The sequence below is a fragment of the Paenibacillus sambharensis genome, from assembly GCF_003233845.1.
Lineage (GTDB): Bacteria > Bacillota > Bacilli > Paenibacillales > Paenibacillaceae > Paenibacillus_I > Paenibacillus_I sambharensis.
This window is the reverse complement of sequence record NZ_QKRB01000042.1, coordinates 112,502-170,172: the sequence shown is the minus strand read 5'-3', so window position 1 is coordinate 170,172 and position 57,671 is coordinate 112,502. Positions and strand designations below refer to the sequence as shown.

Genomic DNA, 57,671 nt, shown 5'->3' with positions numbered 1-57,671 from the left:
CAGGTACACGGTCCAGCCACGCCTCGTTAATACCCAGCCTGTGCATGGTCGGCTGATCAGCCTGCCATCCTTCCTGAATGGTGCTGCGCATCGTCCACTTGGGATTAACCGCTTGCTCGGGGTGCTGGAAGACCATCTGAATCGGGTGGTATCCGCGTGCTGCCCGAACAGCTTTCCCAGCCAGAGTAACGGTTCCTTCATGAGGCTGCAGATAACCGGCCAGAATGCGGCCCAGTGTTGTTTTGCCGCAACCGCTGGGCCCCTGCAGACCGACAACCTCTCCCCGTCTGACCGTTATCTCCCGTCTGCGCAGCAGCCATGGCCCGTCTTGCGCATAACGATAAGACAAGCCTTTTCCTTCAAGAGGCATGGCATCTCACCCATCCCCTCTCACCCTCCCGCATACCGGGCTGTTCTTCCCGGCATATGGCTGCTGCCAGCTCGCAGCATGACGCAAATGGGCACCCGGGACCTTCCCGGCTGCTAACCGCACGCCAATCGGACTGCGGAACGTAGAAGCCATTGGCCGGAAGGGAATTCCAGAGCGCCCTGCTATAAGGATGCTGCAGCCTCTCGCCCTTATCGCTGAAATGGGAGGCCGGCAGCCACTCTACTGTCATGCCGGCATTCATGACCGCTATCCGGTCCGCTCCCGCGACCGCTGCCTCCAAGTCATGCGTGATCAGCAGCACGGCGTGTCCTTGATCAGCTAGTTCCCGAAACCACTTCATGGTCTCAGCTGCGTCTTCCGCCTGCATGCCAGGCGTCGGCTCATCGGCGATGATCATGCAGGCACCGCTAACAAATGCAGACGCAGCCATAATTCGTCTTGCCATGCCGCCCGACAGCTGGTGGGGATACATTTGCTCCACCTCGTTATCCAGCCTGTATCGGCGGAAGGCTGCCCGCTGCAGCTTCCGGGGATCACCGCCGCGGGCAGCCAAGCAGACCTGGGCTCCAGACCTCATCAGAGGGTCCAGATAGGTAACCGACTGCGGGACCAGCATGATATCTTTTCCTCTAAGCTTTGCCTGTCTGGCTGCTGTTAACTTCTCCCCTTTGTAAAGGATGCTCCCCCCTAAGCTGGCGTTCGCTGGAAGAATGCCGAGTATGGCATGGGCAAGCAGACTTTTCCCGGACCCGCTCGCGCCAACAAGGGCTGTAATCTCTCCCGCTTGAAGCGCAAGATCAAGCTGCCTAACCGGCATGATGATCTCTCTGCGCAGCCAGCCAGCATACCGGGCAAATGATATGGATAAATTCTCGACCTGCAGTAAACTCATTCCCTTCCCCCCATGAGAATCATCTGCTTATTCCGCTGCTAGAGCCGTTCATATTGCTGTGAGTCAAGCAGCCTCTTCGTATGGCTTCCAATAACATCGAAGGCACGGACAGCTGCCAGAAGGGCAGCGCCGGGCAGTACTGCAAGCCACCACATGCCAGACGACAGATAACGCATAGACTCGGACAGGATAATACCGATAGCCGGCTGATGCGGCGGCAGGCCTAGCCCGATGAAGGTTACGGCCGCTTCATGCAGAATGGCATGCGGAAATAACAGGATGAGGCCAACTGTTAGCTGAGGCAGCAGATGCGGAAGCATATGCCGCCTCGCAATCCAGAACAGGGAGCGCCCGAGACGGCGGGAGACCTGCACATACTGGGCAGCCATCAGCTGCATGGCCTCGGCGCGAATCAGCCTTGCCAGCGCCGGCCAGTGGGTCAGCGCAATGCCGATCACGATCCCCTTCATCCCTCCGCCGCACACGAAGGCGACCAGGATAAGGGCAACCAGATGCGGAACACTTAAGAACAGATCAGTGAGCCATGTAATGATACGATCCGCCTGGCGCCCGAAGAGCGCCGAAGCTATTCCCAGGACAGCAGCTATCATGGCACTGCATACAGCTCCTGCCAGACCGGTTTGGATACTAAGCAGCAGTCCCTTCATCACCCGGACGAACATATCCCTCCCCAGCCAATCCGTTCCGAAGAGATGCTGAAATGACGGAGGGAGGTTGCGCTGATCAAGCTGAACCGACAAGGCATCCGGGTTCGTCAGCCACCCTGCCATGATCAGCATCATAAGAAGAGCAGCAGCAGTCAGCAAAATCAGCAGGCTGCGCCGTTTGTAGTCAATTGGATACACGGCTGACCGGGTCTGAAGCCGGGCCACGGAGTCAAACATTACGCGAGTCATTCTCATGCCCCCTTATTCTGGGATCAACCAGCCGGTACAGCACATCAGCCGCTGTATTGCCCGTAAAGACGAACAGGGTGCTGAACAGCACAAGACCCATCAGCAGAGGAACATCCCCGCGCAGTCCCGCCTCGACAGTCGCATGGCCTAATCCAGGGTAGGTGAATACCTGCTCAGCCAAAACCGCACCGCCGAACAGTTCACTGAAGGATGCCAGCTGCAGGGTCATTGCCGGCAGCGCGATATTGCGCAGCCCATGGTTACGGTAAAGCTGCCAGCCTCGTTCACCCTTCGCCCGTGCGTATAGAACAAAATCACTGTCCAGGATATCAATCAGCTTCTGGCGGGTATGCAGCGCAACCGCTGAGATCCCGGCAATACTTAGTGCTGCTGCCGGCAGCACCATATGCCTTATACGGTCAGCGATTGTAACCTGCTCCGCCGCCACGCCGGCGGGAACGCCAAGTCCAGCAGGAAGCCAGCCCAACCAGACTGCGAAGACCATCAGCAGCAGCATCCCAATCCAGAATGAAGGTGTTGAAGCAATGGTGTAGCACACCCACTGAATAACCCTGTCCAGCCAGCCTCCCCTGTTCATGGCGGCTGCACTGCCGGCTGCGAAGCCAATAAGCCCTGACAGCAGCCATGCAGCCGCCATTAACGAGAGGGAGTACCAGAATCGTTCGGCGATTACGCCCGCAACCGGTTCCCTATAAATCATGGAGCTGCCGAAGTCACCTTGAATCATCGAGCTAACCCATTTAAGAAACCGTTCCAGGGGCGGCTGGTCAAGCCCCCAATAGACAGCTATATCCAGCCGCTGCTCAGCTCCCACTGTCATCATATCCGCGCCTATGTAAGCTCGAACAGGATCAACGGGGGAGAAGCTGATAAGGACAAAGGTAATGATGCTGACAGCCGCCAGCAGGGCTGCAAGACGAACCGACTTTCCGAATGCAAACTTCAGCCATCCGGGCACAACAATTCCCCCCTCTCCCCTATTGCTTCCACTGCCATTCCGCGATATTGTCGGTTATCGGCCAACCGTGTCCATGCGGCTGGATTCGCTGCCTGCCTATATCGAGCCCCTCACGAACAAGGTAGAGATGATCAATATTGACCAGCCAGGCCCACGGTGCATCACCGGCCGCAGACATTCCGTTCTGCCCGTCCCACTGCGCATTCTTCCAGTACACGAGAGCCTCCTCCTCAGTTAAGGCATGCATCGCTTTATCCAGCCACCGGTCGACTGCCGGATTGCTGTAATAACCCGGGTTATAATACTCGACTCCTTTATAGCTGCTGCTGTAGAGATTATACATCTCCAGAGGATCATGACTTCCCCATCCGAAAAGCACCGCGTTTTCATGCATGCCCTGCTCAAGATCCTCCCAGCTCTTGCCCTCAACGATGATACGAATCCCGACTTTCTTCATCATCTCGGCAGCGGCAAGCGCAAGCGATTGGCGGATGACGTCACCGGCAGGATACATAAGGACAAATTCTGCCCTTCGCCCATCCTTCTCCCTTATGCCGTCTCCATCCGTATCCCGCCAGCCGCTATCCTCCAGCAGCGCAATTGCCTTTTCGGGCTTGTTGTCTTCGATGACCGCCCGTTCATTCCACCACGGAAGGCCGTCACTCGAGGTGTATGCGGGCGACCCATGTCCTTCCAGAATGCCGTCGACCAAGCCCTGCCTGTCAACTGCTGTGTTCACTGCCTTACGGATAGCCGGGTCGCTTGTAACGTCATTGCCGACAGGCTTGCCGTCAGGTGTCTGGCCGCCTGAGGGCACGTAAGGAAACATGATTCCACGATTGTCCACGCTATGTACAGACTCAAGTCTCATGCCAGGCACATTCATACCGCTTAAGGAAGCCGGAATATAAGCCAGGTCTACTTCCCCTGCGCGTGCAGCTGCATAAGCCGCATCCTCACCCAAGAACAGAATCGTAATCTGCTCAAAGCCCGGCTTCTCTCCGTAATACTCCGGATTCACTTCAATAATCATCTGTTGGCCGCGGTCCCACTGTTTCAATAGGAAAGGGCCGGAGCCAATCGGCCTGGAAGCGTACTTCCTGCCGTAAGCATGCTCCGGTATAATGCCTGTCGTAATGAGTCTTGCAATAAAGGTTGACTGCGGCTGCTGTAAATGGAATGAAACCGCGTAGTCCTCCTCCACCCGCACCTCCTTAAGATTCGTCAAGTCGACAGCAGAGGCTGAATCACGCACCGTTTCAAATGTAAACTTGACATCTCCTGCTGTTAAAGGCTGACCATCCGAGAAGACCGCATCCTTACGGATATGTACTGTCCAGGTCAGCCCGTCATCGCTCACATTCCAATCCGTCGCCAGATCATTCACAATCTTCAAGTCATTGTCACGCTTTAGCAGCGTACTCTGGAACAGCGGCGATCCATAGAGTCCCCAGCCGGATGCAGGATCGAAACCGCCTTCCGGCTCTGAGCCAACCGCAATGACAAGCGAATTGCCTCTACCCCGGTCAGCTGCTGCGCTTCCGCCAACCCGCGCCGTGCAGCCTGATGCCAGTACAGCAAACACAGTGATCCACAATAGAAGGATGCTGCGCTGCTTCATCGTCTGAGCACACCTCATATTCAACATTCTGACCCCACCTTAATCTGACGTATATCTACCATCGAGAATCCATTCGTAACACGTATGTTAGAAATAGTAACACAATTTATCCGATTATGCATCACAAAAAAAGCTGCCCCTCACTCATCATCTGAGTATAGTGGGCAGCTCTTATTCATCATATAATCCATACTTACATATAATTGCGAATTAACTGATCCAGCTTGTGTGCGAGCGGTTCAATCCCGCCGCTAACGTCTTCGGGATAAATCCGGAATTGAACTCTTGTCTCGTCCAGATCGAAGAGCTTAGCGAGTCCGCGTGCTTTGCGGTCGATTTCCATGAATACTTCCACATAGTCTGGGTGCGGCTTAAAGATCAATTCAAGCTCATCCAGACCACGGAACTGGGGTCCTGGCGCGTATTCAAATTCCTGAAAGAATTTATAGCCGAACCGTGAGCGTGGATCATACTTGCAATCCGCCTCCCGCATCCGGAACCCAAGATAGGTAAGGGCATCCAGAACATGAGCGGCCAAATAGGTTGGCTCGACTTCAATTACATCATCATCAGATGCATCAAGCGCGCTTGCGATATCAAGGCCAGTCTGAACCCAAATCCGCGTCTTGCCAGCTGTAATCGGCGTAACATAAGGAACTACGAAGGAAAAAGGAATCTCCCGTGTTTCGTTCTCCTGAATCGTGAATGCCTCGTTAAGTGCAAACTTGCCGATAGTTCCGCGCTCGCGAACCGTTTGGTCATTAGTCTCACGCGTGTAGGTCGTTACAAGCTGGAGCTGAATCTCATTAATCTGCTGGGCTGTGGAGCCGCCTTTGACAATGACCTTGCCGGTAAGCTCCTCGCCTGCCCTGACACTTCCCGAAGGAGCATCCAGGATCGTATCCACCCTGGCCGATCCAACACCGACCGAGGCCATAATCTTCTTGAATAGTGACATGTGACAACTCTCCTTATGATATCTAATTAATGAATGACCCCGCGAGTTAAGCTTCACTCATGCTAAGGCCCGGTCCAACATATTGGTGTTATGTATCCCTGTCGGGTTCTGTGGAAGGCTGTAAAGCAGGGTGAGCGTCCTCCCTGGCTGCAGCCGAAGCATAAGTAACGGACAGCTCAGCATAAACGACACCCTTCTGAACCTGAATCTGCTGGTGAAGCTTGCGCAGGCTGTTCAGCGCCCCCTTCACCACAATCACCTCGAGGCACTGGTCGTGATTGAGATGTATATGCATTGTCGAGATAATGTCTTGATGATGGTGATGCTGAATATCCGTCAGAAGCAGCGGCAGCTCACTTACATGGTGGTTGTACACGAGAACGATCGTACCTGCAACGAGGTCATCGCTGTGCAGACTGGATGGCTCGAGCAGCGCCTTCCGGGCAAGATCACGAATAGCCTCCGAGCGGTTGTGATAGCCCTGCTCGGTAATATACCGGTCGAATTGTTCGATAAGTGCCGCGGGAAAAGATACTCCGAACCGGGTTAGCTCATCCTTGCCTCCCATTTAATCCCCTGCCCGTCTCATTTGCTCCAAAGTTTACCACAGCTCTCATGCACCGGCAATACAGGTCAGCTCATTGGTAACGAGATGAACATTTTGTTATACTTTAATAACTATAGATTCGATGTGAACTATATTTTCTCTAGTATTTAACTATTCTAATGATAGGAGTGACAACATGTTTAAACTGGGTGTATTAGACCAATCACAGGTTGGGGAAGGACGAACCGCTTCTGATGCGCTGAAGGAGACCACAAGACTCGCACAGGAAGCTGACAAGCTGGGATTTTCACGTTATTGGGTTTCCGAGCATCACGCATCCCGTTCACTTGCCCACTCCAGTCCCGAAGTGCTGATAGCCCATCTGGCTTCTGCCACCTCGCGTATCCGGCTGGGCTCGGGAGGCGTAATGCTGCCCCACTACAGCGCCTATAAGGTAGCCGAGAACTTCCGCCTGCTTGAAGCACTTCATCCCGGAAGAATCGATGTCGGTCTCGGAAGAGCTCCCGGCGGCATGCCGATTGCGACCAGAGCGCTGCAGGAAGGCAAATACATGCACATAGATGAATATCCCCAGCAGATTACCGACATGATCGGATACCTGCATGATTCGCTTGGTCCCGATCACCGGTTCGCCGGGCTGCATGCTTCACCCGCAATTGATACAGCACCTGAGATGTGGCTGCTCGGCTCCAGCGGAGAAAGCGCCAAGATAGCCGCTAGACTCGGTCTTTCCTTCGGCTTTGCCCAGTTCTTCGGTACACCGGGCGGTGAAGAAGCTGTGCGTTACTACAAGGATAACTTCCGGCCTTCTCCGCTGAATGAAAAGCCTTATGCCTTGGCCGCGGTGCTGGCCGTATGTGCGGATACCGAGGAGGAGGCCAACCGTCTCGCGACGAGTACGGATCTGTTCTTCCTGCGGCTGGAGCAGGGGCTTGAGCTTTCCTTCTTCCCTTCTGTTGAGACCGCACATGACTACCCATACACAGAATATGACCTGCAGCGTATCCGTATGGGCCGCCACCGCCGTATCGTGGGCAACCCCGACCAGGTGAAGGCAAGGCTCGAGGAGCTCGCCGAACAGTATCAGGCCGACGAGCTTCTGATCGTCAGCCCGATCCATAATTTCGCGGCCCGCTTGCACTCGTACCGCCTGATCGCAGAAGCGATGAAGCTATAAAGACTCTCCACTACCGGAGCATTAGGGGCTATTCGGCATAATACATGAATCCGATGGCCCCTTCTCCTGTATGGGTGGTGATTACCGGTGTAGCCGGGCGAATCCGGACTGCTGCATCTGTCAGCTTGCGGATTTCTTCACGGAGACCTTCGGCCAGCGGCAGGTTGTCCGCATGGGAGATCCCAATTCCCTTTACGACCTTCCCCTTAATATCCTGCTCAAATTTCTCCATCAGTGTCTTCACGATCCGTGATGTCGTTCGGACTTTTGTTACCGGCGTATAAACGCCCTTCTCCAGCGAAGCGATTGGCTTGATGCTGAGGAATGAACCGATCCATCCCGCGGCTTTGCCAATTCGGCCGCCTTTAATTAGATTTTCCAATGTATCTACTACAACGAAGAGTGAAGTATGGTCCAAAATTTCCTTCAACCTCTGTTTAATCGCTTCCAATGTGCTTCCGTCACGCGCCATCTGGGCCGCCTCGACGACCTGGAACCCCAGCCCCTGTGATATCATCTGCGAGTCAACCACCTCAACACGGCTGTCGGTCATGCCCGCCGCGGCGCATGCGGTCGAATAAGTGCCGCTCATCCCGCTGGTCATGTGGATAGACAGAATGGTATCTCCGTTAGCCCCCAGCCGGTCGTAGGTCTCAATGAACGAGCCGATAGCAGGTTGCGATGTCTTAGGGAGCTCATCGGTCTGCTTCATCTTACGGAGAAAATCTAACGGATCCAAGGTGACACTGTCGAGATAGCTCTCACCTCCGATCAGTACCGTAAGAGGTATGACCTCAACGTCCAAGGCTTTGAGCAGATCTTGGGGCAGATCGGTTGTTGAGTCGGTTACAATTTTGATTCCTGGCATATACTAGCTCCTTCCGGCAGTAGGATTACAGTTGCTGTTGACGATCATGTAGTGTATTCTTCATCCTCAATCACTGAAATGAATACTAGTAACAGCCAACTATATCATCATACCTTATTTACCCACGCCTTTACATGGTGATTTATTATACATAAACCGCCGGCCCCAGCTTGATGCTGGAGCCGGCGGAAAGACAACTAAACCTTGCACGCTCCAGTCGTCACGAAACTAAGGGGCGTTCAAGCCTTGCGGCAAGCTGTTCCTGTCTATGCGTGCTGCCAGATTGGCAAGCGCCACAAGCGCAATCTCCCGAACGGTTAGCTCAGACAGCAGCCCCTCATCCATGCCAATATAGTGGCAGTCATCTTCCTGTAAGCTGTATGCGAAGAAGAGAGGGGTCTCCGAGCTCTGATGATCTTCCTGTACCGGCAGGATTCCCCCTGCCACCTCGCTGCCTTCTAAATCAAAGAAGTGAGCATACTGCGGCAGTAGGGAAAGTGCGTAAGCACATTTTTGTTTGAGATGCTCCATATCCATCGCTCCCTTAGTGATCAACAAGTGGATTTAGCCACCATTGTTTCCCATTTCGTCCTAATCATACGCGGCAGCAGATGGATACAGGAACGCACGCTTACTCAGGCAGGGACCGCTTCTTAATCTCGATCAGCTTCAGCTTATTATCCTCCACACGCTTGATCTCAAAATGCAGATGCTGGTACTCAAAGGTATCCCCTTCATTCGGAATTCGTCCCATTTCCTTATAGATAAAGCCAGCCAGCACAATTTCGTCCTCCGGCAGCTTGGTGTGGAACAGCTCGTTCATCCGCCGGATGTTCAGCTTGCCGTGACAGATCAGCTTGGTGTCTGTCAGCTCATCAATGAGCACCTCTTCATCGCGGTCAGTCTCATCTTCTATCTCCTGTCCAAGCATGGCCTCTATAATATCCTCGTGCGAGACGATTCCAAGCGTACCGCCATATTCATCTATGACGATGGCCAGATGGCGCTTCTCCTTCAGCATCATTTTGAACAGCTTCTCAATGGACAGCGTTTCGCTTACGAAGAGCGGCTCTTTATCCGTGAAATCCCCCAGCGTCTTCTCCGGCTGCATGGACCAGTTCAGCAGCATCTTCGAGTGAAACACACCGACGATGTTATCCATGCTTTCCTTGTAAACCGGATAACGGGAATAATGATTTTCCAGCACAATATCCCTCGCTTCCTCATAAGAGACATCTACCGCCATTCCCACGATGTCCATCCGGTGAGTCTTAAGCGCATCTCTTACATCGAGCGTGAAGAAGTCAAGTGCGCCCTTCATCCGCTGGGTCTCCTCGTCTTTGAAGGTTCCTTCCGTTGTCGCAATATCGACAAGGGTGAGCAGCTCCTCCTTCGATATGCTGGCAGACTGCACCTGGCCCCTCGACAGAACCCTTATGATCATGCTGGTAAACCCCGAAACCAAATAAGTAACCGGCTTCAGCACGAGGACGAGCAGCCTTATGACGGGCATGACCAGAAATGCAACCCTCTCCGAGAAGGTCGCGGCGATTGTCTTTGGAAGCACTTCAGCGAATATAATCAGGAACACGGTGAGTACCCCTGTTGCCAAGCCAATATCAATCCCGTAGTCAATAGCGATCAGCGTCACCAGTGTTGGCAGCATTATATTGGCAATATTATTGCCGATCAGAATTCCAGTAAGCAGCTGGTCAGGCTTTGATACCAGCTTCAGCAGCTTCTTCGCTTTCTCGTCGTCATTTTCCGCCCTGGAATGAAGCTTCGTCTTGTTTACCGCCGTCAGAGCAGTCTCGCTGCCCGAGAGGAAAAAAGACATCAGCATGAAGAACAGTATGGCAAATAACACTAGCCTTCCTCCCGACTTATGTATGATCCACTTCTTATGTAACACTCTTAATTATAGTTGATATTCCGGTTAATCTCCAATGTTCGGGATACCCCCGTCATCCGGCGCAAATTCCTGCACTCTCCCTACTATTTAACACGATATTCCCGTATCCAAGCAGCCAACATCTACTGGAAACCTTAACCAAAAATAATACTCATCTCCCGGCAGACTTGTACATACAATGGTGTATCACATCGATCCGCTGGAGGAGCCATGAACCTGTTTCTATCCTTATCTGCAGCAGCTGCTGCCTGTACAGCAGCCGGTGCGCTGCCTGCTTTGCTGATCCGGTCTCTTACCCACCGGGTTAAAGATATCCTTCTTGCCTTCTCAGCCGGGATTATGGTTGCCGCATCCACCTATGGTCTTCTCCCTTCCGCGTTGAAGCTTTCCAATTTCATTACACTGACTATCGGCATTATACTCGGCACACTGCTGTTAACCGTTATGGAGCTTCTTATCCCCCATACTGATCCGGCACACACAACTGAGCTCTATCCCCCGGAACGAGGCAGTCCTCAGCTCCTTGTACTGGCTATGCTGCTTCACAACCTCCCTGAGGGATTGTCCACGGGCATTAGTCTGGCCAGCAGCGATCAGGAGCTTGGCCGTATTGTTACCTTTGCCATGGGTCTGCAAAACATACCGGAGGGCTTCTTGATCGCCTTGTTCCTCGTCACCCAGGGCAGCAAGCTGTCCAGAACATTTACAAGCGTTATGCTGGTAGTCTTGGCCGAATGGACGGCAAGCTTAATCGGTTATCTGTTTGGCCTTGAGCTTCAATTTCTGGTTCCCTATGGTCTCGCATTCGCCGGTGGAGCCATGCTGTATGTCGTTTATAAAGAACTGATCCCCGAAAGTCACGGTGACGGTCACGAAATCCCGTCCACCTTTGCCTTCATCATCGGTACACTCTTCATGATCGGGTTAACGGAATGGCTTGGGTAGGCCCGACGACCGCCTGCCATACGATAGAGATTAAGCTTTGTCGAAGTATGGTTAAGAGATGTAGTAACCATTCATTGGCAAAGGAGTGTTAAGATGAAAGCTGTTACTTATCAGGGACCCAAGAACGTCAAAGTCAGCCAGGTAGAGGACCCCTCGATCCAGAAGCAGGACGATATTATTGTGCGAATAACCAGCACAGCAATATGCGGCTCTGATCTTCATCTGTACACCGGCGAGATGCCTCGCCTTCCACATGGGTTTGTGATCGGACATGAGCCGATGGGAATAGTCGAAGAGGTTGGCCCGGACGTCACTCGGGTTAAGCGCGGCGACAGAGTCGTACTGCCTTTCAACGTATCCTGCGGCCAATGCTTCTACTGTACACACAATTTGGAAAGCCAATGCGACAACAGCAACGACCATCATGATACTGGCGCTTATTTTGGTTATACGGAGAAATACGGGGACTATATGGGGGGACAGGCCGAGCTGCTACGTGTGCCCTATGGCAACTTCATGCCATTCATCATACCCGAGAACTCCGAGCTCGAGGATGAACAGATCCTGTTTCTCTCGGATATTATGCCTACCGCTTATTGGAGTGTCGATAATGCCGGTGTCAAGCCCGGGGATACCGTGATCGTGCTAGGCTGCGGTCCGGTTGGTCTGCTGACGCAGAAATTCGCATGGCTTAAGGGTGCTGCCCGCGTTATAGCGGTTGACCATGTGGATTACAGACTTGCCCACGCCAAGAAGACCAACAATGTTGAAACCTATAACTTTGAGCAGGTGGATGATATTGAAGGACTTCTGAAGGACGCCACAGAGGGCGGAGCAGATGTAGTAATCGACTGCGTGGGCCTCGACGCGAAGAAGACCGTCGCCGAGAAGGTCCAGACGGCACTCAAGCTGCAAGGCGGTTCCAAATCGGCCCTGGAGACCGGTATTGAAGTGGTGCGCAAAGGCGGGACACTTCAAGTTACAGGCGTGTATGGACTGCGGTACAATACATTCCCGTTCGGCAGAATGTTCGAGAAGAATCTTAACGTGAAGCTTGGACAGGCACCCGTGATCCACTACATGCCTGAACTGTACAAGATGGTGAAAGACGGCACGGTTGATCCGACGGATATCATCACCCACCGGCTGCCGCTTGACGATGCGGAGCACGGCTACAAAATATTCAGCGACAAAGAAGAAGATTGTATCAAGGTTATTCTTAAGAACTAGTCCTGAACAGACAGGCCGTCTCTTCACCTGCTGCATGCGAGGAGAGATGGCCTCTTTTCTGTTTGACCGCCGATTTTCACTTGAACGCCCCTGCCGCGTCCGGTATATTAGAAGTCATGCAACCAGGATGTAAGGAGGTAGGATGATTTACTATGGAGACGGCAGCAACCAGCTCGCTTAACGAGCTTAGCCACCCCGCAGCCAATGCCGGCTTCTGGCAGGGAGTAAAGGATTGCGTCCCGACTCTGCTTGGCTATCTAAGCATTGGATTCGCCTGCGGAGTAGTGGGGAGAACGGCAGGACTTAGTACAGCGGAGATTGTGTTGTTATCTACTTTTCTCTATGCCGGTTCTGCTCAGTTTATTGTAGCAGGCATGATTGCGGCAGGCGGGACTATGTATTCTATTATCGTAACGGTACTGTTCGTCAATATCCGCCATCTTCTGCTGAGCGCGGCAATCTCCCCCTACTTTCGCAGCTTTCCATGGTGGAAAAATGTGCTCCTCGGCTCCCAGCTGACCGACGAGACCTTCGGCGTGGCCGTAAACCGGCTCAGCAATGACTGGAAGCACCGGGACAAGTGGATGTTTGGCCTCAATATTACAGCACACATCAACTGGATTGCCGCCACCTTTGCAGGTGCCTACTTCGGCGCCTGGATTCCTGATCCGGAAGCGTACGGCCTCAGCTTTGCATTACCGGCTATGTTCATCGGCCTGCTCGTTCTGCAGATGGCACACCGCAAGCAGATTCGAACTGATCTTGCAGTTGCCGGGGGAGCTGTTGTGCTGTTCCTGGCGGCCTTCACCGTAATGTCCGCCAACCTGGCGGTTCTTACGGCTATAATAGGTGCTGCGTGCATCGGGATGGTGATCGAGCATGGAAATCAGACCTGAGTTTTGGCTCCTGCTGCTTGGCGTGTCACTCGTCACCCTGCTTCCGCGTGTGCTTCCGCTCGTGACCTTGAACCGGATGCAGATGCCCGATTGGATGATGCGATTCCTCCGTCATATACCGGTAGCAGTCATGGCTGCCCTGCTGGCGCAGAGTCTGCTGACTGAAGGCGAGGCGCTTATCCCCCTGACGGAAAATATCAACCTGATCGCCCTGGTGCCAACGCTTGCTGTGGCCTGCTTTACCCGCAGCCTGCTTGCAGCCGTCATCGCCGGCATCATATCCATGCTGATTATCCGGCTTTTCCTCTAGCTGCGGATAAGCAAGCTTATCCTTCCCCGGTCTGCTGGCATTCGTCACAAATCCCGTAAACCTCAAACCGGTGACTGACGATCTTGAAGCTGCCGGGGAGCTTTAGCTGCTGATCCATCGGACAGTACTCGAACGAGAGGGTCTTCTCACAATTGAGACAGATCAGATGATGATGATGATGGCTGATACAGCTGCCCTTAAATTTTAGCCCGCCTTCCATAAAGTAAAACTGCTCGAGCGCCCCCATCTCGCTCAGCATGCGCAAATTCCGGTACACCGTATCAAAACTGACACCGGGATACTTGTCCCGCATCAGATCATATACATCCTTAGGTGAAAGAAAAGCATCAGTATCCGAGAAGATTCTGGCAAGCGTGCGGCGCTGATCCGTAATCCGCATGCCGCTTCTCGACATAATCGCTATCATTTCGGTTTCCTTATCGTGGTCGTGCTTGTGTTCTTCCATATCGGCTCCCCTTTTGTCAGCGTATACAGCTTCCATTGTGGAGAAGTGACAGGCTGTTGTCAAGAAAACCTGAGGGGTTATATGGTGAAAAAGCCCCTGTCCTTCACTAATCGTGAAGACAGGGGCCTGCTTGAAACCAAAACTTATTACTTGCTGAGAATATCCGTCAGCACCGGCACGATTTGCGACTTCCGGGAAACAACGCCCTTCAGGATCGCACGGTTATTCTCAAGCTTCACGTTGTATGCCCGCTCAACCGCTTCCGCCGCTTTACCCACCGCGATGCCAACCGAGTCATTGTTAAGAATATCGGTAACGACAAACAGGAACAGGTCCAGTCCCTTCTCGGCTACAATCGCGTTAAGTGCAGATTCAACCTCATCCTGACGGCCAAGAACATCATTCAGATCAACCGCGTTAACTTGAGCGATTTCAACCTTTGCGCTGCCCATTTGGAACTCCTTGGCGTCCAGGGAGATCAGCTCAGCAACGGTCTTCTGGCTTAGGTCTGCTCCCGCCTTCAGCATGTCAAGACCATAGCTGTCCGCGTCAACACCAGCAATTGCTGCCAGTTCGCGTGCCGCTGCAACGTCCTGCTCCGTGCAGGTCGGCGATTTGAACAGCAGGGAATCGGAGATGATAGCCGACAGCATCAAGCCTGCGATTTCCTTACGGATCTCAACACCGTTCTCCTTGTACATCTTGTTCAGAATAGTCGCCGTGCAGCCCACTGGCTCAGCACGGTAGTAGAGCGGTCCGCTCGTTTCGAAGTTTGCGATACGATGGTGGTCGATAACCTCAATTACCCGGACTTGATCGATATCGTTGGCACTTTGCTGGCGCTCGTTGTGGTCAACAAGGATAACATCCTTCGCTTCGCCCGCTACGTTCTCTACAAGACGCGGAGCTTCAACATTAAACTTGTCGAGCGCGAATTGAGTTTCCGAGTTTACACTGCCCAGGCGGACAGCTTCGACCTTATGGCCCAGGCTTGTCTTGAGTGCCGCATAAGCAATTGCCGAACAGATCGTATCGGTATCTGGATTTTTATGCCCGAAAATAAGTACGTTTTCCATCATCATACTCCTCATTCGATATTTTGACGTGAAAAGTATACCTTAGAATGATTATTATAATCAAGATTTTGGCGGAATCTCTTAACAATCCAGGTTAATTCTTCTGAACATAACGTTCCGTCAGGATTTGGCGGTGATGGAGCTCATGACCGGCCATTATGTATGCAAGCGCTCGAACCGTTACCGGATAATCGTTGGCTGTCCCCCTGCAGTCCCACTGATGGTCCTTCAAGCCTTCAAGCAGGCTGATAGTAGATCTTCGCACATGCTCAAATTCCTCTGCCAGCGCCGATAGCGGCCTGTCGTTAAAATGCGAGCTAAGGACGTAATCATCCTGATCATAGCCGACAAGCGGTGTTTTGTCCCCTCTTGAGATTCTAAGCAGCCTGTATGCCATCACCCTTTCATTATCGATAACATGGCCAATGACTTCCTTGATCGTCCATTTGCCAGGAGCATAGCGGTACTCGCCATCCTCCTCCTTGATCATCCTGTAGAGCGCTGCTGCATCAGTTAGATGCTGCTTCAGCGTATCGATAATCGGCTCATCCGGCACCTTGTCCATATAGGTCTGATAAAAGGAAGCATATTCATCTAGAGCAGGTCGCTTATGCACAATAAATCCCTCCTAAGGGAAGCCTAAACCGAAATTTATGTCGATTTATGACTATAAATATTATAAGATAAGGAAAGCAAACGATAGAAACATGGGGCGGTGCAGCAAGCTATGACCTTCAAGAAAGTAACGATTACATCTTTACTCACAGTTATTCTCATTCTAATCCTTAATGATGTGATTTACTACTACTCGGTCCGCAATTCTCTTAATGACAGCTTGGCTAAACGAATGATTTCACTATCTGAACAGATCAAGCTGAGCGTCGACCATGTTGAATATGCCTACTCCGTGACAGACGAGCTGATGGCCGAGAAGCTCAGGGCAGCCAGCATTGCGATACAGAATAGTCTGCCGCCTGATTATAAGGATGTCAAGAACGAGCAGCTTGTCGAGATCCGCAACGACCTGGGGATCAGCGACATTGCGCTCTTTACCCCGAGGGGCGATGATATGGTAGTCGTCCGGTCATCTGATCCGAATGAGCTGAACATGGGCTCCAAGACATGGGGAGATTATTTCACTGCCTTTAACCAGCTGTGGAAGCTTGAGCCTGTTACGGTCAAATCGGGTCTGGCCATGAAGAATTTCTGGGCTGGCAAGATTTCCGGATCCGCCTCCAACCCTAGCTCGCTGAAGAACAAATACGGATACTATTATGACGGCACAACCAATTATATCATCAATCCGTATATTGACAGCACCTATATCCAGCGCGTTGAAGCAAATGCCGGCGTGGACACGATTATCCAGAATACACTGTCCAAGAATCCCGAGCTGCTGGAGATAACCGGGTATAATCCCCGTACCTTCAGCTATGCGGATGATGATCCCAGACTGTTCACAGAAACGGACGGCAAGAAGAATCCGAGATACTCTGAACGTAAAATCGTCTTTGGCTCATACAACTTCCCCGATGAAGACGATATCGCACATGTGGAGGCCGCTGCAGCCTCCGGCAAAATTGTCACGGATCTCGGGAGCATAAACGGTCACAATGTCCTGAAAGTTTTTTATCCGGTAACGGAGGATATTGTCCAGTTCCCTTATGTCATCAGTCTCACAAGCAGCGTGGACGAAGTCAGCGGTCAGCTGAACAAGCAGCTCCTCTTCTTCATCGCTGTCATAGTCCTTGTTACCCTGGTCAGTATCGTGGGCGTTTATATCATCTTCCGCTATATGAACCAAACGAAGAATGAGGTCGCGCAGGCCGTGCAGGAGAACTATACGAACGAGATGAATAATCTCGTTGTTGCATTCCGCGGTCAGCACCATGATTTTAATAACCATCTGAACACCATTAAAGCATTCATGGATCTGGATCGGTATACAAATGCCAAGCAATATCTGGACGAGCTGGTAGGTGAAACAAAGCTGGTTCAAGACATGATCGAGGTCGGCCATCCGGCTATAGCATCCCTGCTTCATGCCAAGGTAACACAGGCCATATCCAGGAAAATTCATTTCACCTACGACTTTGAATCCGTTGGCAAGCTTGATCTGGTAGGGATGAAATCTGTCGACATCGTAAAAATAATCGGAAACCTTGTCGACAATGCTTTTGACGAAGTCAGCAAGCTGAATGCTGATAACCGGCGCGTACATGTAGATTGCTACACCGAGCAAGGCAGGATAAAGTTCAACATATCCAATTCGCTCAGCAGACCGATGGATCACAGTGAGCTGGAACGGATATTCGACAGCGGCTACAGCAGCAAGACAACCGGCGAGCATAAAGGCCTAGGACTTGCGATTGTGAAGGAAAGAGTCTTGACCTACAGGGGCAACATCACAGTATCAACAGAAGAAGATCAAATCATCTTCCATGTTGATTTACCGGCAGCCTCCTAACCGAACAAGCATCAGCAGCATGAAGGGTAGATATAAAGAGGGGTTGAGCTTGGTCGTAACAGACCAGGCTCAACCCCTTTACTTTTAACAGACGGCTTTATTCCCGCCATTCTCTGCCGAATTCGAATGCTCCAAGGTCGGGAAGCTCGTGCGCCGATAAGCCCACCCGCTTCCCCTTGTTCCGATAGTAGCTCTTCTCATTCAGGTACAGGAACTCTCTTGATTTCATATCCGTATTCTTGAACATGGCCTGATCCAAACCAAGATTCCAGCTGTTGTAGCTGTCACTGACATTACCGGCGAGCTTCACGCCACCGGTGCCGGCAGAGATCGAATTCTGGATGATATCATTGTTTTCGAAGCGGTAATTGTAGGCATAAGATAATCTGCCCCTGTTGTTATTGTACGCCGTTGTGTTTAACAATGTGTTGCCTCTGCTTGCCCCGTTCCACAGGAATCCGGTGGCATAGTTATTATAAGCCAGCGAAGTCCGGACCGTTACGTTGCCGCTCCATCCCCCAGCGCTGTGGCCGCCAAGCTTAAAGCCGTTGCCGTCCCCTTCAGGAAATGGCTTGCCGTTTGCATCAAAACCATTGTTGAACGCTTCACTCTTGGTGACCTGCGAGTTTCCGCCCCCCCAGAAATCCCAGCCGTCATCCGAGTTGTTCCAGGCCTTGCAGCGGTTGAAGATATTGCTGTGAGCGCCGGATTTGTTGGCGAAGCCATCCGCATGCTCCCCGCCTGTCTTTTCGTCGTAATTGAAGTACGAATTCACGGCGTTGATATAATTATTGTATGCGCCGGTTTCAATTTGAAGCCCTGTACCGCCGTTGTGATGCGTATCGAGCGATTCAATGCGAATATCATGTGATTTGTTTTGAATGCTGATGCCAAATCCAGGAGCTTTCGTCACGTTAATCTTGGATACTGTCCAGTAAGCCACATTGTCAAAACGAAGGGCTTTCGTTCCCTCGTCACCGTTATTCGCGTTGGAAGCATCTATAACAACTTTCTCGTTGCCATAACTGCGAAGTGTGATTCGCTGCGATGCTGTACCGCTTACGGTCGGACTAACGGTTCTCTCCAGCCTGTGTGTTCCGCCACGAACATATATCGTATCACCCGGTTTCACGAGCATAACGGCTCTGTTAATCGTAGCCAGCGGTCTGTTGACAGATAAACCGTCATTCTTGTCATTGCCGTTAACAGACACATAATAGGATTTGCCAGCACCATACGTTATGGTTGGCATCGACATCAGGGCGGCTGCCAGCAGGAGCACACCCACTACAAAACGGTTACTTGTCCTTCTCATCTGCATTAGTACTGCATTGACCTCTCTTTCTACTGAATGATGCTTTCTGCTAGCATTCTATCAGTTGAAATATGAAATGTACATCGGATGAGACGACTTTAATAATCATTTAAAGTTTTGCTAAAGAACTTTGTTTTTCTCTCAATCGCTCTTGTTTTCTTTCATTTTCTACTATTTCTCTTCTAATTATTGTGCCGAAAGCTGCAATCTTCAGATGAAAAATGGTTCAAAAGAATCATATCCGGGTAATCACTTTAGCGCCATTCCGCCCCTAATTCGAACGCCCCGAGGTCAGGCGCCTTGTTTGTAAAAGTTATACCGACTTGTATTCCTTTATCAATAAGAGGGCTTCCGGATACTAAATACAGGAAATTACTAGCCTTCGGATCCACGCTGGCAAAACTGATGCCGGTCAATCCGAGATTCCAGCTGTTGGACTTATTGTCCACATTATCAGCCAATCTGACGCCCCCTGTGCCAGCCGATACACTGTTGCGGATAATGTCGCCATTCTCGAACCGGTAATTAAAGGCATAGGACAGTTTTCCACGATTATTGTTGTAAGCGGTTGTGTTATACAGCATGTTCTTCATAGTCGCATTATTCCACAGAAAACCACTGCCGTAATTGTTATAGGCCGCCGAGTTTCTTACCGTATTGCTCCCGCTCCATCCGCCTGCACTCTGGCCGCCAAGCTTAAAGCCGGTTCCGTCACCCTCCGGGTAGTGGACACCACTGGCATTATAGCCGTTGTTAAAGGCTTCACTCTTCGAAATCTGGGAATATCCGCCTCCCCAGAAATCCCAGCCATCATCCGAGTTGTTCCAGGCTTTACATCGGTTGAACGTATTATTGCGGGCTCCGGCTTTATTAGCAAAGCCGTCAGCATGCTCGCCATAAGGCGGATCGTAATTGAAATAAGAATTCACCGCATTAATATAGTTATTGTAAGCATTGGTCTCCAGCTGCATGCCGGTGCCACCATTGGAATAGATATTAAGGGATTCAATCCGGTTATCATGCGCTCCGTCCTGGATGCTGATGCCGATACCGGGCGACTTCGTCACATGGATCTTGGAGATTGTCCAATAGGAGACGCCGCTTAACCGGATTGCTTTCGTTCCCGCTCTGCCTCCATTCGCCCCTGCCGCATCCACCACTACCTGTTCACCACCGTAGCTTTGCAGTGTAATTCTGCTCGATGCCGTGCCGCTGACGGTTGGATCAATGGACTTGGTCAGCTTGTACGTTCCGCCTCGCACATAGATGGTGTCACCCGGTTTTACAAGGCTGACAGCTTTGTTAATCGTAAGCAGCGGGCTGGACAGGTTTTTTCCACTATTCGAGTCACTACCCGATGTACTGACATAGTAGCTCACTCCGCTGCCATGCGACACCTGCGGGCAAAGTGCGGCAGCCAGAACAAGAGCGAGCATGGCAATCAAGACTTTAGCAGCAGCAGTATGGACAGTATTAGCAGCGATAATAGTGGACCAACCCTTTCGTTTGCGTTTAATATAGGAATGTGCTTGTTTTAACTTGGGGCGGGATGTTAGCGCCATTCCGCTCCGTATTCAAATGCGCCCAGGTCAGGCGCTTTGCCGGTAAAGGACAGGCCGACCGTAGTGCCTGCATCAATATACGGGCTATTGGCCGTCAAATATAAGAAGTTCTTCGTACCCGGAGTCGTGCTTGCAAAGACAGGGTCCGGCAGCCCGAGGTTCCAGTTATTGTGGCTGTGGTCGACGGTATCGGCCAGACGTACGCCGCCTGTACCGGCTGATATGGAATTGCGGATTATATCGTCATTGCCGAACCGGAAGTTATACGCGTAGCTGAAGTTACCACGGTTATTGTTATACGCCGTTGAGTTGTAGACCATATTCTTGAGGCTGGCGTTATTCCAGTCGAATCCGTTAGCCAGGTTATCGTAGGCAACAGACGTACGGATCGTGTTGTTGCCGCTCCAGCCGCCAGCACTGTGGCCGCCCAGCTTGAAGCCGTTGCCATCTCCGTTCGGATAAGGGTTGCCAAACGCGTCCAATCCGTTTCGGAACGCTTCGCTCTTGGTAATCTGCGATTGTCCCCCGCCCCAGAAATCCCAGCCATCGTCTGAATTATTCCAAGCCTTGCAGCGGTTGAATGTATTACGAACCGAGCCCGCCTTAACCGCAAAGCCGTCCGCATGCTCACCGCCTGTCGGCTCATCATAGTTGAAGTAGGAATTTACTCCGTTAATGTAATTATCATAGGAGAAGTTCTCGATGCTGAGCCCTGTGCCGCCATTATTGTAGATATTAAGATCCTCAAAGCGGATATTGTTGGCATAATTCAGAATGCCAATTCCCATGCCTGGCGAACGCGTGACATCAATCTTCGATATCGTCCAGTAAGCGATGTTATCCATCCGGATCACTTTGCTGCCCGCCTTGCCTTCGTTCACAATAGAGCCATCAATGATAACCTTCTCACTGCCGTAGTTCCGCAGTGTAATTCGTGCTGCGGCTGTACCGCTGACCGTTGGATTAATCGTTTTGGTCAGCTTGTACGTTCCACCGCGGACAAATATCGTGTCACCTGCCTTTACGACGGATACTGCCTTGTTAATCGTCGCAAAGGGAGTTTCCAAGCTGGTGCCGTTATTGCTGTCATTTCCGTTCAGGGCAACATAATATAAGGTTGGATTACCATACGTTTCATTAGGGACAACCGTTATGCCCAGCACAAGAAGCAGAATGGCCGTAACCACGTTCATCTGAGCTTTTCTTTTTCTTTTTGACATTTTACGCACCTCATCGTCTAGGACGGGCTTATGCCGGCCGAATTATTTAGTACTCAAGCAAAATGTTTCTGTTGTTAATCATAAAGCGCAACCATTAGATAATTATAAGTATGAAGTTAGATTAAAACCCGGAAGTGTAGGTAACCATTCCTGATGTATTTATTCATAATCCCATGATGTGTCACCCTCCCTGACAGTCTCCGCCATAATTCAGACACAAAAAAGCATCTACATGACACTATATCGGACAAGCCAAAGACTTTCCGAATATGTCGAATCATGTAGACGCTAAATTGGTTAATATGTCCTGTTAAGTTGGTTTCGAGGGTCTATTTCCATGTATTTCTTTAGACACTTGTTTATTTTTAGTGTAAATCAAGTGTCCTACTCTTTTTACGTCTATGGAAGCTTATTCCCGTCAGACCAAGCAGCAGAACAACACCGATCAGGTCGGTTATCCAGCTGCCATGGATTAGTACAAGCGCAGCTATAAGCGCGTTCAGGCGTTCCAGCCTGTTCATCCGCTCCAGCAGCCAGCCTTGGATACAGGAGGCAAGCGCTATAATTCCTACCAATGCTGTTAGAATGTTAAGAGCAATGATCCCGATGCCAGCCTCAGGATTTAGCAGAAGCAGGTTAGGATTGGTAGCAAAAGCAAAAGGAAGCAGGAGTGCGGCCGAGTCGAATTTAAAACCTTGAACACCTGTACGGATAGGATCAGCCTTCGCAATTCCTGCGGTAGCATAGGCCGGAAGATTGATTGGGGGCGTATCATCAGCTAGGATGCCGTAGTACAGTACAAACAGATGTGCAGACAGGACGGGCATATCTAGTCTAATCAGAGCAGGCGCGATCATAGCTGCCAGAATAACATAGGTCGCGGTGGTCGGGAGGCCGAGTCCCAATATAAGACATGCCACCACCGTCAATACGAGCGCTGCATAGAGCTGGATTTCACCTGTGTAAGCTGCGGCAAATGGAGGCACAAGTCCGGCTATATCTTCAGAGAAGCTGATAATGAGCTGCGGCAGCTTGCTTGAGAAGCCTGTAAGGTTGACCACTCCGATCAATATGCCGGCTGTTGCGCACGCAACAATCACCGACAGAGCGTTCCTTGCGGCAAGCTCAAGTCCGGCGAGCAGCTCCTTATAACCGAAACGGACAGGGTCTGCCCAGCTTCCGGCCCGTTTCTGCACCAGCGCAAACAGCAGGGCAACAACCGATCCGATAACAATCATCGCCGTGATTTCCATCTGCCAGCCAAGCAGCCAATGAAGCGCATAGGCTCCAGCAGCCAGTGCACCGGCTAGCATTAGCCCAACAGGCAGCCTGCTTCGGAATTGATGGGCAAAGTAAGCGATGACGAGCAGGATAACGGTTGCGTAAAACGCTGCATTCCCCACCGTCTTGCCTTCTGCCAGAAGCCAGACCAGAACGATGACAGGCACGATAAGATATCCTTGACGCAGTAAAGTCCTGCGTCCTGAAGCGAGCTCCTCCTTCTTCAGACCCAGGATACCGCCCCTGGAAGCCTCGAAGTGAACCATTACCAGAATGGCTATATAACTAAGAATGGCTGGAATAAACGCACTCCGGATGATTTCTGCATAGGAATGTCCTGTATATTCAATCATCAGAAATGCTGCAGCGCCCATAATCGGCGGCAGAAGCTGCCCGCTGGATGACGCGGCGACCTCAATACCCCCTGCCACATGCGGCTTGAAACCAACCTTCTTCATAAGCGGGATCGTAAATGTTCCTGTTGTCACCGCATTAGCTGTTGAACTGCCCGATATAGATCCCAGCATGCCGCTGGCCACAACAGCCGCTTTAGCCGGCCCGCCCTTATAGCGGCCAAAAGCCCGAAGGGCGAGATCAATGAACATTCGTCCAGCTCCCGTTGCCTCTAATACAGCACCGAAGAGTATGAAGATGAAGACATAGTTGGCCGACACTGACAGCGGCGTTCCGAAGATTCCGCTCGTTGTAAACGACATTTCATAGAAGAAACGTTCAAGCTCTGCTCTGCTGTGCTTGAACGGATATACCAGATATTCACCCAGGAAGAAGTAGGCGATGAATACAGCCGCAATGATAACCAGCGGCAGCCCTACTACTCTTCTCGTTGCCTCAAGCAGCAGCAGTACCAGCAGCACCGCAGCAGCGTAGTCCAGGCTGTCCATTCGCGCACTTATGATACTGGAGGACTGCAGATTCATGAATAGATACAAACCGACGGCTGCAGATGCTATCGCTAGTGCAGTATCCAGCCATAGAGACCAGCTGTGTCTGCTGCTGGTTGGGTAGAGAAGGTATACCAGGCACAGCCCTGCCGCCAAATGGATGACCAGATGCGAACGTGTTCCGACCCCCGGAAAATATCCAAAGCCAGCCGTGTAAAAGTGATAGACGGACAGCAGCACACACAGTACCATGCCCGTCCATAGCATCAGCCTCTTATTCATCGTATTCATCGCATACTCCCTCCCTTAACCCCTAAGCGGGGTCTGTCAGATGCCGAGCAGCTCTCTCCACCTTGCCGGTCTGTTTATCCGCAGAATAAGATGAGTGCGTGCATAGGGCGGCCTATGAAGAAGGACCGACTCCTCCCGGATATGGAGTGTGAACGGATACAAGTAAGAGGGCTGCATATGCAGCTCCCCGATCGGCTCATTCAAATTTTTCATGATATAAAATCCATCCGCGAGCTCAGTATCGCCTTTGAAAGCATAGGGCAGCCCGGCACCGAAGGACCGGGTTCTGCTCTCTACGGCTATCAGGCCCAAATCCTGATCAGCAGTATAATATTCGATTACCGGGGACAGTTCTACGGAATGAATATACTGGTAATACAGCTTTTCCCCTTCTTGGATCGGCGTTTGCCAGAGCACATCGTCCGTTGAAGCTTTGACGATCTCCAGCTTAAGGCTGGAGCCAGGCAGCATTCCCCAATTGGCGGTAATGGCTGCTGCTGTCAAGAGGGCGATAGCGGCCGCTATTCTAAAAGGAGTGAAGAGGGCGTTGCCGTCCCGCACCCCCCCCTTCCCTTCGATCCTTTTCTCAAGCAGGTTGTAATGGTCACTTCGTTTCATCGTAATACTTCTGCGCTCCCGGATGGAGTTCCACAGATATGCCTTCCAAGGCAGTTTCGCGGGTGATATGCTGACCTGCCTGGTGAGTGCTCGCAAAGGTATCGAGGTGCTCGAACATTCCCTTCGTAATCCTATATACCTGCTCCTCACTCAGCTCGTCGCTGGCGATCAGCATGGACTGGACTGTAACGGTTGTGGCATCCGTCTCTGTGCCATATACGTCCTTTGGTATCGTGAACGACGTATAATACGGATACTTCTCAGTCAGCTCGCTTACTTTATCCGGTGTAATGGAGACAAGTGTAATCGGCCTGGAGACTTTTAAAGCCTCAATTGCTGCGGTTGGAGTGCCCGCTGTTATAAATGCGGCATCAATATTGCCGTCCTGAATATTCCCTGCAGCATCCGAGAAGGCCATGTATTCGGCTTTAATATCGTCATAAGTCAGGCCATGCGCTTCAAGAATCTGACGTGCGTTAGCCTCAGCGCCAGAGCCTTGGTCGCCCACCGCAACACGCTTGCCGCGAAGATCCTCCACATTCGCAATCCCGCTGTCAGCTGCTGCGACAATCTGAATGACTTCGGGATACAAGGCAGCAACTGCTTTGAACTTGTCAACCTTGCCTTCGAACATCTGCGTGCCTTCCGCAGCATAGTAGGCGATGTCATTCTGGATAAAGGCCAGGTCTCCTTTGCCGTCGTTGACATCATTGACGTTTACGACCGAAGCGCCGCTCACGACAGCTGTCGCTGTCAAGCCTTCCACATGCTCATTGATGATCTGGGATAATGCGCCGCCAAGCGGGTAATAGGTCCCCTGTTCACCGCCGGTAAGAACGACCAGATCCTTGTTCCCTTCCTTCGCGCAGGCTGACAAAGTGAATACCGCTGCTACTAAAAGAATAACTAGACCAATCTGTTTTGCCGTCTTCATCCTCATCCCCATGCTCCATCAATCCCCTCTCTTAACAGAACTCAAGAAACTTTCTTCATAGGTATGTTCCATGCGTTTGATTTATGAGACTCTGTAAATATTCGATACAGTTTATGTCAGTATAGCTTTCTGCTATCGTGCGCAAAGAAGCAGCCGGACCCTATACAGCTGTCCGGCTGCTCTTGTCTTATAGCTTATCGTTGAATCAGGTGTACCTTGCTGTTACTTGGGCTCCAAACCCCATACCAGCTTGCCGTTATGGTACAGAGCCACCTTATTCCAGTCAGCAAAGGCAGACTTGGTTGCATCATACGAGAAGTCGTCTGCTTCATTAAAGCTGGACCAGTCATTCTTGTTGATCCTGATCTGCATTTCGCCTGTATTTCCGCCTGCGGCCACCGAGCCCGCACCGGCCGCAAAGCCGATTTCCAGATAGTAATCCGCGCCTTCAACCGCCTTATCCATCTTCACCAGGCTGCCGGAGAGATTGGAGCATCCCACCGTCGCCCAGTCACAGTTGAAGGTCTGCGGCTTATCACCATCAACGGTGTAATAGTAACGGATCTTCAGATCACTCAGCGGAACACTGCTGGTGCCAGCATTCACGATGCGCAGATGCGGCTTGAACTGATTGTCTGTCGCGTTCGTGTCACCTGCCTTATACTGCAGCTTCAAATCGCCAACTGGCTCTTCCGGTTCTTCCGGGGCTGCAGCTGGCACAGCCGTTACTTCGGCTGAGTTCGCCGACTCCCCTTGGGCGTTAGCAGCACTGACGACATAGTAATATGTCTTTCCGTTCGTGACATTCGTATCCGTGTAGCTAAGCCCAGCCTGTGTAGCAATCACAGTGTACGGACCGCCGCTTGCTTCCGAACGTTTCACTACATATTCGGCAGCGCCGGCTGCGTTGTTCCAGCTCAGCTCGACTTTGCCATCACCTGCTGCAGCACGCAGGCCTGCCGGCACTACAGGAGCTGTCGGCTCCGAGCCGGTATCGCCGCTCGCAATCAGGCGGTCATATTCCGCGTACGCTGTCGCCATATCAACCTGGGACCAGAAACGATGGTACGTAAAGGTAGGCGTGCCGTTCTCCCATTTCTTCGTTACCGGGTTGTAGGAGCTCTTGTAAAGCTGCTCCAGGTAGGACCACTGCGGATCGTTCTTGATATCCGGACGGAGGTCCGCATAACTGATGTAGACACCATTGCCGCCCTTGGCAGGATCGGAAGGTACGCCAGCGGTTCCAGGAATGGTATTGCCCTGACCAAACTTGCCGCTCCAGCCATTGGGAATATAGACTTCCTTGGTGAAATAACGATAGTAATCCGCACGGGATTCGGGCAGCGTGATGCCGATACCGTCATTATGGCCCCATGCTACATCCAGCAGTTCTTCCGCGGTCGTTTTGGCCTGGCTCCCAAGCGCACTGAAGTCCCCGTTCTCAGCCTTGGTGCCTGCTGCGTAGAAGGTCAGTGCCTTAATATAGTTGCCTAGAACGCCTACGTCCTGGCTAGGATCCTTCGTTACAACGTGGAAGCCAGGGTTCCCTGTGAAGGAGGAGTAACCCTTCCACGTATCCGGCTGTCCCTGCCATTCCTGGCTGCCCGGCACGTAGAATTGACCAGGCTGGCTGACTGTTGCCACTGCCGGATCTTGACCACCCAGGATCCTGCTGCCGTTTGCATCCAGATAATAGCCGTCCGCATCCGTTACCGGCTTCTCGTTTACGAATACATAATCGATCGACCAGTCGATCCAATTCTCGATAACCTGCTTTGCCATCTTGAAGTTCTCCGAGCTAGTGTCACCGCTTGAAGCCATGATGTAATACAGCTCTGCAACACGCTCAAGCGGCCAAGTCTGGAAGCCAAACCATGTATTGGACGGCGGATCATGATAGACTGGGTCCTCATCATAGGCCATGTCATAGAACCGGCTTACACCTGCCGGGTATGTCTTGTAGTCGCCATCCCAGCTGTTCGTGGCCCCGCCGCCGATTGCGCCTTCACTGCTTTGCAGCCAGGTATAGAATTCCAGCTGGCGCTTCAGCGATGTATTCCAATCCTGCTGCGCCGTTGCCGATTTGGGAATAAGCCCGCCTTCAGGCTGCGAAAGCGCGTAGGCTGCTACAACATTCTGATAGGCGTGGTGAACATGGCTTGCCCCGATTCTCCAAGCCCAGTTGCCTGTGCCGTTATCACCGAGCCCGCCGCCCCATGCCGTGTACCACGACATCAGGTAGTGAGCGGCATCCTTGCCCGTTCCCGGAGCCGGAGTGCCATTCGCGGAGCTGCCGATTTTCATGAAATACTTGTCAAACATACCATAGCGCAGATAGTCGCCCATCTTCTTGGCTTTGTCCAGGTAGACCGGGTTGTTATAGCCCATCTCCTTCGCCCAGTACATAACCTGAACCGCACGGCCTTCCGCGTCGGTCGCATTCGTATAGCGCCACTGCTTGGCAGGAGCTGCCGTTTCTTTCGTAAATAGGGTCATGAAGCCTTCGCCCGGCTTGCCGAACGAATGGTCATCCTGGGAAGGATGCGGAACTGCTTCCCATACCGACTCCTGCTCTCCACGCTGGAACGTGTTCACATATGTGGCTGTGTGGGACGGATTTAAGGTATTCCCAAAACCATAGAAGTTATCAACATCAACAAGCCAGTGCATCAGGTAGGTGTCGTTGTTTCCATAAGCCGCCTTCAGCTCGGCGTCCAGCGGATCGCGGCCTGCCGGATATTTGCCGTCAATCTGGCTTGGATACATGTCTGGCTGCGGCTTCTCGCCCGCCGATGTTGCCGGACTGCTCGGGTTGTAGTAGCCCATAGTCGGCTGTTCCTTGGCACTAGGAATAATGAACTTCTCCATGTTGTCCCAAGCGGCCTCAAGATGTGTCCAGTCTCCTGTGTAATAGCCGTACAGCGCCTCCAGCCAGAACCAGTAGCTGTATGCTTCAGAGGTCGTCATGTGACCGTAGTCTGGCGCTTCACTCATCAAGGTCTCAATAGCATGATAAGGAATACCTTCGGGCGAGAAGTACCCGCTTGCCGGGTCCTTAATCTGCTCATACATCTGCAGGAAACGTTCCTGATGAACATTGTCCAGAGCCGCTGCGCTCTGCACCCGCTCAGCTCCCGCAGCAGCTGAAGTCAGCAGTGACAGAAGCATCGTCAGCGTAAGCATCAACGCGATAATCTTCCTCTTCGAACTGGCTATCATATTGTCAGCTCTCCCTTATTCATTGTGTACCGGTTATGTCTCCGGTCTGCTCATTCTTATGGCTCTAAGCCCCATACCAGTTGGCCGTTGCGGTGTAAGGTAATCTTGCTCCAATCGGTAAAAGACGTGATGGCAGGGCCGAAGGAATAATCGTCCGCCTCATTGTAATTGGACCAATCGCTCTTGTTGATCCGCAGCTGCATTTCACCCGTATGGCCGCCAGCAGGCAGTGAACCCGCGTTCGCCGAGAAGCTCACTTCCATATAATGGTCCGATCCGTCAGACGAATTGAACATTTTCGTGAAGCTGCCGCTCAGGTGCGCGCAGCCGACAGCTGCCCAGTCACAATTGAACTGCTGCGGCTGGCCGCCATCCAGCGTGTAATAATAACGGATCGTCAGCTCGCTCAGCGGGATTGCCTTATCACCCGTATTGACGATGCGGAAGTGAGGCTTTAACTGATTGTCGCTTGCGTTCGAATCTCCCGTCTTATACTGCAGCTTCAGGTCACCTGCAGGCTGTTCCGGCTCCTCTGGCTCCTCAGGCTGGTCAGGCTGGTCAGGCTGGTCAGGCTGCTTAGGCAGGGCCGAAACAGATTGAGAATCCGGTGACATGCCGGCCACATTCCGGGCACTTACTACATAATAATAGGTTGTGCCATTGGACACCGCGCTGTCCGTATAGCTTGTTCCCGGCTGCTCGGCAAGGACTGTGTACGGGCCTTCTGCTTCATCTGCCCGCTTGACGATGTAACCAGTCGCACCCGTCACTCCATTCCACTTCAACGTCACCTTGCCGCTTCCCGCTTCTGCGCTGAGACCCGAAGGAGGCATTGGCACAACGGGACCTGCTCCCCCTGTGGGCTCCTTGCCAAACACCTGTCTGCCCGCATCATAAACCGTCATATAAGGCGTCTTCGTCAGTGTGGAGGTCAAGCCTTGATAGGAGTAATCGTTGCCCGGATTCCAGAAGCTCGTATGCTGCGGTGCCGCAATGCGGAACTGGACCTCCTTGCGGAAATGCGGCTGACCGCCCGGATAAATTTTCACCCCTGTAAAATCCAGCGTGACATAATAGAGGTGACGGCTCGTATCAAACGGCATCAGCCCGGAAACCTTCGCCCCCTGATTGTAGCCGCCCGCCGATACGGTCACATCCGCAGCGGTGTAACCGGCTTCATACACCTCAGTAAGATCAAGATAGTAACGGAAGGACAGCTTGTCGCCCATTCTCGCCGGCCAGCCTGAGCGGTTGTTCAGCAGTGCTTTGATCTCCGTATAGGCGGGACCCGAGCTGTTGATGGCTGCCTCAACGAAGAATTCGTCCTCCTCTGCCTGCTCGGCTACCGGGAAACCAGGAAGAGGCTTCTGTCCCGAACCATACAGCTGATACATCCTGGCGAGCGCACCCGTAAACCCGGCATTGTAATCCGTAGCCACCTCATTGTTTACGTAATTGCCAATCTCGTCGGTATACGTATCGTCCGCATTGGGACCGCCGACAAGTGCGCCATACAGAACATGCCGGTGGTTCGCCGGGTTCTCCAGGCTGTCTGACCAGGAGCCGTGAGCAGTCCGGTGATGCGGATGCTCGGGAGCATTACTTCCATAGCCAACTACATAACTGGCCTTACGCGGATTATCTCCCAGCATGTAGAGAATCTGCCGGCTGGCAAAATCCCGGTACTTGCTCTTCTTCACCGGGTCTTCGACCCAGTCCGAGTAGACAAAAGCCAGGAATGAAGCGTTCGCCGCATAGCGCAGTGCGCCCCATTGGTCCAGATAAGCGAGACCGCCCGGCGTATAGCGGATTCTCTCACCCTGGCTGGTTCCGCTCGACCAGTAATCGAGATTTCGTTCGGTAGACTGCACAAACCGGCTGTCGCCCGTCAACCGGGCAAGCAGCAGCTGTGCGCCGTAGTGAACATCATCCCAGGCATGGGTCCACTTATACCCCCAGTAAGGCGTTTGCCCGTCCGTGCCCCATTCATTGACCGACTGAACCGCCTTCTGCAGGTATGCATCATCCTCCGTTGCCATGTACAGCCAAACCGCGCCCCAGGTCAGCTCATCTGCATAGCCGCTCCATGAGTTGTAATAAGAGGCGGCATCCTTGATGCAATCCGAGTATTTGCCGCGATATTGATCCGCGAAGCTGTACAGCTCCTTGGCGTGCTTCAGCAGCTGCTCTGCATAAGCGGCATCTGTCGGCTTGAAAATGATGGAGGCTGAAGCAAGTGCAGCTGCCGTCGTGCCCGCCAGATCAGAACCAGGACAGGAGGCGTCGATTTTGTACGCCGGGCGCTGCATCTGCATCACCTCAGCAGGGCCCCACCAGGCATGATCTGCGCCACCGTTGCCAACCTGGCCCCATAGTTCATTCGGAGCTGTATGCGCTTTAACGAAATAATCCGTGGCCCACTTAATGTTGTCGAGCATGGCTTCCAGCTGACCGGATTGTTCATAAGCATCCCGGTATTCATAGACCGACCATGCCAGCATGGCAGCTGTAGCCGCCATTGGCAGGCCAAATTTCACATGGTCGCCAGCATCGTACCAGCCGCCGGTCAGATCATGACCCACATCAGCGCCGTCCTGCAGTCCGGAATCCCCTCGCCAGCTCACCCGGTTGTTTTCCGGCAGCTTGCCGGAACGCTGAGCTTCGTAGAAGAACATGGACTTCTGAAGCGCTTCCGCGTAATTGTAATCAGCCGGGCCTGCTGCTGCTGTATCCGTCATGACAGTCAGGCCCGTTAAGGACGTGCCGACAAGAGCCGCTGCCAGCACTGCGGCTGCAGCCTTTCTTCTCAGCGACCTGCCCGCTTGCTTTACCAAACGTTATCCGCCTCCTTTACGCAGTGTCTTGCTCTTTTTCCGTAAACGATTACAATGTTTTGCATTCCTTCTTTCTGTTTTTTGCAATTGCATGGTAAGCATGTCATGACCGGCAAAAACATCTTGTTAAATGAACTCTATCCGTTTGTCGTTCAGCATCACCCCCTCGGCCGTAAATGGAATAACATTCAGAACCATAATAACCACTTTATGTTATATGTTTATTGTAACGTTATGATGCACGGACTTCTGCCCGTACAAACTGGCCATTACGGTTCAATACCCCAAACCAATTTATCATCTCGATGCAGGGTGACATTGACCCATTCAGTGAACGAGCTTTTGCCCGGATCGTAGGAATAATCATCCGTCTCGTTATAGCTGGTCCAATTGTTCTTATGGTTGCGGCTTTGGATGTCACCGCTTGTTCCACCTGCCGGTATGGAGCCAGCCTGGCTTCCGAAGGAAATCTCCAGCACATGATCCGCCCCCTGTCTGGCTTCCGGCAGCTTCTTAATGGTGCCAACCAGATTGGCGCAGCCTGCTGCCGCCCAGTCGCAGTTAAAGGTCTGCGGAACATCCCCTTCTGCTGAAAAATAATAACGAATCGTCAGCCCGCTGAGTGAAACGGGTTCTGTTCCTTTATTGACAATTCTGAAATGCGGCTTAAACTGGTTATCCCCCGCATTCGTATCCCCTGCCCGGTACTCGACAGCCAGATCACTTGCAGGAGGCGGCGTACCTCCCCCATCATCCGCTGGCTTGACTTCCACCTGCTTGGAGTTCATGCTCTCGCCTGCTGCATTGACAGCGGTAATGACATAATAATAGGCAGCGCCATTCGTCACTTCCTGATCCTGGTACCCCGTACTAGTCACGGAGGCAATTTCGGTATACGGCCCCCCGCTGACCAAAGCGCGTTTCACCTTATAGCTGGCCGCTTCAGCAGCGGCTTCCCAGGATAACAGGACAGCACCGTCTGATCTGTCAGCTGTAACGCCAGCAGGAGCAGCCGGCACATCGGGAACCGGCTCTCCGCCGCCTGCAGTATTCAGATCATCCTTGTGGTCCTGAAGATACTGCGCCACCCATACAAGCGGTGCGTTCCAGTTGATCGTGTTTTCCTTGGAGCCCCAGGCATCCGGCGCCGTATTCTTGGCTGCGTACGATTTGGCGGCCGGCTTCCCGGCTGGTGTAGCGGGATCATTAATCAGCTCATTATTAGGTCCGCCCGACAGCCAGCCGCGCGGGAATGATATGCCGCTCATATATTTCCCCCATGCCCAGCGGTCGTGCAGATCGGTCTCGTAGTACTCGCCATAACCTGTAACATAGGACAGCCGCATCGCGTTGTTCCCCATTAGATAATCCATGATGCGGTACATGCCCTTTAGATACCCCAAGTCCTGCGTTACATCATAGGCAAAGCCCAGCATAATCATTTTGTTAACGATGAAGGAATTGGAGCCCCACGGGTAATTCTCGCTGCCCGGGATCGGCGAGGGATAGCCTTCTTGGCGCAAATCAGCAAGAATGCCGTCCGCATGCTGGCGTACGCCCGATTTCATAGCCTCAATATCCTGCTTCGGAAGGTCATTGGCTGCCGAGAGGAGAGAGAGCGTTCCTGCTCCCGCAACCGATGCCCAGTCTATATGCCCGACTTCCAGGTAATGCGGTGACGAGGTCACTGCCGAGCGGTATGAAGCCTGATCGCCATCCTTCAGCTGAAAGGCCGTCAGGTACAGCTCAGCAGCAGCTGCATACCGGTCATCGCTTATGCTCTTGTCCCCATAATCGCCCCCGCCCTCTGTGTCCGCAGTCTGTGAGGAGTACACAACGTGGGGATTTGCACTCGCCCTTGTCCAAGCCTCTTCTGCCGTTGTCCACAGACGGGAAGCTTCTTCCCGGTTATACGGCTCAAGCAGCCTTGCCAGATGAGCCAGATTGCGGGCAACGGCATAGGTGGCATTAGTGGAAGGCGGCTGTGCCTGCCGGCCCATAGCATTTTCCTGATCGATACTGGTCACCGGGAAAGCGCTCCAGCTGTCGTTGTGTATCTTATGAGAGGCAAGCCCGCCGGAGGCCGGCATAACGCCGCGCATGAAGGTAGAGCCGAATGCCACTTCGTCGATCAAATCAGGTATGCCATTGCCGCCCTCCGGAATACGAAGCGAGCCGTCCGGAAAGACATGCGGGTACCGTTCATACAGATTGAGAAGCGTCCATGCGGATATCGCCTGGTTCACAGGATAGATACCGTAATCGCCCGCATCCGCCCATGAGTATCTGACATTCAGACGCTCACCCTGACACCAATTATTGAAGCACGCCACACTCTCATCTGCCGGATGAAGGGCCTTGTGCGCGAATACAGGGTTAGACAGATACCTGCCTTCAATATCTACACCCATACGGTGAAAATAGAAATATTCCATCGCCTCTGCAGGCAGGTCCGGATATAAACTTCCGGCAATGTCAAAGGGCACGCTGGCCCCTGCCCCTGTGACATGAAGCTGATAGCTGCCCTTAACCGTTACCGAGCTAAAATCTGCCTGATGCACGTGGTCGCCGGAGGCACGGTCGTTACCGAAAACCCGTGTCTGGCCCTCTGCGACTACTGTACCGCTGCCTGCTCGCAGCTCCCATTTCAGCGGCATTGACGATGGACTCACAATGGTTGCTACCTTATCGGCACCGGGCAAATATCCAACCTGATTGACCCTCACCGGACTGGGGTCCGTGTCAGCGAGAACGGATGCCGGGAGCAGAGCAGAAGCTCCGATCAGGAACGCAACCGCAAGGGAAGCCGATCTCTTCCCCAGCTTCCTGGTTCGTTTATGTCGCATACTTTCCATCCTTTCAGCGTTTATCCAAGCTTAAGCGTCATAATCGAAACTGTAATCACGTGTTTATTCATTCGCATGGAGCAACAGAAACCGGCCGCTTACGATAGCAGCCGGCTTATTGTCTGTCGTTCCCCTATGAAGTGCCGGGTATCAGATGTCTATGACAGCCCGCTGACAGCAAGCGCCTAGGGTTCAATTCCCCATACCAGCTGCCCGTTCTGATACAGCGTGACACGATCCCAATTCATGAACGAAGTCTTCGAGGCATCGAAGGAGTAGTCGTTCGCTTCATCGAGATTGCCCCAGTTGCTTGCATGATTACGGGTTTGAATCTCACCGGATTCGCTTCCAGCCGCAATGCTCCCCGCCGCAGAGCTGAAGCTCAGCTCCAGGTAGGCATCCGCATGCTCCGAGCCGCTGTCCAGCTTCACATGCTTGCCGGTAATGCTCGAACAGCCAGGACGGGCGTAATCACAGTTAAAGGAGACGGATGAGCTCGTATCAGCCGTATACCAGTAGCGAATAGTCAGCTCACTCATATCTACAGCTGCTGTGCCGTTATTCTTGATGTTAAAATGCGGCTTGAACTGATTATCCTGCGCATTCGTATCAGCCGCACGGTATTGAAGTACTAAATCGCCTGTTGGAGGAGGAGATGTCTCTCCCTCCGGCTTGGCACTGACAACCGCAGCGTTCACGCTTTCGCCTGCGGCGTTAACCGCGCTCACCGTATAATAGTAGGTCGTTCCGTTCGTTAGGCCTGTATCGGAAAAAGCTGCTGCCGTTACATCCGACGCGATCACCGCGAACGGCCCGCCGCTTGCGAGCGCGCGTTTCACCGTATAGCTGTTTGCACCGGTCACTGCGCCCCAGCTCAAGTCTACCTTGCTGTCGCCAGGCGCCGCTTTCAAGCCGGCAGGTGCCGCCGGAACCTGAGGCTGCGTCGTTCCGCCGCTTGGCGTCACACTGACCTGCGCCGAATTGGCGCTGGCGCCTGCGCTGTTCACCGCACTTACAACATAGTAGTAAGTCGTTCCATTCGTCAGCCCGGTGTCCGTGAAGCTGGCCGCAGTTACATCAGAGGCAACTGTCGCATACGGACCGCCGCTTGTGGACGCACGCTTGACCGTATAGCTCGAAGCGCCGCTTACAGCCGTCCAGCTGAGTGTGGCTTTCGAATCACCAGCTGCAGCTTTCAGACCGGCAGGAACTGCCGGAACCTGCGGTCCCGGGCCTCCGCCATTGTCCGTGGCAGGAATAACCGGATAAGCATTTTTCACGAGCGTTACAAACTGATCATGGAACCAGTGGCCCGAAACCGGTGCATTTGGTGTTGCGCCAGACAGTACACCATCTGGAGTCATGTAAGTCGGATCACACATACGATCGAAGCCCTTGCCCTCATCATTCGGGATAGCGGAGCTTGAGCCGTCCGATTCGCCCGGCGGTTTAACCCATACGAAGGCATCCAGATGCGCGCCGTATTCGACTGGGGCAGTCTTCGGCGCCATGCCGATGCCGGCTCCCAGACTGTTGCACCACAGGCCACGATGAGCGCGGCGGTCAACGCGTCCGGTGTTTACATGTGTATTGATATCTGACCCTGTTGCCATAGTCGGACGTTCTGGCCCGCCCCAGCCGTTCCTGGACGTATCGATCAGGAAGCCGGTGCTTGAAGGCCAGCCCGCTCTCGTAAAGTCATTATAAAGTGCCGCTGTAAAGTCTGCTTCATCAAAATACGGATTCCACTCATAGAAGTCCGATGAACGGATCGGCTGGCCGTTAAGCGTGAGGTTCGGATTAGGGAGGTTAGGCTCTTCGAGCGGCGTTGTGTTGGCTGTATTGGTTACGAAACCCGCAACGCTGGCAAAACCCTTCGCTGTTCCCCGCACCACATTCGTATAGAGCTGAACGGCTCCGGAACGATTGTCATCCCAGCCCAGCCAGCCCGAATGGCCGATGTCCAGGTAGTTGTAGACGTTCGGTATCGCGCCCAGCTTGTTCAGCGCATATTGCACAGAGGATACATAGAGACCGCTGGTGTTGGCTGCCGCACATTGAGGGGTATTGAGATTAGTAACCAGATTCGGCAGACCATCCGGTTCTACAATGGTTACAATCCGGATATCCTGGTATTTGGGCTTGGCGAAGATTTCGGCGAGCACGTCGATGTACTCTGTCTTGTAACGCTCAAACCCAGCCTGTGTTAAGGGAATCTCGCCGTTGGAGGCAAGGGCATGACAGTCACGTCCTGGCAGGTTGTAGACGACGAACATAGCCGTTATCGGGGTATCCCCCTGCTTCTGTGCCAGTACATTATCCAAGTGTCCTTCCAGGCTGCGCCTGCCGCCATTCTGCTCGCCGCCATGGATGGCCGCAATCCGGTCCAGCCACACTGCAGTCGGATACGATTTAATCGTTTCCATTTGCGCGGCCAGTTCACTGTCTTCAACCTTTGCAATGGAAGTGTCGATAAGATTGGCGTAATCCGGGTTGACATAAGCGGTTGCCCCTACGAAGGGATTATCCACCCTGGCTTCAGCAGCAGAACTCTTCAGCATTTGTGTCGGAAGACAGATACTTAACGCCAAAAAAGCCGAAAGAACGACTTTCACAGGTTTTTTACGCAAAACTGATATCATAACTTCACTCCTTCAGTATGAGTAATTGGGCCATCCTGACTCCGGTCCCCCCTGACAATCTGGAATGATAAACTGCGGGCACAGCAAACAGACTTGACGACGAAGATGTAACGTCAGACATCTCTCTCGATAAGCAATAGTTGGTATAACAGCTGGGTTTACAATTGGCAGGAACACAAATAAATCGAGTAAGCGGTATCATCAACATCCAGACAAGACTGGTTCTGACTCCGGCAGTTTGGCTCGATTGGCTGTAGAGGCGATCGGGAAGGTTGGTTGAAATAAGCGGGAATACTGGCAGTCCATTTCTTTAAAACGCTTTCATAAAACTTCTGATTTTATGACTCTGATTCTCCCTTTCTCCGATGAAGAATAAAAGCAGCAAAGCCTCGCAACTTCTTGTATCGCATCACCTCCTTGAAGAACTGCCCTGCTGAACAGGGTACGGCTCGCAATTCACTAGGCGCTGCTAATTCCTGGTAACATTATAACCTCGCCGCCACAATTTTGTCAATAATTTGTATTTATGGATTTGGGAGCGCTTTTATTAAAGTCTCTTACCTAAAACAAGAGACCATCCCTAAGAGAGCCGGGATGGTCTTGTACAATTACCGAATCTAGATTTTACTTTGATACTCCATTCCTTTAACCAGCATGGCTATCACTTCAGCTCTTGTGGCTGGCTGAACGGGGGCGAACCTGCTGCCGCCGACACCATTCATCAGTCCCGCTTCAACAACTGCTGCCACATAATCCTGCGCCCACGCGTCAATGTGATCCGCATCACGGAAGCCGGGAACGCTGCTCTTTTCCACGTTTAATTGGAGCAGTTTAGCTATGATAACGGCTAACTCCTGACGGGTCAACTCCTTGTTAGGCTGGAATGTGCCGTCCGGATATCCGCTAATAATCCCTTTGGCCGCTGCCGCATTAACAGCTTCAGCAGCCCAGTCTGGGATTTTACCTGCATCCTTGAATCCCTCTGATGAGCCATCCGCTTCCCACTGGAATGCCCTCGCAGCCATAACAACAAACTCTGCCCTGGTTGTTGACTTATTCGGACGGAATGAACCGTCGTTATAACCCATAACGATCCCTGCCTGAGCTGCTCGGCTGATCGCACTATTTGCCCAATGTCCCGAGATATCCGCAAATGTTACCGGAGGCTGAGCAGGCACAGCTGGTGCCGAGCCTCCACCAGGTGTTTGAGGGGCTGTTGGCTGGGCCGGTGCTGCCGGTGCCGTTGGTTCATTCCCGCCAGGTACTGTTACTGGAGGAATGTAGCCGCCGGTGCCGCCAGTATTCCCTCCACCACCGCCGCCTCCACCGCCGGGTATACCGCCGTTCGCAGGGGGTTGCGGCTGCGGTTGCGGCTGCGGCTCAACACCCTTCAAATCCGTAATCCGGTTCTCTGTCCCGATCTTTACGGTACCGATTTCCTTCAGATAGTCGGTAAATACTTCATAATCAACCAGATTCATTTCGTACAAGCGGCCGTCAGCCACGGCATCAGCCATCACATGGTAGAAGTCTCCGCCACTCGCCAGGAATGAATTGGTTGCCACCATGTAATACGCATTGGGATCAATCGCGGAGAAGGTGCCATCGCTGTTCTTGATCTCCACCTTCAGGATACGCTTGCCTTCCTGCGTTACTTTGTCATTCACAGCATCATATTTTTCCGCCTGTTTGCTGGAATCGTAGGAGAAGCGCATACCGGAAACCTGTGGGAAACGGCCCTCTCCAATGCTGCTTACGCCGTTCTCCAGCGCTGCGGTGATTTCCTTGCCCGTCATCTTGATTGCTGTCAGATTATTGCCGAACGGCATTACCGTTAGAACCTCGCCCAGCGTAATATCACCCGGCTGCTTGCCGTCAGCCGTTACCGGAATAGAGGCACGGATGCCGCCGCTATTCTGTATGGCCACATAACCTTTGATTCCTTCTACGTTCGGATAGGTAGCCTTGACCTTGGCACGCATGCCGTCCGTCATCAGGTTCCCGAGATTCGTTTCCTGCTTACGAACGTGAGTGCGGTCCCCGTCCAGGAAAACCTCTGTTTTACCTACAACGGTGTTCTTCAATGCTGCAAGCGGAGGATCATAATAATTGTTCATCCGCGCCTGTACTTCCTTATCCGCCGGATAGCTATCTACCGGATGAAGCTTTCCGTTCCAGTGCCGGATTACGCCGTCATGGTCAAACATAACACTTAATTCACCCAGATTTACACTGTACTCCCCGGTCTGAACGATTAAGGTAGGTTCACTATCTTCGTTCACCACCACCGGCTCAGTCAGTACAGTGTGAGAATGGCCGCCAACAATAATGTCAATTCCCTGCACGGCTTCTGCCAGCTTTTCATCCGCACTGTAACCGAGATGGGAAAGTGCAATGATCTGGTTAACGCCCATCTCTTGCAGGCGGGAAACTGCAGCTTCCGCACTTGCTTTATGATCGTTGAATACAACATCACCCGGTGACGCAAGCGCCACTGTGTCTTCTGTCGTCAGACCGATAATACCGACCTTCTGACCGCTGATCTCACGAACAATCGCCGGATAGATCTTCGAGGATTCGCCCGGTTCACCGATAGAATCGTGATACAGCCCGCCTAGAAGCTCGTCCTTGCTGAAATCAATGTTGGAGCTGACAAACGGGAACTCCGCCTTATCGATAAATGCCTTGAGTGTAGCCGAATCCTTATCAAACTCATGGTTGCCGAATACCATTGCATCATAACCCAGCATATTCATGAACTCCAGATCGGCAAGTCCCTTGTACTGGTTGAAGTACAGTGTGCCTGAGAAGACATCACCAGCATCAAGCAGAAGGGTGTCCGGCTGGCGCAGCTGCTGAGTAGCCGTCACGCGTTTCGCTATCCGTTCCAGATGGCCGTGTGTATCATTCGTATGCAGAATATGAAGCTGCGAATATTTGGCCTCCTCCAGCACATCGAGCTGGGCGAGCAGCGGATCGTGGTCACTAACCCGTCCATGGCTGGTGTCGAAATCAGCATTAATATGCACGATATCGAATTCCGAGAATGGAACAAGGCTTCTGTTCACAAGCAGGTGATCAAGCGTTTGCGAGTTGCCTTGATATACATAGGAATACCTGTCGTTTACAGGCAGCAGGTCAACCAGATTAACCAGGTGTTTCCCTTTGGTAAGCTCTAGTGTCTTGGAGAATTGATAATCGTTCAGGTCCCCCATAACAACCACGTTTGCCGAAGGGTTCTGTTCCATAACAGAATCAACGAAGCTGTTTACGATTTGTGCAATCTGATGGCGCTGCACCTCACTCTTGAGCACATCCGGAAGAGGCTGGATGCCGCCAAACGGCGCTTCGTCCCCGCCCTTCGAATTGAAGTGGTTCGCGATAACAATGACGCGTTCCCCTTTGAACAGAAATTCGGCCGCAAGCGGCTTGCGTGAATCATTAAATGCCTCATTCTGCGGCTCGATCCGTCCCGGGTTGACATTCAACCCATTCTCTCCGTATGTAACGCTCTGAGTCGCTGTTCCTTTGCCTCCAGCGGTCTCGGCAAGCGTTACACGCTCTGGATTGTACAGGAAGCCTACTCTTATATTGCCGCCTGGCGCTCCTCCATCCGCATTGTTAACAGGAGCGATGTCCGTGTAGCTGTATGCTGGTCCGCCCTGCTCCTTAATGGCCGCGATCAGCGCCCCGTAATTGTCATCCGCCTTGGTTGTGCCGGAATCTGTGGAGCCATCGTCATCCTGTACCTCGATCAGTGAGAGGATATCCGGCGATTTCAAGTTTTGGACGATAGAGCCGGCAATCTTATTTCTCCTGGCCGTCTCCGCTTCACTCGGATTGTTCCAGAAGTTCTCGATATTGAATGAAGCAACCGTCAGCTTGTCCTCCTCCGGATTAATCTGGGTGACTTCCCGCTCATTCTTGCTTGGGATGATCTCCGGAAGCTTCTCGGGAATGACCTTATAATTGCTGTAATCATAAGCGAGCACACCGGTAATAGGACCGGCAAACTTGTCACCCGTCTTCACCTGTACCGCCGGCTTCCTCGCAATCAAGATTCTCTGCGGGTTCAGATCTTCCTCCGTGAGCATAATTCCGCCCGCTTCTGTCATAACCTCTGCTGCGGATTGGCCGCCCAGAACAACCGGGATTTCATAACTGTATGGACCAACAATCCTGGCGTCATCCAGCTGCAGGCGCATGCCTTCCAGGCTCTCATAGAAATCAAGGGCTCTGTCAGCTGGAGAGAATGTCGTGAAGGTCTCTGCAGTTGAAATAACGGCTGTCGGTTGAGTACGGTCCCGGCCAATTACAACCGGAGCAGGCAGTGTGTTTCCACTGGAGATGACATCGACGGATGCTGCCGTAATTTGTGTTGTTGTCAGATCTACGGACGTTGCATATCCAGCCTCCGTGATTTCTTCTACCGTACCGCTTACCTTCACCTTATCGCCGACAGCAGGACTGATATCAACGCTTGAAACAAGAACAGCCTCTGAGGTTGCGTCGCTGCTATCCCAAGCTGCTTGTTCAGCCTGCATATACCATTTCTTGCCGCGCTTCATGGTTACGATGCCTTCGACGTTCGTAACTTCTTGGCCGACAATCGGAGATATATGGGCAGCACCTTGAATTTCGTGAATGCTGATTCCATCATAGACCTGGGCAACCCGGTAAGCGAACTCGAAGATTTCACCCGGTTCCCCTTCATGCTCCCTAATAGCCTTAATAGTCGTTGTCTTCTCAATTACAATCGGAGCTTCATATTTCATGCCGTTCTCGGCAGATGGCGTGCTGCCATCGAGCGTATAGTAAATCGTGCCCAATCCTAACGGGTTGTACAGCTCGACGGATGTTCCGGGCGTTACCGGCTTGTCCGGCGCTGGATTTGCGATAACCGCTTCAGTATCCTGAACAATATCGGTTTCCATGCGGGGAATCAGCATGTAGTTACCGTAAGAGTAGGTGACCACACCTCTGATTAAATCATAGGCTTGTCCGGACTGCAGATAGGAAGACTTAATAATGAACTCATCATTCTGTGCATCCGTCACCTTAAATTCCTTGTAGTTATTCCCTGTTCCCACCGTAACATCGCGTACTTCCACGAACTCCGATTCGACAGACTCGCCCTTATCCGCCTGCAAATCTGTTCCCTGAACAAGCTGCGGGGCAGGCAGACCTGCACCAGGGGCCGTTACAGCAAATTCCTCGGCTTGAAGCTGCGCCAGTCCGTAATACTGCTGCACCTTGCCGGAAGCAGTAATTCGGTCTCCCGCCGCTGCTGCCAGGTCGATGCCGCGCACAACGATACCGGCTGTATCATCCTGGACATAGAGATTCACAGCACCGCCGCTCGTTTCGCTGTGTGTTACAATGCCAGTAATGCTTACATATGTACCCGCTTCGAGCGTTCTTGCTGCCGCTAGAGTCGTAACCTCGCCATTCTCTGCAGGAACCTCCCCATCTTGTGGCGCGGGTTCTGCCTCACTACCCTCCCCCGCATTGTCATCTCCATATGTCGCTGCGATTACACTTGCAGGTTCAGCATCCGCTGTCCTTGCCGTAACCGGTGCGGATTGGCTGCCAAACACACAACCGGCCACCATCATCACGGCCAGCAGCAGACTAACCTGCTTCTTGATGCTCTGCAACATTTGCACCTCTCATCAACTCTCCTCTCACCATTTCGAAAATGGGTCATTTCTGCCCAACATTAAGAGTATCAAGCGACTGTAATGGTATGATTATGCTGGAATTTTGCTTGTGTAAAAATTTTGCCGGCACATAGCAAAATGCCTCCAGACTGTATGACAGTACCATTCCCTGGTCACAGCAATTGGAGACATTTGTGTCGGTATGCAGCCTTGATCGCTTTATCATCTTCGTGTCCGGTTAAATAACACCATTTCCTGCTCACAAGTATAGCAGACCCGTTAAAATGGGGTCAATTAGGCTGAATGCCAAATATTTTACATCTTCTTAGTCAAAATTATAAATGTTGTGTAAATTAAGGTGACATTCTCAAACCATTTCATTCAACCCACATAAAAAATAAGCGCCAGGGATGAATATCCCTGACGCAACAATATTTAACCTCTAGCCATTCCGGCCCCGTTCCCTGGACTGCTCTTCCTGCTCTACAACCGCCTTCAAGTCATCCTGCACACTCTTCGACCAGAGAGGCACACCTGTGCGGTATGCTGCCCGTCCAATTAGATGACCAGCTACCGGCGCAGTGATGAAGACAAAGATAATCCCCAGCAGCAGCCTGGCACTCGTATGGCCGTCAAGCAGCATGAAATACAGGAATGCACCGGTCAAGATACTGAGGATGCCTAATGTGGTGCTCTTGGTCGCGGCATGAGAACGAAGGTATACATCAGGGAGCCGGATTAATCCGAAGGAGCTTAGCGCACTGAGCAGAGCGCCAAGCAGAACCAGAATGCCTACCAGCGATTCAACGATCACTTCTTTCATGCTCAATCACGGCTCCTTTCTCGATATATTTCGAGAAGGCAATCGTACCCAGAAACGCTACGATACCGATTAACAGGATGATTTCCAGATAAGTCTGTGTTCTCTGCATAACGGAGAGAATCGCTACAATGCCGATCAGGTTAATACCTATTGTGTCCAGCGCAATGATACGGTCGGGCATTGAGGGGCCTAGTAGTACACGGACCAAACCGGTCAGAACGGAGAATGACAAGATGATGAGCGCAATAAGCAGCATAACTTGAAGCATTATCTTGACACCTCCATAATGGCCTTCTCGAAGGAACCTTTTATTTGCTTCTCCAGCATTTCGGCGTCTTCAATATCCATAGCATGAATATACAATGTTGAATTATCCGGCGATACCTCAAGTGTCAGTGTACCTGGAGTCAGGGTTATCAGACAGGCCAGGACGGTAACCTCCCAATCAGACTTAAGCTCCGTCTTCAGAGTGAAGATACCGGGCCGGATACGCAGCCGCGGCCGGACAATCTCCTTAATGACGGTTATATTGGAGAGCAGAAGCTCCTTAAGGAACAGCAGGATTAAATTAACAATCGCGCCTATCCGCCGCATATAGAACTCGCCATTCAAGAAACGCCGCAGCATGAATAGAAACAGCAATCCGATTAGATAGCCCACTATAAAGGTGGCAGGGTTCCAGGTATTTTTCAGAAACATCCACACGAATGCGATCAACAGATTGAGTAATATTTGTGAAGCCATCGTTATCTACTCCTTTAACACCGCTTGAATGTACTGGTCCGGATTCAGCAGCGTTTCACCTGCCTGGTTAACGTAAGGATAGATCCACTCTGCCCCTAACCCTAATACAATCGTCAGAATGACAAGGCAGGAAGCCGGCAGCAGCAGCCAGCCCGTTCCCTTCTTCGGTTCTGACAGCGGACGCTTGGGCACACCCCAGAAGACGTTCATGAAGATCCTCATCATGGAATACAGGATCAGCAGGCTTGTCAGCAGTCCGATTCCGGTTATCCAGTAGAAGCCTGCCTGAAGGCCGCCTTCGACAATCAGAAGCTTGCCAATGAAACCGCTGAGCGGAGGCACCCCGACTAGAGCCATAGCAGCGATGAAGAACATCCAGCCGAGCACCGGGCGGGTGCGCATTAAACCACCCATTTCCTTGATTGTGGCCGTGCCCGTATAAGCTATAATGGTGCCCCCCAGGAGGAACAGCAGTGCTTTGACGATCATGTCATGAACCAGATAATAAATGGCTCCCTCAAGAGCTGCCTGATTGGCAGCCGCCAAACCGAAGGCAATGAATCCTACCGCTGCGACTATATTATAGATCAGAATTCTGTGAATATCCCAATAAGCGATTGCGCCAATAACACCAAGCAGCATTGTGGCAGCGGCCAACCAGCCAATGAGCGTGTGGGTTATGTATGGATCATGATAGAAAATCAGCGTAAAGGTGCGGATAATCGCGTACAGCCCCACCTTGGTCAACAGACCGCCAAATACGGCTGTAATCGCTGCCGGAGGCACCTTGTAGGAGCCAGGGAGCCAGAAATACAGGAACAAACCAGCCTTAAGGCCAAATACGATCAGGAACAGCACGGAGATGGTAGTCAGCACTCCCCCCTGTCCCGCTTCCGCAACCCGGACGGACAAATGTGCCATGTTCAAGGTACCGACGACCGCATACAAGTAGGCCACACTTGCCACAAACAAAGCTGAGGAAATAATGTTGATCAAAATATACTTTAGCGATTCGCGGAGCTGTTTCTTTGTACCGCCCAGCACAATCAGCGCATACGAGGAAATCAGCATCACCTCAAAGCAGACGAACAAATTAAAGATATCCCCTGTAAGGAAGGAGCCGATAACACCCACAATCAGGAACTGAAAGAACGGATAAAAGTAAAATTTCTCCCGCTCTTTGCCGATGCTTCCAAATGCATAGTAGAGGCACGCAGCACTCACAATGGTTGTTGTGAGCACCAGTAGAGCCGCAAACATGTCGGCTACGAATACGATGCCGTAAGGAGCCGCCCAGCCGCCCATGTTGAGTGTCTGAATTCCCTCCTGCCGGACAACATGCACCAGATAACCGGCAACGCCCACATTGGCAAGAGCGCTTAACCCGCTAATCCATTTTTGCAGACGAATCTGTCTATTGAAGAAGATGAGCACTACTGCCGTTACCAGCGGTACGAGCAGCGGCATAATCAGCAAATTATTCATCATCATGTCCCCTTAGCTGTTCCATATCGTCTGTTCCGAGCTCCTGATACGCCCTGTAGGCCAGGACGAAGAAGAACGAGGTGACCCCGAAGCTGATTACGATGGAAGTAAGAATAAGGGCTTGAGGCAGCGGGTCTACATAATTGCCGGCTTTCTCTCCAAGCAGCGGAGCCGCGCCCGTCTTCAGCCTGGACATCGTGAGCAGCAGCAGATGCACGGCATGCGTAAGCAGCGAAGTGCCGAGAATAATACGCAGCAGGCTCCGGGAGAGAATTAGGTATGTACCGACCATAAACAAGATGCCGATGGCAAAGGCCATTAGGATTTCCATAATTAGTGGTCCTCCCCGATTGATAGAATGATGGTCATTGTAACCCCTACAACAGCCAGATATACGCCTAGGTCAAACAATGTGGCAGTAGCAAGCTCCGTATCGCCAAGGAGCGGAAGATCCCAGTGTCCGAACGTATGGCTGAGGAACGGGACTTCCAGCACCAGCGATCCAATGCCTGTCAGCAGGGCAATCAGCAGTCCGACTGCCATCACTTTGCGGAAATCCACCGGAACGACCTTGCGGATCGTCTCCAGATCAAAAGCAAGGGCAAGCAGCACAAGAGCCGCTGCAGTCACCAGCCCGCCAATGAATCCTCCCCCCGGATTGTTATGCCCGGCAAAGAACAGGAAGACGGAGAACGTCAGGATTATGAACACAACAATCTTGGCGACTGTCTGCAAAATGACATCATTGGTCTTCATGCGCTTTTCCCCTTTCTCCGTTTGCTGCTTTTGTCCAGCTTGGCGGACGCTGCCAGCGCTGCAGCCGGGTCATTGCGGTCAGCACGAAGCTTGATCATGGCAAATATACCGAGTGATGCTATTCCAAGCACCATAATTTCAAGCAGGGTATCAAAGCCCCGGAAATCGACCAGTATGACGTTAACCACATTCTTGCCGCCCGAAAGCTCATAGCTGCCTTCAACAAAGTATTCTGAGATCGACGTAAACAATCTCGTATCGTTAGCTGAAAGTGCAATCAGGGTCATAATCGTACCGATTCCAGCGGCAACCAGGAAATTGCGCAGATTGAAGCGCATAGGCGCCTTTTCCAACTTGAGCTTGGGCAGATGATAAAAGCAGAGAAGGAACAATGCCACTGAGACCGTCTCGACAATCATCTGTGTCAGCGCCAGGTCAGGCGCCCGCAGAATAACGAAGAACAGCGTTACAATGTAGCCTACACCGCCTACCAGGATGATTGCTGTAACTCTGGAGCGGGTAAAGGGCACCGCCAAGGCAGCAGCTATCAGCACAAGCACAAGAACGAATTCATAAATGGTGATTTCCGCCAGTTCCCCGGAGTACCAGCGTACCGAATCCGTTCTATACAGCACGTAACCCAGTATTAAGACCATGAAAGTGAAGATATAGATCAAATAGTCCCGCACGGACCCCGTCATATAAGCACGCGTGCCCCGGTTCGACCAGCGGTCCAGGTAGTACAGACCGCGGTCATAGAAGGTATTTAGCGTCAGCTTCTGCGGCAGCTTGCTGTATATACTCGACCATCTGTTAAGCAGCAGATACAGCAGCGTACCTAGCACAATAACGCCGATTGTCATGAAGATCTCCACTGTCCAGCCGTGCCAGAAGTGGATCTTAACCTCGAACTGGTCACCTGGCATCAGCAGCGAAGGCAGAATAGATGCCATCGCCGGCTCAATAATCCGGTAGGACAAAATATTCGGGAATAAACCGAATACAATGACCAGCGAAATCAACACAGCTGGCGGCAATAGGAGCCCGAGAGGAGCCTCATGCGGCTTCACGTCAAGCTTATCCGGCTGGTATTTGCCGGTGAATGTCTTGAACACGATGATCATGCTGTATACGAAGGTGAACACACTGGCCAGCCAAGCTGCCACAGGGATCAGCACACCCCATGTTTCCATGTTGAAGATGTCCAGGTGTGTCACGTTCAATGCTGCCGTAAAGAACATTTCCTTACTCAGGAAGCCGTTGAACGGCGGCAAGCCGGCCATTGAGAAGGACCCGATCAGTGCGAAGGTAAACGTAATCGGCATGAACGTAATCAAGCCGCCGAGCCTGCGTATGTCACGGGTTCCTGTCTCATGGTCTACAATACCGACAACCATGAACAACGCACCCTTGAAGGTCGCATGATTGATTAGATGGAATACTGCCGCAAGGGTCGCCTTGGTATAGAGCGCCGATTCATCGGACAGACCGTAGTATACGGCAGCTGATCCCATACCCAGCAGGGACATAATCAGACCCAGCTGGCTGATAGTTGAGAAAGCGAGAATGGCCTTAAGATCCGTCTGTTTGACAGCGGAGAATGAACCCCAGAACAACGTAACCAAGCCGACTCCCGTAACAAGCCAGAACCATTCGGCAGCTCCGGCGAACACTGGCGTCATTCTGGCTACCAGGTAAATGCCGGCTTTCACCATAGTGGCCGAGTGCAGATAGGCACTGACCGGCGTCGGTGCTTCCATCGCATCCGGAAGCCAGATATGAAACGGAAACTGGGCTGACTTTGTGAAGGCGCCCAGCAGAACCAGCAGCATCGCCGGCAGGAAGAACGCATGACCGGTCACCAAATCAAGACTGCCGATAATCTCCCGGATACTGAAGGTGCCTGTCATGATGTACAGCAGGACGAAGCCTGCCAGCATGGCGAAACCGCCGAAGACGGTGATCAGCATGGACTTCTGCGCTCCGTAGCGCGACTTGGCCCGTTCATTCCAGAAGGCAATGAGCAGGAACGAAGACAAGCTGGTCAGCTCCCAGAAGCCGTAAAGCACGATCAGATTATCAGAGAGGACAACACCCAGCATCGCTCCCATGAACATCAGGAGATATACATAGAATCTGTGGATCGCTTCCTTATCCTTGCCCAGATAATAGATGGAATACAGAACGACCAGCGCACCGATTCCCGTTATGAGCAGCGCAAACAGTAGCCCCAGTCCGTCCAGATAAGCTGTAAAATTCAAATCCATTGACGGAATCCATTGGACAGTGGACAGCTCTTTGTGCCCGCCCTGAACATCTGGTACCCGGCTTATAAAATAGGCGAACAGCAGAGCGGGAACTGGCAGAACAAACCAGCCGGTATGCACGCCCCTTATGTACTTTCTAAAGAATGGAACGGCTATGGCGTAAATGAATGGCGCCAGTATGGCTAAATGCAGTAGAGACAACCGTCATACCCCCATCTCGGTGAAAAATATAAATGCAGTGTTACACAGCCTGCTCACAAGCTATTATGATACACATCATGAAAAAAAATCCAAGTCAAACCAAATGTTCATGAATAAATCACTCCCTTACATGCTCATCCTAGTAACAAGGAGTGAGACTATGATCATAAAAAAAGCCGCAGCATGCGGCGCGTTGCTGATGCTTTTACTAATTTGGGGCTGGCAGGAAAACCGTCTGTCCGAACAAACGCGATATACAAATCTGCAGGAGACTGACAACCCTGACCATGAAGTCCGGATTCTGCATCCGCCTGCACATCAAAACAGGCTATATGTACAGCAGGCAAGGCCGTTCCTGCCGCGTGAATATGTCCGAATTGTCCGATACCGGCCGGAAGAATAAATCTTACCAGCATAACCCCCTTATTATTACGGGCCGCCTGCCTTATGGTTTCAAAAATTATCTTAAATAATACGGCTTGAAACAGAAATAACCGCGGACAACGCGGCTATTTGTCAGTTTTAAATGTTTGGAGGAGCCGGTTGACGGTTTCGGTATGCTCCCTGTTTTGCAGAACAACTTCGCACTCGCGCTTGCTATGCACTTGTTCTGTGTACAGCTCCATGTATTCCATAATGATATCCTGCGGAACCCGTTCCTTCTCCATACGAACCTGCAAATCTTCTTTTGTCGTATATATGAATACCCTCACAGCACGAGCGCCAAACACCTTCTTGAAGGACAGCGCCCCTTCGCGGTTCACCACGACAATCACACTGCCGGACTGCTCGAGCGCACTGCGCAGCTCCGATCCCTTGATGCCATATCTGCCCCTGCCCAGCTTTACCGACTGAAAAAATTCATCCCGCTCTCTCATCGCCTCGAATTGCCCCGGGTCTATAAAACGATAATGCTGGCCCTCTTCTTCCCCCGGTCTTTTGCCGCGGGTTGTGTAGGAGCGGATATAAGGAAGGCCAAGCTCTCTGCTCAGCTGCCATGCCAGCTGCTTGCGTCCTGCTCCGCTTGATCCCGTAATGACAATAACGGCCGGTGCCGCTTTTTCATCTGCTTGCGGTTCCTTCCCCGATTCCTCTGTCTCAGCTGCTCTTGAACCCCCAAGTCCGGCTTCATTCACGGATTCCCCGTTATCCTGCTGCTGTCTTGTTTTCTTGAGCCATTCCCACATTTCTGTCGCCTCCCTGCGCGCTTATATCTTCTATATCGGTCAGCTGGCAGTGTATCAACATGCCAATACAGCAAAAACACGAACAGCCTGAATTTGTGAATCGATGAAACCTGCTTCTGCCGCAATGCGTATGGTTAAGTATGGCAATAACAAACAGGGAGGCTTACTAATCATGTCGATCTTTAAACGCTTGCGTGATTTAACAATGTCCAATGTGTATGCACTGATTGAGAAGGCTGAAGACCCGGTAAAGCTCACTGACCAATATATCCGCGATATGCAGAGTGATCTTGAAGACGCCGAGAAGGCTGTTGCCGCACAAATCGCTCTTGAGAAGAAGTTCAAGCTTCTCTTCGAAGAGCAGGAGGCGCTCGTGCAGCGCCGGACTGAACAGGCACATACAGCAGCACAGGCACAGAACATTGATCTTGCCCGCAGGGCGCTGGAAGAGAAGAAGAACGCAGAGGATAAGCGGAACGAGTACAAAGCCAGCTTCGAGCAAAATCAGATGCTCGCGAACAATCTGCGCGGCAAGCTGGATGAGATGCGCAAGCAGCTGTCCGACCTCCGCAGCAAACGCGAATCGCTGGTTGCCCGCTATAACGCAGCCAAAGCTCAGAATGAAATTAACAAGACAATGAGCGGCTTCGGCGGTAACTCGGCAGGCTCTGGCATGAAGCGCATGGAAGAAAAGATGCTGCAGATGGAAGCTCAAGCCGAAGCCAGCAATGAACTGAACAGCTCTAAGGGCAGATCGCTTGATGAAGAATTTGCGGCGCTTGGCAAGGACAAAGCTGTCGAAGATGAATTGGCTGCTCTGATGAAGCAGTATGAGAACAAGGATAATCAATAATATTCTGCATGAAGAGCCGCCCATGCCGGACCGGTATCATCCGGTTTCCGGCAGTGGCGGCTTATTTTCCGGACCACTACATTGATCAAGCAAGAAAGGAAGAAGCGGCTAATGAGCTTATTCAAGCGAGTCAAGAATCTGATCAGCAAGCAGCCGCCCGTTCAGGCGGAGAAGAGTATTCTGACGCTCGGTCCTGGCGATGTATGCGAGGTTTCACTAGTTACTTACCAGGTCACCGGACGCACGCAAAACAGGCAGCGCAATGCCGTCATCCTGACGCTTCAGGATGGCGCGGCTATACGCTACCTGTCTATAGAAGAACGAGAACGGACCGTGTATGCGCTGTACGACCCCGTCGATGGCAGACTCGACTCCCTTCAGGAGGTACCCGCTACGATTGAACTTGACGGACGGACCTATCATCTGGAAGAGCATTTCGCCGGCTTTATTACCGCTGCTGGCAAAACGCCGTTCATGCAGGGAGGCGAGCAGCATGTGTGGCAGTTCCAGACAGATGACCGCAGGCTGCTTCGAATAGAATGGCAGAACGGACGGTTTGTGCTCTATGAAGGCGAGAATATAATTCCGGCCGATGTCCGTGTTATAAGAGGAGTATAAACACTCTTACGTAAGTACAGCCTCAATAAATACGGTTGTGTGCAGGGCGAGATCTATCTCGGTAACTTCAAACTCTTCACCGCTTCCCTTAACAATCCGGATTACTGGCCGCGAAGGCAGTCCGCGATGCTGACGTACAACGACACCTGTTTCTTTGGTAGAGAGACGGACCGCCGTACCATTCGGATAGACAGATATGATCCGTGTGAACTGGATCAGCACCTTGTGATCCAGTTCTTTTTCCGACATAGCCATCAGCTCTTCCACAGCATCCTGCGGCTGCAGAGCGCCGATTGCAGGATTAACCAGATTATCATACCGGTTCGCAACGGCTACAATTTTGGCATATGAATTGATTTCATCTGCGGAAAGTCCGCGCGGCAAGCCCTTCCCGTCCGGCTGCTCATGATGCTGAAGCGCAACATGGGCTGTAAGCAGGCTGAACTCCTGCTTGCTCTTAAGACGCTCGAATCCCCGCCAAGTGTGGTGCTCCTGCAGCGTTCCGCTTGATTCAACCCAGGGTACTGCACCGACTTTCCCAATATCATGCAGCAGTGCACCGGCCGCCAGCTCCTTGAGCTGCTGGGCGTTCAAGCCCATGTTAGCGCCGATTAACGTTGAGATCATACAGACATTCAAGGCATGCACGTACCATTGATTCTCTGCCGTTCGAATGTCATTTAACTGCAGCATGACCCCCTCACTGCTCATGACCGCTTCCAATATCGCATTAATCTGAACACCGATTTTGCCAGCCTTCCATTCCTTTCCGGAACGGAGTGCTTCTACCGTCTCATTCATTTCCCGGATGACGGCCTGCTTCGTCTCCTCACTGACCATGTCCGAGATATCTATATCGGCGTAGGCAGCATCTTGAATGTACAGCATCGTTACGCCGATTCGGTTCAAGGTGTTAATCATGAACACCGTCAATTGAACGCCTGCCGACAGCATGACCGTCCCATTCGCGGAATATATTGTTTTGCCCAGATAGTGGCCTGGTTCTACCCGCTCTATGCTGACATATCTCACGTGGATTCCTCCGATTGTTCTGCTCTTAGTGCTTTCGCTTGTCATGTATATCGGCAGTTGGACCACCTTGTATTAGCTATTACTTTTTGGCAGTGATCTGAATCACCGGTTAAATTGCAAATTGACAGAATGAGGGTTCTAACCTATCATCAACTTATATGATAATGATTCTCAATATGTGCTGGCCAGGAGGTTACGATGGATTTTTCGCTCGTAAAACAATTTTTTCATATTTCACCGGAGGGTATGGAGGAGCCGCTGCTTAACTTGCCTGCGGAGGATCTTCTCGACCCTGTAAAGGCCCGCAATGCCATGCAGTTAGGCGGAAGCCTTGTTCAGGCTACTGGCCTGGAGCTGCCTTCCTCCTTCGCGGGAATGTGTTTCTTTAATCTGATTGCCACGCAGCAGCTGTTCTTGTCCCGCTATAACCGGTTTCTGGATCTTACACTCCCCAATCTGACCTTTCAAGCTGAGTCACATAACGATCATGCCCATCTCGGATTCAAGATCAACCGTTTGGCATGGAAAGAGATTCGTGAGGATGGCAGAGACTCCCGCCGTGAGCAGGTCAGGCGCCTGCTGGAGACATTCATAACGGATCATATTACACCCGCTGTAGAAGCTATCGCTGACAGTGCCGCCGTGAAGACCGAGCTTATCTGGGGCCAGTTCGCCGGCCAGGCGATGATTCTCAAGGAATATCTGCTCGCTAGTGTGCAGGATCCGGAGGTTCAGGAACGTTATGAGCAGGACTATCAGCTTCTGATGGAGCTTTCTCCTTCCCTGTTCAAACGGAAGCGCAACCCGTATATCCACCTAAGGCCGAGATACCTTGACAGTCCGTATAAAGAAGGCGCCAAGCTCCTTATCCGCTCATCCTGCTGTATGTACTACTGCCGGACAGACGGGCAGAAGTGCTACAATTGCCCGCGCCTAACCGACCAGGACCGCGAAGAGCTGCGGGAGAGGATAACTTCCGCACAATAACAAAACAGCAAACCGCCAGAGAAGGACGAACACGCCCCTGTCTGTCGGCTTGCTGTTTTGCTTGTGCCGATGTTCGTTCAGCTTCAGGCTTTCGGCTCTGCTAGCGGCTCTTCACCAGCAGCTCGACCGCTTCCTTAATCACATGATCCGGCTTGTTCCCCTTCTCCAGCTCTTCCATGATGCAGTGCTCCAGATTCGCGCCGATAATGACGCCAATGGACTTGTCTACGGCTGTCCGGATCGCGGATAATTGGGTAACGACAGCACGGCAATCCTCTCCCTGCTCCAGCATGCCGATAATCCCCCTTACCTGCCCTTCAATCCGCTTGAGGCGGTTGTGCACCGCTTTGTCATAATTCATCCTTAATTCCCACTTTCCTAGACGAACAGATTAATGCCCGAATCGTCAGCATCACTTAGATAGGACGCCACGCCTGCGTATTCCAGCCCGTCTATCAATTCTTCACGCTTGATCCCCATTATATCCATACTCATCGTACATGCAACAAGCTTAACGCCTGACTTGACCGCACCTTGCATGAGCGATTCTAACGATTCCACATTTTTCTTCGCCATAACAGAACGGATCATCCTCGCGCCAATCCCGCCCATGTTCATCTTGGAGAGAGGCAGACGCGTTGTTCCTTTAGGCATCATCCAGCCGAACAGCCTGTCCATACCGCTCTTCTTGACGGATGGCCCCCCGGTTTTCCGCAGAGCATTGAGCCCCCAGAAGGTGAAAAACATGGTGACCGGTTTGCCCATTGCTGCCGCTCCGCTTGCAATAATGAAGGAGGCAATCAGCTTATCGAGGTCACCGCTGAATACGACCATCGTCGTCCCGTCTTTTACGGGCTGCCGGGTAACGGCTGCCGCATCTCCCTTGATCATAATTGCTCCATCGGCTGCAGCAGAGCTGCCTTTGCGGATCAGCACGTCAACACGGCCCTTGTCCACCTCAACCTGCTCAACGCTGTGCCCCATCTTGGACGCCCACTTGCGGATATCCGAGACGAAGCCGATATCCGTTGCCAGTATACGCGCCCGCTCCCCTTCCTCCATCACCTTCATTGTTTCATTCACATTCATAATGGGACCTGGGCACTGAAGACCACAGGCGTCGATCAGTCTAATCTCCGATGCTGACGCCTGACCGGACGGACTGTGGCTGGCAGCTGTGGCCTCTGCCCCCGCTTCATCGTCCTTCTTATGATTCTGCGGCACATCATTCAGCCGGCCCGCGGCATACGTCTTGTAGCCCCCATCTAAGTTGCGGGCTTCAATACCATGCTCAGCCAGCAGTCTCGCTGCCACATATCCGCGCTGGCCTACCTGGCACGATACCGCTATTTCCCGGTCACGAGGCAGCTCCTGAAGCTTGTCCCGAAGCAAGTTAAGAGGAATATTGACGGAGCCCGGTATATACCCGAAATCCCGTTCGGCTGCATCCCTCACATCGATCAACAGACCGCCGCTGCGAACAAAGTCATCTGCTTCATGCCACTGCATTGTGCTTACCAGCCCGCTCAATATATTGGACGCCGCATAGCCCGCCATATTAACCGGATCTTTGGCCGATGAGAAGGGCGGCGCATAGGAGAGTTCAAGATCTGCCAGATCCTGGACCAGCAGCCCGCCGCGCATCGCTGTAGCGATCACATCGATTCGCTTGTCTACCCCATTCATCCCCACTGCCTGCGCGCCCAGAATTCTGCCGGATGCCGGATCAAACAGCACCTTCATCGCAATCGGTGATGCACCGGGATAATACCCGGCATGGGAAGCCGGGTGAATATGAAGGGCCTGATAAGAAACGCCCAGCCTGTGGAGCAGCTTCTCATTGCTTCCAGTCACCGCAGCAGTCAGGTCAAATACTTTGATAATTGCTGTTCCCCAAGCCCCTTCATAAGCGGCATTCAACCCGTTAATATGGTCGGCGGCCAACCTGCCCTGCCGGTTGGCTCCCCAAGCAAGCGGAACCGTAGTGGCAGTGCCATTCACACGTTCCTTTACTTCAATGGCATCACCAACGGCATAGATGCTCGGGTCACTCGTCTGCATATGCCGGTTAACCTTAATGGCTCCCTTAATCCCTGTCTCCAGACCGGCTGCGGCAGCAAGCTCACTCTCCGGCTCGACACCGATGGCCAGGAGGATAAGATCTGTATCCAGCTGTCTTCCCGACTGCAGTACAAGTTTTGTGCCGTTATCTGTTATAGAAGTGATGGATTCATTCAGAAGCGCTTCAACTCCGCGGTCCCTGAGATGCTGCTCAATCGGCTTAACCATTTCAATGTCTAGAGGCGTCAGCAGCTGATCATTGCGCTCAATGACAGTAACCTTCACACCACGCTCGCGAAGATTCTCGGCCATCTCAATTCCGATAAAACCCCCGCCAATGATTGCAGCATGCTGAGGCTTGTGTTTGTCAACATATTCTTTAATACGGTCAGTATCCGGGATGTTACGCAGTGTGAACAGCCGCCCGCCGGCCTCCTCAATTCCCGGAATATCGGGAATAAGCGGTTTTGCCCCTGGAGATAGTATCAGAATGTCATAGGCCTGCTCGGACCGGTCTCCCGTCCCCAGATTGACTACGGTCACGGTCTTCTTGTCCCGGTTAATCGCCGTAACTTCAGAGTGTATATTCACTTGAATACGAAACCGGTCAGCCATCGCTTTTGGTGTCTGCAGCAGCAGCTTGTCTCTGTCCGTAATTGTCTCTCCTATATAGTAAGGGAGCCCGCAATTGGCAAAGGAGATATGCGGCCCTCTTTCAAACATAATAATCTCATCTTCCTCGCTTAGTCTTCTTAATCTAGCTGCAGCCGAAGCACCGCCTGCTACTCCGCCAACTATAACAATTGTTCTTCTGCTCTTCATGTTCCTTCCCCCCGGTAGTTGTTAGATATATAAGATCAGATGGTTTTATACCCCTTGGGGTATACTATATACGGGTGGGGGTATATTGTCAACCAATCTCATCTTACAGAAAAAGCCCTGCCAGATCCCTGAAGACAGGACCGGCAAGGCTCTGGATGGATTATAGAAGAAGGTTAATTCCTATTATCATGCTGTTAGTCAAGCCATGTTGTTTTCTCTGCTGCTGCCGTGCGCTTCGTCACGGGCGGCTCTTCTGCCGCGTAGCCGATGCAGAGCGTTCCGATAATCTTGCGGTTTTCCGGGCAATCCAGCAGCTTCCGCAGCCGTTCATCACGCACAAGGCCTATGCCTCTGGTACGCCAGACACAGCCGAGCCCCTGCTCTGCAGCTGATAGCCATATGTTATAGGCTGCGCAGCATGCCGCGTATATATTATCCTCCGTGCTGTCGGCATCATCCGGCAGCGTGTCAGCTGTTACAATAATCAGGGCTGGTATGGTGTAAAGCACTTTAAGCGATTCTTCCACAAGCTTGGGCTTGGCAGGAAATCTCTCCTTCAGAAACTTCTCCGCTGCCGCTTCATAGCGTTTTTTTGCTTCCCCCTGGATCACGTAAAAATGCCACGGCTCCCGCAGCCGGTCATTCGGGGCCCATACTGCCGTTTCCAGCAGCGCTTCGATCTTCTGTTTCTCTACCGGCCGGCCGTCGAATTGACGGACCGCCCGGCGCTGTCTGATAGCTTCACTGATCATAGCTTCGCGTCAGCTCCTTGTTTCTGATTCTTGTAATTCCGGCATGCCTCCACCATTCGTGCCGGCAGCTGAGGCGCTGAGGCAAA

Annotated in this window: 45 protein-coding genes and 1 pseudogene (2 of these 46 running past the window's edge); 10 read left to right on the top strand and 36 right to left on the bottom strand. The window is 52.1% G+C overall.

Annotation, left to right across the window (positions count from 1 at the left end; translation table 11 throughout):
* The 7 genes from DNH61_RS09770 to nikR form a co-directional block, all read right to left on the bottom strand.
* Nucleotides 1-370 carry the 5' portion of an ABC transporter ATP-binding protein gene (locus tag DNH61_RS09770; protein WP_111146469.1) on the bottom strand. 230 nt of this gene lie to the left of the window's left edge, so the window shows 370 of its 600 coding nt (coding positions 1-370); it begins with the start codon at nucleotides 368-370; its stop codon lies off the left edge, out of view.
* On the bottom strand, nucleotides 360-1,283 hold the full coding sequence (locus tag DNH61_RS09765; protein WP_111146468.1) for an ATP-binding cassette domain-containing protein: 924 nt from the start codon (nucleotides 1,281-1,283) through the stop codon (nucleotides 360-362). The genes DNH61_RS09770 and DNH61_RS09765 overlap by 11 nt, the downstream gene beginning before the upstream one ends.
* A 38-nt stretch (nucleotides 1,284-1,321) precedes the next feature.
* Nucleotides 1,322-2,200 carry an ABC transporter permease gene (locus DNH61_RS09760; RefSeq protein WP_245948106.1) on the bottom strand — a complete coding sequence of 293 codons (879 nt, stop codon included), beginning with the start codon at nucleotides 2,198-2,200 and terminating at the stop codon, nucleotides 1,322-1,324.
* On the bottom strand, nucleotides 2,181-3,179 hold the full coding sequence (locus DNH61_RS09755; RefSeq protein ID WP_245948105.1) for an ABC transporter permease: 999 nt from the start codon (nucleotides 3,177-3,179) through the stop codon (nucleotides 2,181-2,183). The genes DNH61_RS09760 and DNH61_RS09755 overlap by 20 nt, the downstream gene beginning before the upstream one ends.
* Nucleotides 3,180-3,198: 19 nt before the next feature.
* A complete protein-coding gene (locus DNH61_RS09750) occupies nucleotides 3,199-4,800 on the bottom strand; it encodes an ABC transporter substrate-binding protein (RefSeq protein WP_111146498.1) in 1,602 nt (533 codons plus the stop codon).
* Nucleotides 4,801-4,993: 193 nt separating this feature from the next.
* Nucleotides 4,994-5,758: a sporulation protein gene (locus tag DNH61_RS09745; protein WP_111146466.1), complete on the bottom strand. Its 765-nt coding sequence runs from the start codon at nucleotides 5,756-5,758 to the stop codon at nucleotides 4,994-4,996.
* A gap of 88 nt (nucleotides 5,759-5,846) precedes the next feature.
* Nucleotides 5,847-6,326 (bottom strand): nickel-responsive transcriptional regulator NikR, encoded by a 480-nt coding sequence (gene nikR / locus DNH61_RS09740; protein WP_111146465.1) that lies wholly within the window; start codon nucleotides 6,324-6,326, stop codon nucleotides 5,847-5,849.
* Nucleotides 6,327-6,501: 175 nt separating this feature from the next.
* On the opposite strand from nikR, the gene DNH61_RS09735 reads away from it, so the two are divergent.
* Nucleotides 6,502-7,503 carry an LLM class flavin-dependent oxidoreductase gene (locus DNH61_RS09735; protein ID WP_111146464.1) on the top strand — a complete coding sequence of 334 codons (1,002 nt, stop codon included), beginning with the start codon at nucleotides 6,502-6,504 and terminating at the stop codon, nucleotides 7,501-7,503.
* Between the two features lie 28 nt (nucleotides 7,504-7,531).
* Here the strand turns inward: DNH61_RS09735 and DNH61_RS09730 are convergent, their stop codons facing one another.
* The 3 genes from DNH61_RS09730 to DNH61_RS09720 form a co-directional block, all read right to left on the bottom strand.
* The gene (locus DNH61_RS09730) at nucleotides 7,532-8,371 is read right to left on the bottom strand and encodes a DegV family protein (protein WP_111146463.1); all 840 of its coding nucleotides are present in this window, start codon (nucleotides 8,369-8,371) and stop codon (nucleotides 7,532-7,534) included.
* Between the two features lie 228 nt (nucleotides 8,372-8,599).
* Nucleotides 8,600-8,929 (bottom strand): hypothetical protein, encoded by a 330-nt coding sequence (locus DNH61_RS09725; protein ID WP_146240981.1) that lies wholly within the window; start codon nucleotides 8,927-8,929, stop codon nucleotides 8,600-8,602.
* 73 nt (nucleotides 8,930-9,002) lie between these two features.
* Entirely contained in the window at nucleotides 9,003-10,238 is a 1,236-nt protein-coding gene (locus tag DNH61_RS09720; RefSeq protein WP_111146461.1) for a CNNM domain-containing protein, read from the bottom strand.
* A gap of 255 nt (nucleotides 10,239-10,493) precedes the next feature.
* Here DNH61_RS09720 and DNH61_RS09715 point away from each other — a divergent pair, with 255 nt between their 5' ends.
* The 4 genes from DNH61_RS09715 (at nucleotide 10,494) to DNH61_RS09700 (ending at nucleotide 13,664) form a co-directional block, all read left to right on the top strand.
* A complete protein-coding gene (locus DNH61_RS09715; RefSeq protein WP_111146460.1) occupies nucleotides 10,494-11,228 on the top strand; it encodes a ZIP family metal transporter in 735 nt (244 codons plus the stop codon).
* A gap of 93 nt (nucleotides 11,229-11,321) precedes the next feature.
* On the top strand, nucleotides 11,322-12,458 hold the full coding sequence (locus DNH61_RS09710; protein WP_111146459.1) for a zinc-dependent alcohol dehydrogenase: 1,137 nt from the start codon (nucleotides 11,322-11,324) through the stop codon (nucleotides 12,456-12,458).
* A 152-nt stretch (nucleotides 12,459-12,610) separates the two neighbouring features.
* Entirely contained in the window at nucleotides 12,611-13,354 is a 744-nt protein-coding gene (locus tag DNH61_RS09705) for an AzlC family ABC transporter permease (protein WP_111146458.1), read from the top strand.
* A complete protein-coding gene (locus DNH61_RS09700) occupies nucleotides 13,338-13,664 on the top strand; it encodes an AzlD domain-containing protein (protein WP_111146457.1) in 327 nt (108 codons plus the stop codon). The genes DNH61_RS09705 and DNH61_RS09700 overlap by 17 nt, the downstream gene beginning before the upstream one ends.
* 16 nt (nucleotides 13,665-13,680) lie before the next feature.
* On the opposite strand, the gene DNH61_RS09695 is transcribed toward DNH61_RS09700, so the two are convergent.
* From DNH61_RS09695 to DNH61_RS09685, 3 genes are all read right to left on the bottom strand, one after another.
* Complete coding sequence (locus tag DNH61_RS09695; RefSeq protein WP_111146456.1) at nucleotides 13,681-14,130, bottom strand: Fur family transcriptional regulator; 450 nt, start codon at nucleotides 14,128-14,130, stop codon at nucleotides 13,681-13,683.
* A 146-nt stretch (nucleotides 14,131-14,276) separates the two neighbouring features.
* The gene (locus tag DNH61_RS09690; RefSeq protein WP_111146455.1) at nucleotides 14,277-15,206 is read right to left on the bottom strand and encodes a manganese-dependent inorganic pyrophosphatase; all 930 of its coding nucleotides are present in this window, start codon (nucleotides 15,204-15,206) and stop codon (nucleotides 14,277-14,279) included.
* Between the two features lie 94 nt (nucleotides 15,207-15,300).
* Entirely contained in the window at nucleotides 15,301-15,822 is a 522-nt protein-coding gene (locus DNH61_RS09685; RefSeq protein WP_245948100.1) for a DinB family protein, read from the bottom strand.
* A gap of 111 nt (nucleotides 15,823-15,933) precedes the next feature.
* Here DNH61_RS09685 and DNH61_RS09680 point away from each other — a divergent pair, with 111 nt between their 5' ends.
* Complete coding sequence (locus DNH61_RS09680) at nucleotides 15,934-17,673, top strand: sensor histidine kinase (RefSeq protein WP_111146454.1); 1,740 nt, start codon at nucleotides 15,934-15,936, stop codon at nucleotides 17,671-17,673.
* 97 nt (nucleotides 17,674-17,770) lie between these two features.
* Here DNH61_RS09680 and DNH61_RS09675 read toward each other — a convergent pair whose 3' ends face one another.
* The 17 genes and pseudogenes from DNH61_RS09675 to DNH61_RS09595 all read right to left on the bottom strand — a co-directional run bounded on the left by DNH61_RS09675 (nucleotide 17,771) and on the right by DNH61_RS09595 (nucleotide 49,273).
* Entirely contained in the window at nucleotides 17,771-18,988 is a 1,218-nt protein-coding gene (locus DNH61_RS09675) for a right-handed parallel beta-helix repeat-containing protein (protein WP_181438638.1), read from the bottom strand.
* A 254-nt stretch (nucleotides 18,989-19,242) separates the two neighbouring features.
* Complete coding sequence (locus tag DNH61_RS09670) at nucleotides 19,243-20,550, bottom strand: right-handed parallel beta-helix repeat-containing protein (protein WP_111146452.1); 1,308 nt, start codon at nucleotides 20,548-20,550, stop codon at nucleotides 19,243-19,245.
* Nucleotides 20,541-21,770, bottom strand: a complete 1,230-nt coding sequence (locus tag DNH61_RS09665) for a right-handed parallel beta-helix repeat-containing protein (RefSeq protein WP_111146451.1) — start codon at nucleotides 21,768-21,770, stop codon at nucleotides 20,541-20,543. The genes DNH61_RS09670 and DNH61_RS09665 overlap by 10 nt, the downstream gene beginning before the upstream one ends.
* Nucleotides 21,771-22,135: 365 nt before the next feature.
* Nucleotides 22,136-24,244 carry a TRAP transporter permease gene (locus DNH61_RS09660; RefSeq protein WP_111146450.1) on the bottom strand — a complete coding sequence of 703 codons (2,109 nt, stop codon included), beginning with the start codon at nucleotides 24,242-24,244 and terminating at the stop codon, nucleotides 22,136-22,138.
* A 36-nt stretch (nucleotides 24,245-24,280) separates the two neighbouring features.
* A complete protein-coding gene (locus DNH61_RS09655) occupies nucleotides 24,281-24,862 on the bottom strand; it encodes a DUF1850 domain-containing protein (protein WP_111146449.1) in 582 nt (193 codons plus the stop codon).
* Nucleotides 24,849-25,808, bottom strand: a complete 960-nt coding sequence (locus DNH61_RS09650) for a TAXI family TRAP transporter solute-binding subunit (protein ID WP_245948098.1) — start codon at nucleotides 25,806-25,808, stop codon at nucleotides 24,849-24,851. Before DNH61_RS09650 ends, DNH61_RS09655 begins: the two co-directional genes overlap by 14 nt.
* A 210-nt stretch (nucleotides 25,809-26,018) precedes the next feature.
* A complete protein-coding gene (locus DNH61_RS09645; RefSeq protein WP_111146448.1) occupies nucleotides 26,019-29,015 on the bottom strand; it encodes a glycoside hydrolase family 48 protein in 2,997 nt (998 codons plus the stop codon).
* Nucleotides 29,016-29,071: 56 nt separating this feature from the next.
* Entirely contained in the window at nucleotides 29,072-31,753 is a 2,682-nt protein-coding gene (locus DNH61_RS09640; RefSeq protein ID WP_111146495.1) for a glycoside hydrolase family 9 protein, read from the bottom strand.
* A gap of 365 nt (nucleotides 31,754-32,118) precedes the next feature.
* Complete coding sequence (locus DNH61_RS09635) at nucleotides 32,119-34,695, bottom strand: glycoside hydrolase family 9 protein (RefSeq protein ID WP_220036928.1); 2,577 nt, start codon at nucleotides 34,693-34,695, stop codon at nucleotides 32,119-32,121.
* Between the two features lie 185 nt (nucleotides 34,696-34,880).
* Nucleotides 34,881-37,337 (bottom strand): glycoside hydrolase family 6 protein, encoded by a 2,457-nt coding sequence (locus DNH61_RS09630; RefSeq protein ID WP_111146446.1) that lies wholly within the window; start codon nucleotides 37,335-37,337, stop codon nucleotides 34,881-34,883.
* Nucleotides 37,338-37,954: 617 nt separating this feature from the next.
* Entirely contained in the window at nucleotides 37,955-42,997 is a 5,043-nt protein-coding gene (locus DNH61_RS09625; RefSeq protein ID WP_111146445.1) for an S-layer homology domain-containing protein, read from the bottom strand.
* Nucleotides 42,998-43,439: 442 nt separating this feature from the next.
* Nucleotides 43,440-43,820: a monovalent cation/H(+) antiporter subunit G gene (gene mnhG, locus DNH61_RS09620; RefSeq protein WP_111146444.1), complete on the bottom strand. Its 381-nt coding sequence runs from the start codon at nucleotides 43,818-43,820 to the stop codon at nucleotides 43,440-43,442.
* The gene (locus tag DNH61_RS09615) at nucleotides 43,801-44,088 is read right to left on the bottom strand and encodes a Na(+)/H(+) antiporter subunit F1 (RefSeq protein WP_111146443.1); all 288 of its coding nucleotides are present in this window, start codon (nucleotides 44,086-44,088) and stop codon (nucleotides 43,801-43,803) included. The genes mnhG and DNH61_RS09615 overlap by 20 nt, the downstream gene beginning before the upstream one ends.
* A complete protein-coding gene (locus tag DNH61_RS09610) occupies nucleotides 44,088-44,564 on the bottom strand; it encodes a Na+/H+ antiporter subunit E (protein ID WP_111146442.1) in 477 nt (158 codons plus the stop codon). The genes DNH61_RS09615 and DNH61_RS09610 overlap by 1 nt, the downstream gene beginning before the upstream one ends.
* Before the next feature lie 6 nt (nucleotides 44,565-44,570).
* The gene (locus tag DNH61_RS09605; protein WP_111146441.1) at nucleotides 44,571-46,049 is read right to left on the bottom strand and encodes a Na+/H+ antiporter subunit D; all 1,479 of its coding nucleotides are present in this window, start codon (nucleotides 46,047-46,049) and stop codon (nucleotides 44,571-44,573) included.
* Complete coding sequence (locus DNH61_RS09600; RefSeq protein WP_111146440.1) at nucleotides 46,042-46,380, bottom strand: Na(+)/H(+) antiporter subunit C; 339 nt, start codon at nucleotides 46,378-46,380, stop codon at nucleotides 46,042-46,044. The genes DNH61_RS09605 and DNH61_RS09600 overlap by 8 nt, the downstream gene beginning before the upstream one ends.
* 2 nt (nucleotides 46,381-46,382) lie before the next feature.
* A pseudogene (locus DNH61_RS09595) lies at nucleotides 46,383-49,273 on the bottom strand (Na+/H+ antiporter subunit A).
* A 160-nt stretch (nucleotides 49,274-49,433) separates the two neighbouring features.
* Between DNH61_RS09595 and DNH61_RS26300 the strand changes: the two are divergent.
* Nucleotides 49,434-49,676 (top strand): hypothetical protein, encoded by a 243-nt coding sequence (locus DNH61_RS26300; RefSeq protein ID WP_181438635.1) that lies wholly within the window; start codon nucleotides 49,434-49,436, stop codon nucleotides 49,674-49,676.
* A gap of 106 nt (nucleotides 49,677-49,782) precedes the next feature.
* On the opposite strand, the gene DNH61_RS09585 is transcribed toward DNH61_RS26300, so the two are convergent.
* Nucleotides 49,783-50,460 carry a guanylate kinase gene (locus DNH61_RS09585; protein WP_111146438.1) on the bottom strand — a complete coding sequence of 226 codons (678 nt, stop codon included), beginning with the start codon at nucleotides 50,458-50,460 and terminating at the stop codon, nucleotides 49,783-49,785.
* A gap of 172 nt (nucleotides 50,461-50,632) precedes the next feature.
* Between DNH61_RS09585 and DNH61_RS09580 the strand changes: the two genes are divergently transcribed.
* Together DNH61_RS09580 and DNH61_RS09575 are read left to right on the top strand one after the other, a co-directional pair.
* Nucleotides 50,633-51,313: a PspA/IM30 family protein gene (locus tag DNH61_RS09580; protein WP_111146437.1), complete on the top strand. Its 681-nt coding sequence runs from the start codon at nucleotides 50,633-50,635 to the stop codon at nucleotides 51,311-51,313.
* Nucleotides 51,314-51,424: 111 nt separating this feature from the next.
* Nucleotides 51,425-51,931, top strand: coding sequence for a DUF4178 domain-containing protein (locus DNH61_RS09575; RefSeq protein ID WP_111146436.1), 507 nt, complete (start codon nucleotides 51,425-51,427; stop codon nucleotides 51,929-51,931).
* A gap of 6 nt (nucleotides 51,932-51,937) precedes the next feature.
* Here DNH61_RS09575 and DNH61_RS09570 read toward each other — a convergent pair whose 3' ends face one another.
* Nucleotides 51,938-52,963, bottom strand: a complete 1,026-nt coding sequence (locus DNH61_RS09570) for an HD-GYP domain-containing protein (protein ID WP_111146435.1) — start codon at nucleotides 52,961-52,963, stop codon at nucleotides 51,938-51,940.
* A 198-nt stretch (nucleotides 52,964-53,161) separates the two neighbouring features.
* On the opposite strand from DNH61_RS09570, the gene DNH61_RS09565 reads away from it, so the two are divergent.
* Nucleotides 53,162-53,950: a hypothetical protein gene (locus DNH61_RS09565; RefSeq protein ID WP_111146434.1), complete on the top strand. Its 789-nt coding sequence runs from the start codon at nucleotides 53,162-53,164 to the stop codon at nucleotides 53,948-53,950.
* Between the two features lie 100 nt (nucleotides 53,951-54,050).
* Here DNH61_RS09565 and DNH61_RS09560 read toward each other — a convergent pair whose 3' ends face one another.
* The 4 genes from DNH61_RS09560 to DNH61_RS09545 form a co-directional block, all read right to left on the bottom strand.
* A complete protein-coding gene (locus tag DNH61_RS09560) occupies nucleotides 54,051-54,311 on the bottom strand; it encodes a metal-sensitive transcriptional regulator (protein ID WP_111146433.1) in 261 nt (86 codons plus the stop codon).
* 17 nt (nucleotides 54,312-54,328) lie between these two features.
* Nucleotides 54,329-56,833 carry a CoA-disulfide reductase gene (locus DNH61_RS09555; protein WP_111146432.1) on the bottom strand — a complete coding sequence of 835 codons (2,505 nt, stop codon included), beginning with the start codon at nucleotides 56,831-56,833 and terminating at the stop codon, nucleotides 54,329-54,331.
* 194 nt (nucleotides 56,834-57,027) lie between these two features.
* Nucleotides 57,028-57,585, bottom strand: a complete 558-nt coding sequence (locus tag DNH61_RS09550) for a nitroreductase family protein (RefSeq protein WP_111146431.1) — start codon at nucleotides 57,583-57,585, stop codon at nucleotides 57,028-57,030.
* Nucleotides 57,582-57,671 carry the 3' end of a cobyrinic acid a,c-diamide synthase CobB gene (locus DNH61_RS09545; RefSeq protein ID WP_111146494.1) on the bottom strand. It continues 1,338 nt past the right edge of the window, so the window shows 90 of its 1,428 coding nt (coding positions 1,339-1,428); its start codon lies off the right edge, out of view; its stop codon occupies nucleotides 57,582-57,584. Before DNH61_RS09545 ends, DNH61_RS09550 begins: the two co-directional genes overlap by 4 nt.

Coding starts and splice junctions, on each gene's coding strand:
- DNH61_RS09765 (WP_111146468.1), bottom strand. CDS start 1,283: ATGAGTTTACTGCAGGTCGAGAATTTATCCATATCATTTGCCCGGTAT.
- DNH61_RS09760 (WP_245948106.1), bottom strand. CDS start 2,200: ATGACTCGCGTAATGTTTGACTCCGTGGCCCGGCTTCAGACCCGGTCA.
- DNH61_RS09750 (WP_111146498.1), bottom strand. CDS start 4,800: ATGAAGCAGCGCAGCATCCTTCTATTGTGGATCACTGTGTTTGCTGTA.
- DNH61_RS09745 (WP_111146466.1), bottom strand. CDS start 5,758: ATGTCACTATTCAAGAAGATTATGGCCTCGGTCGGTGTTGGATCGGCC.
- nikR (WP_111146465.1), bottom strand. CDS start 6,326: ATGGGAGGCAAGGATGAGCTAACCCGGTTCGGAGTATCTTTTCCCGCG.
- DNH61_RS09735 (WP_111146464.1), top strand. CDS start 6,502: ATGTTTAAACTGGGTGTATTAGACCAATCACAGGTTGGGGAAGGACGA.
- DNH61_RS09730 (WP_111146463.1), bottom strand. CDS start 8,371: ATGCCAGGAATCAAAATTGTAACCGACTCAACAACCGATCTGCCCCAA.
- DNH61_RS09715 (WP_111146460.1), top strand. CDS start 10,494: ATGAACCTGTTTCTATCCTTATCTGCAGCAGCTGCTGCCTGTACAGCA.
- DNH61_RS09710 (WP_111146459.1), top strand. CDS start 11,322: ATGAAAGCTGTTACTTATCAGGGACCCAAGAACGTCAAAGTCAGCCAG.
- DNH61_RS09705 (WP_111146458.1), top strand. CDS start 12,611: ATGGAGACGGCAGCAACCAGCTCGCTTAACGAGCTTAGCCACCCCGCA.
- DNH61_RS09700 (WP_111146457.1), top strand. CDS start 13,338: ATGGAAATCAGACCTGAGTTTTGGCTCCTGCTGCTTGGCGTGTCACTC.
- DNH61_RS09695 (WP_111146456.1), bottom strand. CDS start 14,130: ATGGAAGAACACAAGCACGACCACGATAAGGAAACCGAAATGATAGCG.
- DNH61_RS09690 (WP_111146455.1), bottom strand. CDS start 15,206: ATGGAAAACGTACTTATTTTCGGGCATAAAAATCCAGATACCGATACG.
- DNH61_RS09680 (WP_111146454.1), top strand. CDS start 15,934: ATGACCTTCAAGAAAGTAACGATTACATCTTTACTCACAGTTATTCTC.
- DNH61_RS09675 (WP_181438638.1), bottom strand. CDS start 18,988: ATGAGAAGGACAAGTAACCGTTTTGTAGTGGGTGTGCTCCTGCTGGCA.
- DNH61_RS09670 (WP_111146452.1), bottom strand. CDS start 20,550: ATGGCGCTAACATCCCGCCCCAAGTTAAAACAAGCACATTCCTATATT.
- DNH61_RS09665 (WP_111146451.1), bottom strand. CDS start 21,770: ATGTCAAAAAGAAAAAGAAAAGCTCAGATGAACGTGGTTACGGCCATT.
- DNH61_RS09660 (WP_111146450.1), bottom strand. CDS start 24,244: ATGAATACGATGAATAAGAGGCTGATGCTATGGACGGGCATGGTACTG.
- DNH61_RS09655 (WP_111146449.1), bottom strand. CDS start 24,862: ATGAAACGAAGTGACCATTACAACCTGCTTGAGAAAAGGATCGAAGGG.
- DNH61_RS09650 (WP_245948098.1), bottom strand. CDS start 25,808: ATGGGGATGAGGATGAAGACGGCAAAACAGATTGGTCTAGTTATTCTT.
- DNH61_RS09645 (WP_111146448.1), bottom strand. CDS start 29,015: ATGATAGCCAGTTCGAAGAGGAAGATTATCGCGTTGATGCTTACGCTG.
- DNH61_RS09640 (WP_111146495.1), bottom strand. CDS start 31,753: ATGACGGATACAGCAGCAGCAGGCCCGGCTGATTACAATTACGCGGAA.
- DNH61_RS09635 (WP_220036928.1), bottom strand. CDS start 34,695: ATGCGACATAAACGAACCAGGAAGCTGGGGAAGAGATCGGCTTCCCTT.
- DNH61_RS09630 (WP_111146446.1), bottom strand. CDS start 37,337: ATGATATCAGTTTTGCGTAAAAAACCTGTGAAAGTCGTTCTTTCGGCT.
- DNH61_RS09625 (WP_111146445.1), bottom strand. CDS start 42,997: ATGTTGCAGAGCATCAAGAAGCAGGTTAGTCTGCTGCTGGCCGTGATG.
- mnhG (WP_111146444.1), bottom strand. CDS start 43,820: ATGAAAGAAGTGATCGTTGAATCGCTGGTAGGCATTCTGGTTCTGCTT.
- DNH61_RS09615 (WP_111146443.1), bottom strand. CDS start 44,088: ATGCTTCAAGTTATGCTGCTTATTGCGCTCATCATCTTGTCATTCTCC.
- DNH61_RS09610 (WP_111146442.1), bottom strand. CDS start 44,564: ATGGCTTCACAAATATTACTCAATCTGTTGATCGCATTCGTGTGGATG.
- DNH61_RS09605 (WP_111146441.1), bottom strand. CDS start 46,049: ATGAATAATTTGCTGATTATGCCGCTGCTCGTACCGCTGGTAACGGCA.
- DNH61_RS09600 (WP_111146440.1), bottom strand. CDS start 46,380: ATGGAAATCCTAATGGCCTTTGCCATCGGCATCTTGTTTATGGTCGGT.
- DNH61_RS26300 (WP_181438635.1), top strand. CDS start 49,434: ATGATCATAAAAAAAGCCGCAGCATGCGGCGCGTTGCTGATGCTTTTA.
- DNH61_RS09585 (WP_111146438.1), bottom strand. CDS start 50,460: ATGTGGGAATGGCTCAAGAAAACAAGACAGCAGCAGGATAACGGGGAA.
- DNH61_RS09580 (WP_111146437.1), top strand. CDS start 50,633: ATGTCGATCTTTAAACGCTTGCGTGATTTAACAATGTCCAATGTGTAT.
- DNH61_RS09575 (WP_111146436.1), top strand. CDS start 51,425: ATGAGCTTATTCAAGCGAGTCAAGAATCTGATCAGCAAGCAGCCGCCC.
- DNH61_RS09565 (WP_111146434.1), top strand. CDS start 53,162: ATGGATTTTTCGCTCGTAAAACAATTTTTTCATATTTCACCGGAGGGT.
- DNH61_RS09560 (WP_111146433.1), bottom strand. CDS start 54,311: ATGAATTATGACAAAGCGGTGCACAACCGCCTCAAGCGGATTGAAGGG.
- DNH61_RS09555 (WP_111146432.1), bottom strand. CDS start 56,833: ATGAAGAGCAGAAGAACAATTGTTATAGTTGGCGGAGTAGCAGGCGGT.
- DNH61_RS09550 (WP_111146431.1), bottom strand. CDS start 57,585: ATGATCAGTGAAGCTATCAGACAGCGCCGGGCGGTCCGTCAATTCGAC.